The organism is Burkholderia sp. BCC1972 (assembly GCF_905339605.1).
GTDB lineage: Bacteria > Pseudomonadota > Gammaproteobacteria > Burkholderiales > Burkholderiaceae > Burkholderia.
In genome coordinates, this window is sequence record NZ_CAJPGH010000023.1 from 1 (window position 1) to 57,671 (window position 57,671).

50 protein-coding genes and 1 other RNA gene are annotated in these 57,671 nt (G+C 66.9%); 13 read left to right on the top strand and 38 right to left on the bottom strand.

Annotated elements, in window-relative coordinates; translation table 11 throughout:
- Positions 1-99 precede the first annotated feature (99 nt).
- The 3 genes from phaC to U5798_RS27190 form a co-directional block, all read right to left on the bottom strand.
- Positions 100-1,980 carry a class I poly(R)-hydroxyalkanoic acid synthase gene (gene phaC, locus U5798_RS27180; protein ID WP_124450216.1) on the bottom strand — a complete coding sequence of 627 codons (1,881 nt, stop codon included), beginning with the start codon at positions 1,978-1,980 and terminating at the stop codon, positions 100-102.
- Positions 1,981-2,340: 360 nt separating this feature from the next.
- A complete protein-coding gene (gene pgeF / locus U5798_RS27185; RefSeq protein ID WP_322083780.1) occupies positions 2,341-3,180 on the bottom strand; it encodes a peptidoglycan editing factor PgeF in 840 nt (279 codons plus the stop codon).
- Between the two features lie 6 nt (positions 3,181-3,186).
- Positions 3,187-4,398, bottom strand: coding sequence for an RluA family pseudouridine synthase (locus U5798_RS27190; protein ID WP_322083781.1), 1,212 nt, complete (start codon positions 4,396-4,398; stop codon positions 3,187-3,189).
- A 41-nt stretch (positions 4,399-4,439) separates the two neighbouring features.
- On the opposite strand from U5798_RS27190, the gene U5798_RS27195 reads away from it, so the two are divergent.
- Complete coding sequence (locus tag U5798_RS27195; RefSeq protein ID WP_124450222.1) at positions 4,440-5,264, top strand: outer membrane protein assembly factor BamD; 825 nt, start codon at positions 4,440-4,442, stop codon at positions 5,262-5,264.
- Between the two features lie 124 nt (positions 5,265-5,388).
- On the opposite strand, the gene U5798_RS27200 is transcribed toward U5798_RS27195, so the two are convergent.
- From U5798_RS27200 to U5798_RS27210, 3 genes are all read right to left on the bottom strand, one after another.
- Complete coding sequence (locus tag U5798_RS27200; RefSeq protein WP_124450224.1) at positions 5,389-7,638, bottom strand: ATP-dependent DNA helicase; 2,250 nt, start codon at positions 7,636-7,638, stop codon at positions 5,389-5,391.
- Positions 7,639-7,693: 55 nt separating this feature from the next.
- A complete protein-coding gene (locus U5798_RS27205) occupies positions 7,694-7,909 on the bottom strand; it encodes a YdcH family protein (protein WP_006478692.1) in 216 nt (71 codons plus the stop codon).
- Between the two features lie 76 nt (positions 7,910-7,985).
- Positions 7,986-8,738: a hypothetical protein gene (locus U5798_RS27210; RefSeq protein WP_124450226.1), complete on the bottom strand. Its 753-nt coding sequence runs from the start codon at positions 8,736-8,738 to the stop codon at positions 7,986-7,988.
- Between the two features lie 160 nt (positions 8,739-8,898).
- On the opposite strand from U5798_RS27210, the gene U5798_RS27215 reads away from it, so the two are divergent.
- Together U5798_RS27215 and U5798_RS27220 are read left to right on the top strand one after the other, a co-directional pair.
- A complete protein-coding gene (locus tag U5798_RS27215; RefSeq protein ID WP_322083782.1) occupies positions 8,899-11,223 on the top strand; it encodes a Tex family protein in 2,325 nt (774 codons plus the stop codon).
- Positions 11,224-11,630: 407 nt separating this feature from the next.
- Entirely contained in the window at positions 11,631-12,656 is a 1,026-nt protein-coding gene (locus U5798_RS27220) for a terpene synthase family protein (RefSeq protein WP_322083783.1), read from the top strand.
- Between the two features lie 22 nt (positions 12,657-12,678).
- On the opposite strand, the gene U5798_RS27225 is transcribed toward U5798_RS27220, so the two are convergent.
- The 17 genes from U5798_RS27225 to ndk all read right to left on the bottom strand — a co-directional run bounded on the left by U5798_RS27225 (position 12,679) and on the right by ndk (position 31,386).
- On the bottom strand, positions 12,679-14,595 hold the full coding sequence (locus U5798_RS27225; RefSeq protein WP_124450232.1) for a potassium transporter Kup: 1,917 nt from the start codon (positions 14,593-14,595) through the stop codon (positions 12,679-12,681).
- A gap of 274 nt (positions 14,596-14,869) precedes the next feature.
- Positions 14,870-15,466 (bottom strand): phosphoribosyltransferase, encoded by a 597-nt coding sequence (locus U5798_RS27230; RefSeq protein WP_006485899.1) that lies wholly within the window; start codon positions 15,464-15,466, stop codon positions 14,870-14,872.
- A gap of 6 nt (positions 15,467-15,472) precedes the next feature.
- The gene (locus U5798_RS27235) at positions 15,473-16,819 is read right to left on the bottom strand and encodes an adenylosuccinate synthase (RefSeq protein WP_059234021.1); all 1,347 of its coding nucleotides are present in this window, start codon (positions 16,817-16,819) and stop codon (positions 15,473-15,475) included.
- A gap of 113 nt (positions 16,820-16,932) precedes the next feature.
- On the bottom strand, positions 16,933-18,081 hold the full coding sequence (locus U5798_RS27240; RefSeq protein ID WP_124450236.1) for an ATP phosphoribosyltransferase regulatory subunit: 1,149 nt from the start codon (positions 18,079-18,081) through the stop codon (positions 16,933-16,935).
- A gap of 113 nt (positions 18,082-18,194) precedes the next feature.
- On the bottom strand, positions 18,195-18,386 hold the full coding sequence (locus U5798_RS27245; protein WP_006478685.1) for a DUF2065 domain-containing protein: 192 nt from the start codon (positions 18,384-18,386) through the stop codon (positions 18,195-18,197).
- Between the two features lie 36 nt (positions 18,387-18,422).
- Positions 18,423-19,322 (bottom strand): protease modulator HflC, encoded by a 900-nt coding sequence (gene hflC, locus U5798_RS27250; protein ID WP_124450238.1) that lies wholly within the window; start codon positions 19,320-19,322, stop codon positions 18,423-18,425.
- A 15-nt stretch (positions 19,323-19,337) separates the two neighbouring features.
- Positions 19,338-20,672, bottom strand: coding sequence for an FtsH protease activity modulator HflK (gene hflK, locus U5798_RS27255; protein WP_322083784.1), 1,335 nt, complete (start codon positions 20,670-20,672; stop codon positions 19,338-19,340).
- Between the two features lie 47 nt (positions 20,673-20,719).
- Positions 20,720-21,895, bottom strand: a complete 1,176-nt coding sequence (hflX, locus tag U5798_RS27260; protein ID WP_185658145.1) for a GTPase HflX — start codon at positions 21,893-21,895, stop codon at positions 20,720-20,722.
- 72 nt (positions 21,896-21,967) lie between these two features.
- Complete coding sequence (gene hfq, locus U5798_RS27265; protein WP_006399927.1) at positions 21,968-22,207, bottom strand: RNA chaperone Hfq; 240 nt, start codon at positions 22,205-22,207, stop codon at positions 21,968-21,970.
- Positions 22,208-22,349: 142 nt separating this feature from the next.
- Positions 22,350-23,687 (bottom strand): ribosome biogenesis GTPase Der, encoded by a 1,338-nt coding sequence (gene der / locus U5798_RS27270; protein WP_059234015.1) that lies wholly within the window; start codon positions 23,685-23,687, stop codon positions 22,350-22,352.
- A gap of 244 nt (positions 23,688-23,931) precedes the next feature.
- Positions 23,932-25,077: an outer membrane protein assembly factor BamB gene (gene bamB / locus U5798_RS27275; protein ID WP_124450244.1), complete on the bottom strand. Its 1,146-nt coding sequence runs from the start codon at positions 25,075-25,077 to the stop codon at positions 23,932-23,934.
- Between the two features lie 42 nt (positions 25,078-25,119).
- Complete coding sequence (locus tag U5798_RS27280; RefSeq protein WP_124450247.1) at positions 25,120-25,749, bottom strand: tetratricopeptide repeat protein; 630 nt, start codon at positions 25,747-25,749, stop codon at positions 25,120-25,122.
- Between the two features lie 55 nt (positions 25,750-25,804).
- The gene (gene hisS / locus U5798_RS27285) at positions 25,805-27,145 is read right to left on the bottom strand and encodes a histidine--tRNA ligase (protein ID WP_124450250.1); all 1,341 of its coding nucleotides are present in this window, start codon (positions 27,143-27,145) and stop codon (positions 25,805-25,807) included.
- Between the two features lie 19 nt (positions 27,146-27,164).
- On the bottom strand, positions 27,165-28,469 hold the full coding sequence (ispG, locus tag U5798_RS27290; RefSeq protein WP_322083785.1) for a flavodoxin-dependent (E)-4-hydroxy-3-methylbut-2-enyl-diphosphate synthase: 1,305 nt from the start codon (positions 28,467-28,469) through the stop codon (positions 27,165-27,167).
- Between the two features lie 112 nt (positions 28,470-28,581).
- On the bottom strand, positions 28,582-29,601 hold the full coding sequence (locus tag U5798_RS27295; RefSeq protein WP_124450252.1) for a helix-turn-helix domain-containing protein: 1,020 nt from the start codon (positions 29,599-29,601) through the stop codon (positions 28,582-28,584).
- Positions 29,602-29,765: 164 nt separating this feature from the next.
- Positions 29,766-30,905 carry a 23S rRNA (adenine(2503)-C(2))-methyltransferase RlmN gene (rlmN, locus tag U5798_RS27300; RefSeq protein ID WP_011549686.1) on the bottom strand — a complete coding sequence of 380 codons (1,140 nt, stop codon included), beginning with the start codon at positions 30,903-30,905 and terminating at the stop codon, positions 29,766-29,768.
- 55 nt (positions 30,906-30,960) lie between these two features.
- Positions 30,961-31,386 carry a nucleoside-diphosphate kinase gene (gene ndk / locus U5798_RS27305; RefSeq protein ID WP_011352265.1) on the bottom strand — a complete coding sequence of 142 codons (426 nt, stop codon included), beginning with the start codon at positions 31,384-31,386 and terminating at the stop codon, positions 30,961-30,963.
- A 249-nt stretch (positions 31,387-31,635) separates the two neighbouring features.
- Between ndk and U5798_RS27310 the strand changes: the two genes are divergently transcribed.
- Positions 31,636-32,334, top strand: coding sequence for a Bax inhibitor-1/YccA family protein (locus tag U5798_RS27310; RefSeq protein WP_006484459.1), 699 nt, complete (start codon positions 31,636-31,638; stop codon positions 32,332-32,334).
- Positions 32,335-32,397: 63 nt separating this feature from the next.
- Here the strand turns inward: U5798_RS27310 and rlmD are convergent, their stop codons facing one another.
- Positions 32,398-33,795, bottom strand: a complete 1,398-nt coding sequence (gene rlmD / locus U5798_RS27315) for a 23S rRNA (uracil(1939)-C(5))-methyltransferase RlmD (protein WP_322083786.1) — start codon at positions 33,793-33,795, stop codon at positions 32,398-32,400.
- A gap of 220 nt (positions 33,796-34,015) precedes the next feature.
- On the opposite strand from rlmD, the gene U5798_RS27320 reads away from it, so the two are divergent.
- Entirely contained in the window at positions 34,016-34,870 is an 855-nt protein-coding gene (locus U5798_RS27320; RefSeq protein ID WP_322083787.1) for an endonuclease/exonuclease/phosphatase family protein, read from the top strand.
- A 30-nt stretch (positions 34,871-34,900) separates the two neighbouring features.
- Here the strand turns inward: U5798_RS27320 and U5798_RS27325 are convergent, their stop codons facing one another.
- The 10 genes from U5798_RS27325 to ffs form a co-directional block, all read right to left on the bottom strand.
- A complete protein-coding gene (locus U5798_RS27325; RefSeq protein ID WP_322083788.1) occupies positions 34,901-35,677 on the bottom strand; it encodes a 3'-5' exonuclease in 777 nt (258 codons plus the stop codon).
- A 3-nt stretch (positions 35,678-35,680) separates the two neighbouring features.
- Positions 35,681-36,769 carry an RNA polymerase sigma factor RpoS gene (rpoS, locus tag U5798_RS27330; RefSeq protein ID WP_124450261.1) on the bottom strand — a complete coding sequence of 363 codons (1,089 nt, stop codon included), beginning with the start codon at positions 36,767-36,769 and terminating at the stop codon, positions 35,681-35,683.
- A gap of 11 nt (positions 36,770-36,780) precedes the next feature.
- Positions 36,781-37,668, bottom strand: a complete 888-nt coding sequence (locus U5798_RS27335; protein ID WP_322083789.1) for a peptidoglycan DD-metalloendopeptidase family protein — start codon at positions 37,666-37,668, stop codon at positions 36,781-36,783.
- Between the two features lie 5 nt (positions 37,669-37,673).
- Positions 37,674-38,606 (bottom strand): protein-L-isoaspartate(D-aspartate) O-methyltransferase, encoded by a 933-nt coding sequence (locus U5798_RS27340; protein WP_322083790.1) that lies wholly within the window; start codon positions 38,604-38,606, stop codon positions 37,674-37,676.
- Positions 38,603-39,364: a 5'/3'-nucleotidase SurE gene (gene surE / locus U5798_RS27345; protein ID WP_322083791.1), complete on the bottom strand. Its 762-nt coding sequence runs from the start codon at positions 39,362-39,364 to the stop codon at positions 38,603-38,605. The genes U5798_RS27340 and surE overlap by 4 nt, the downstream gene beginning before the upstream one ends.
- 226 nt (positions 39,365-39,590) lie before the next feature.
- A complete protein-coding gene (locus U5798_RS27350; RefSeq protein WP_006496407.1) occupies positions 39,591-40,796 on the bottom strand; it encodes a CaiB/BaiF CoA transferase family protein in 1,206 nt (401 codons plus the stop codon).
- A gap of 48 nt (positions 40,797-40,844) precedes the next feature.
- Positions 40,845-41,441, bottom strand: coding sequence for a recombination mediator RecR (gene recR, locus U5798_RS27355; RefSeq protein ID WP_006478665.1), 597 nt, complete (start codon positions 41,439-41,441; stop codon positions 40,845-40,847).
- Positions 41,442-41,472: 31 nt separating this feature from the next.
- Positions 41,473-41,799 (bottom strand): YbaB/EbfC family nucleoid-associated protein, encoded by a 327-nt coding sequence (locus U5798_RS27360; protein ID WP_014896896.1) that lies wholly within the window; start codon positions 41,797-41,799, stop codon positions 41,473-41,475.
- A 95-nt stretch (positions 41,800-41,894) separates the two neighbouring features.
- Positions 41,895-44,240 (bottom strand): DNA polymerase III subunit gamma/tau, encoded by a 2,346-nt coding sequence (locus tag U5798_RS27365; protein ID WP_322083792.1) that lies wholly within the window; start codon positions 44,238-44,240, stop codon positions 41,895-41,897.
- 127 nt (positions 44,241-44,367) lie between these two features.
- Positions 44,368-44,466: signal recognition particle sRNA small type (ffs, locus tag U5798_RS27370), an RNA gene on the bottom strand.
- 388 nt (positions 44,467-44,854) lie between these two features.
- Here ffs and trxA point away from each other — a divergent pair.
- The 8 genes from trxA (at position 44,855) to U5798_RS27410 (ending at position 53,455) form a co-directional block, all read left to right on the top strand.
- Complete coding sequence (gene trxA, locus U5798_RS27375; protein ID WP_006402348.1) at positions 44,855-45,181, top strand: thioredoxin TrxA; 327 nt, start codon at positions 44,855-44,857, stop codon at positions 45,179-45,181.
- A 195-nt stretch (positions 45,182-45,376) separates the two neighbouring features.
- Entirely contained in the window at positions 45,377-46,639 is a 1,263-nt protein-coding gene (rho, locus tag U5798_RS27380; protein ID WP_006478662.1) for a transcription termination factor Rho, read from the top strand.
- Positions 46,640-46,766: 127 nt separating this feature from the next.
- On the top strand, positions 46,767-47,267 hold the full coding sequence (locus U5798_RS27385; RefSeq protein WP_322083793.1) for a MerR family transcriptional regulator: 501 nt from the start codon (positions 46,767-46,769) through the stop codon (positions 47,265-47,267).
- Complete coding sequence (locus U5798_RS27390; RefSeq protein WP_124450273.1) at positions 47,264-48,820, top strand: MFS transporter; 1,557 nt, start codon at positions 47,264-47,266, stop codon at positions 48,818-48,820. Before U5798_RS27385 ends, U5798_RS27390 begins: the two co-directional genes overlap by 4 nt.
- A 38-nt stretch (positions 48,821-48,858) precedes the next feature.
- Complete coding sequence (locus tag U5798_RS27395) at positions 48,859-49,692, top strand: zinc-dependent peptidase (RefSeq protein ID WP_124450275.1); 834 nt, start codon at positions 48,859-48,861, stop codon at positions 49,690-49,692.
- A 158-nt stretch (positions 49,693-49,850) separates the two neighbouring features.
- Positions 49,851-50,111, top strand: a complete 261-nt coding sequence (locus tag U5798_RS27400; protein WP_059233999.1) for a type B 50S ribosomal protein L31 — start codon at positions 49,851-49,853, stop codon at positions 50,109-50,111.
- A gap of 144 nt (positions 50,112-50,255) precedes the next feature.
- The gene (locus U5798_RS27405; protein ID WP_124450277.1) at positions 50,256-52,088 is read left to right on the top strand and encodes an ArnT family glycosyltransferase; all 1,833 of its coding nucleotides are present in this window, start codon (positions 50,256-50,258) and stop codon (positions 52,086-52,088) included.
- Between the two features lie 2 nt (positions 52,089-52,090).
- The gene (locus U5798_RS27410) at positions 52,091-53,455 is read left to right on the top strand and encodes an MATE family efflux transporter (RefSeq protein ID WP_322083794.1); all 1,365 of its coding nucleotides are present in this window, start codon (positions 52,091-52,093) and stop codon (positions 53,453-53,455) included.
- 11 nt (positions 53,456-53,466) lie between these two features.
- Here U5798_RS27410 and lipA read toward each other — a convergent pair whose 3' ends face one another.
- From lipA to U5798_RS27430, 4 genes are read right to left on the bottom strand one after another with little or no spacing between them, the layout of a single operon-like run.
- The gene (gene lipA / locus U5798_RS27415; protein WP_322083795.1) at positions 53,467-54,432 is read right to left on the bottom strand and encodes a lipoyl synthase; all 966 of its coding nucleotides are present in this window, start codon (positions 54,430-54,432) and stop codon (positions 53,467-53,469) included.
- A gap of 2 nt (positions 54,433-54,434) precedes the next feature.
- Positions 54,435-55,550, bottom strand: coding sequence for an acetoin dehydrogenase dihydrolipoyllysine-residue acetyltransferase subunit (locus U5798_RS27420; protein ID WP_124450283.1), 1,116 nt, complete (start codon positions 55,548-55,550; stop codon positions 54,435-54,437).
- Positions 55,551-55,554: 4 nt separating this feature from the next.
- Positions 55,555-56,559 carry an alpha-ketoacid dehydrogenase subunit beta gene (locus U5798_RS27425; protein WP_124450285.1) on the bottom strand — a complete coding sequence of 335 codons (1,005 nt, stop codon included), beginning with the start codon at positions 56,557-56,559 and terminating at the stop codon, positions 55,555-55,557.
- 54 nt (positions 56,560-56,613) lie between these two features.
- Positions 56,614-57,597: a thiamine pyrophosphate-dependent dehydrogenase E1 component subunit alpha gene (locus U5798_RS27430; protein WP_124450287.1), complete on the bottom strand. Its 984-nt coding sequence runs from the start codon at positions 57,595-57,597 to the stop codon at positions 56,614-56,616.
- Positions 57,598-57,671 lie beyond the last annotated feature (74 nt).

Consider the following 57,671-nt stretch of genomic DNA (forward strand, 5'->3'; position numbering starts at 1 on the left):
TTCCCTTTCCTCCAGGCCCGCACGACACGGCGCATCGTTACCGGCCCTGTTAAAAAAACTGCGGTGCACCGGACAGCGTGCGCCGCTGTCCGGCTTTCGTCAATCGCGCTGCAACACGTAGCGTCCCGGCGCCGGCTCGATCACCGGGAACTGCGCGGAACCGGCCTCGGCGGGCGGCGCCACCTTGCGGCCACCGTACTGGTCGAGCCATTCGACCCACGTCGTCCACCAGCTGCCCGGCTGCTCGGTGGCACCGGCGAACCAGTCGTCCGCGGATTCGGGCAGGTCGTCGTTGATCCAGTAGCTGCGTTTCTTCTTCGCCGGCGGATTGATCACGCCCGCGATGTGCCCCGACGCGCCGAGCACGAATTTCAGCGGGCCCGACAGGATCGACGTCGATGCGTAGGCCGTCTGCCACGGCACGATGTGATCCTCGCGCGAACCGTAGATGAAGGTCGGTACGTCGATCAGCGACAGGTCGACGGCGTCGCCGCACACGGTCAGCGCGCCCGGTTCGCGCAGCTTGTTCTCGAGATAGGTATTGCGCAGGTACCACGCGTACATCGGGCCCGGCAGGCTCGTCGAATCGCTGTTCCAGTACAGCAGGTCGAACGGCGCGGGCGTGCGGCCCTTCAGGTAGTTGTCGACGACGTAGTTCCACACGAGGTCGTTCGGACGCAGGAACGAGAACGTGTTCGCGAACTCGACGCCGCGCATCAGCCCCGGTTGCGTGCCGTTCTTGCCGCCGATGGTCTGCTCGCGCATCTGCACGTGCGCCTCGTCGACGAACACGTCGAGGATGCCGGTATCGCTGAAGTCGAGCATCGCGGTAAGCAGCGTCATCGACGCGGCCGGATGTTCGCCGCGTGCGGCGAGCACCGCGAGCGCGGTCGCGAGCATCGTGCCGCCGACGCAGAAGCCGAGCGTATTGATCTGCTCGCGGCCGCTCACCTGCTGCACGGCATCGATCGCCGCGAGCAGCCCTTCGTTCATGTAGTCGTCCCATGTCTTGTGCGCGACCGAAGCGTCCGCATTGCGCCACGACACGAGGAACACCTGATGACCGTTCGACAGTGCATGCGCGACGAGCGAATTCTCGGGCTGCAGGTCGAGGATGTAGAACTTGTTGATGCACGGCGGGACGATCAGCAGCGGCCGCTCGAACACCTTGTCCGTCTTCGGCGCGTACTGGATCAGCTGGATCAGGTCGTTCTCGTAGACGACCGCACCTTCTGTACACCCGAGGTTCTTGCCGACCACGAACTGCGATTCGTCGGTCTGCGAAATCTTGCCGCGCTGCAGGTCGCCGAGCAGGTTCATCATCCCCTGCCGCAGGCTTTCGCCCTGCGTTTCGAGAATCGATTTCTGCGCGTCGGGATTGAGTGCGAGGAAGTTGCTCGGCGCGGCGGCCGCCGTCCATTGCTGGACCGTGAAGCGGATGCGCTCGCGCGTCTTCGGATCGGTCTGCAGCGAATCGGCCAGTTCCTGCAGATAGCGCGCGTTGAGCAGATACCACGCAGCCGCGAACGCATGCGCGGGCGACGATTTCCACGCATCGCCGCTGAAGCGGCGGTCCTTCAGTTCGGGGGATTCGAGCTTCGCGGCAGCGGCCTGCTGCATCAGCGTCATGCAATCGCGCGCGTAGTCGGCCTGCAGCGCCTGGAGCCGTTCGGGCGGAATCGCGGCAACCGGCAGCTTCAGCCCCGCGAACGGCGACGCCATGCCGCCAAGACCCGCGAGGCCACCGAGATCGGGCATCGACGGCATCTGGAATGGGAACGAAGCCGGGAACTGGAATGTCGCGAACGGATTGACGGTGGCCGACGCAGTCGCGGCGCGCGCCGGATCTGCAAAACCGCGCCACGCGTTCAGCCACGACTCGAACATCTGCTGCATCGGCTGGGCGGCCGGATCGAAACCGGTGCTGCCCGAGGAAGTGCCCGCCTGAGCGGACGTCGACGAATTTTTCGATGCTGTCATTACCTGCCTTACCGGTGATTCGTGAGCGTCAATCGTGAAATCCTGCTCGCGCGCGGCGTGCCGGCTGCGAGCCGGGCCGTCATGCTCTGGAGAGGCGTCTCCAGATTCTGCCGCAGTGCGGTATTTTTATCATTATCGTTTTCCCCATGTGAAGCGCCAAGTCAAACCACTGAACATTTCCGCACGGAGATAATCCGCGCGCAACAGGCGGGACAAGGCTTCCGACGAAACATAAAACATTTTGTTTGGCTTGACTCCGGGATTTTTCATTCAGTTGCGCATGCCGCGCCGCATTGCCGTCTAAATATCGAGATAACCCGATTTCAAGATGCAGCAAAGCCCACGGGCATGCACATGCCGTCAATCGGCCAGCCAGATCGCCGCCGCCATGCGGCCCGTCACGCGATCGCGGCGGTACGAATAGAAGCGTGCACGTTCGGTGACCGTACAGGCCGTCCCGCCGCTCACGTGCGCCACGCCCGCACGCGCGAGACGCAGGCGCGCGAGCGCGTAGAGATCGGCGAGAAACTTGCCGGGCGCGCCGTCGATCGCGACGAACGCGAGCCGGGTTTCATCATGCTCCGACTGCGGAGCCGTGTCGAGAAACGCGTCGCGCACGTCCGCGCCGACCTCGAACGCCTGCGGGCCGATCGCCGGCCCGAGGTACGCACGCAGCGTGTCCGTCGCGCCGCCGGCCAGCGCCGCGACGCGTGCCGCGGTCCGTTCGACGATACCGGCCGCGAGCCCGCGCCAGCCCGCATGCGCGGCGCCGACCGCACGGCCCTGCGCATCGCACAGCAGCACAGGCAGGCAATCCGCGACCATCACGACGCACACTGCACCGGCCCGGTCGGTGACGCTCGCGTCGGCCTGCACCGGCGCCGCGGCCGCGGGTGCCGCCGCGATCACCTCGTCCGCGCGGACGATTTCCGCGCCGTGAACCTGCTCGAGCCAGGCGGCGCTCGACTGGCCGGCGAGGGCGAGCAAACGCGTGCGATTCGCGGCGACATGGGCCGGCTCGTCACCGGTATGCAGGCCGAGATTCATCCCGCCCGGCAACGCATCCCCATCCTGCCAGCGCCCGTACGGGCCTTCGCTCACGCCGCCGTCGCGCGTCGTGATCAGCGCACGCACGCGCGGCGACACCTGCCAGTCGGGCTGCACGCAGTCCTGCCACGTCAACGGCGCCAGGTTCGTCATCGGCACTCACTCCTCCTCATCGTCGTCCAGGTACGGCTCGTCATCGTGATACTCGCCGCCGAAATCGTCATCGTCGTAGACACCGTCGTCATCGTCGAATTCCTCGTCGCCCTGCCCGAAGCCGAGCGCCGCGACGAGCGCGTTCATGTCGTCCGGCAGCGGGCAGCGCCATTGCATCGCCTTGCCCGTGACCGGATGCACGAGGCCGAGCCGCCATGCATGCAGCGCCTGTCGTGCGAACCCGTCCGGCAGCGGCGTGACCGAGCGCTTGCCGCGCGCCCGCCCGTAGACGGGATCGCCGAGCAGCGGGTGCCCGGCGTGCGCGCAGTGCACGCGGATCTGGTGCGTGCGGCCGGTTTCGAGATCGCACTGGATTGCCGAAACCGGCTGACGTTGCCACAGACATGTGTCAACCGTGCGGAAATGCGTGCGCGCGGGCTTGCCCGACGCGCCCGTGACGACGGCCATGCGCGTGCGCTCGCGCGGATCGCGGCCGATCGGCGCGTCGATCGTGCCTTCCTCGGGCATCGTGCCCCACACGAGCGCGAAGTAGCGGCGCTTCACCGTGCGGGCCTGCAGCTGGCGCACGAGGTCCGTCTGCGCGGCCAGCGTGCGGGCCACCACCATCAGGCCGGACGTTTCCTTGTCGAGCCGGTGGACGATGCCCGCGCGCGGCAGGCCGGCCGCCGCGTCGCCGTAGCGATGCAGCAGCCCGTTGAGGATCGTGCCGCTCCAGTTGCCGGCGGCCGGATGCACGACGAGGCCGGCCGGCTTGTTGATCACGACGAGCGCGTCGTCCTCGTAGATCACGTCGAGCGGCACGGGCTCCGGCGTGAACGCGAGCTGCTCGGGCAGCAGGTCGGGCACGAGCTCGATCCTCGCGCCGAGCGGCACCGGCTGGCGGATCTTCGCCGGCGCGCCGTCGACCAGCACGCGCTGCGCCTCGATCCAGCTCTGCAGGCGGCTGCGGGAGAATTCGGGGAACAGCTGGGCAAGCGCCTTGTCGAGGCGTTCCCCCGCGAGCGACAGCGGCACTTCGACGACGCGCGGCGCCTCGTCGAGCGCCGCGGACGGCAGGACGGGCGGCTGCATGGCGTCGCCGGTCAGATCGTCATCGAGGGAATCCCCCGACGCAGCGTCGGCGGGCCGATCGCTTGGGCTATAATCTTCGCGATTTGGTGTGCCCGGCTGGGCATTCTGCGAACTTGAACGGGTCATTTAGACTGGGTCACCGAGACTTGAAGCTAGGACATGCGAGCATGATGAATTCGACCAAACGCACGGCCAGAACCGTCGCCGCCCGAGCTGCGGCGGTAGCGGCCGCGGCCCTCATCGCCGGCTGCCACGGCTTGCCGCAGAAGCAGGACGAGACGGCTACCTGGTCGAATAACAAATTATACTCAGAGGCCCAGGACGCACTGTCCGGCGGCGACTGGGGCAAGTGCGCGAAATATTTCGAATCGCTGCAAGGCCGCGATCCGTTCGGTCATTTCGCGCAGCAGGCACAGATCAACGTTGCATACTGCAACTGGAAGGACAACGAAGCGGCCGCCGCCGACCAGGCCGTCGATCGCTTCATCCAGCTCCACCCCGATCATCCGGATATCCCGTACGCGTACTACCTGAAGGGGATGATCCACTTCAACGACGATCTCGGCCTGTTCGGGCGCTTCTCCGGCCAGGACATGAGCGAACGCGATCCGCAGGCGCTGCGCGAGTCGTACGATGCGTTCAAGGTCGTCGTCGACCGCTTCCCGAAGAGCAAGTACGCGCCCGACGCGGCAGCGCGGATGCGCTACATCGTCAACGCGCTGGCATCGCACGAAGTGCACGCGGCCGACTACTACTACCGTCGCGGCGCCTACGTGGCGGCGATCAACCGCGCGCAGCTCGCGATCAAGGATTACAAGGGTGCGCCGGCGATCGAAGACGCGCTGCACATCATGATCCTGTCGTACAACAAGCTGAACCAGCCGGAACTCGCCGAAGACACGAAGCGCGTGCTCGCGGGCACGTTCCCCGACAGCCCGTACGTCACGGGCCATTCGCGCCCCGGCGCGAAGAAGTCGTGGTGGCAGTTCTGACCTGACGAGCACGCGACGCAACGCCCGTTGCGCACACAAAAAAACCCGGCCATCGAGCCGGGTTTTTCATTGGCGCCGCAATCAGGCGCCGCCGGTACTCGCGCGGCTGAGGCCGCGCGTATCGTCACACGCGCTTTTCCGAGCGATGTTCGTCGAAGAAGTCCTGCACGACCGCGATCTCGCGCGTGCGCTTGAACGGCGGCAGGCTCTGCCAGATCCGGCGCCCGTAGGGCTTGTCGACGAGCCGCGTGTCGCAGATCATCAGCACGCCGCGATCCGTTTCCGCGCGAATCAGCCGGCCCGCGCCCTGCTTCAGCGTGATCACGGCCTGCGGCAGCTGGTGGACGGCGAACGGGCTCAGGCCCTTCTTCGTCAACGCGTCGAGACGCGCGGCCAGCACCGGATCGTCCGGCGGGGCGAACGGCAGCTTGTCGATCACGACGAGCGACAGCGCGTCGCCGCGTACGTCGACGCCTTCCCAGAAACTCTGGCTGCCGACCAGGATCGCATTGCCGTACGCGCGGAAACGGTCGAGCAGCTCGGTGCGGCTCGCATCGCCCTGCACGAGCAGCGGCGTGTTCCAGCCGCGCGATTCGATGACATCGCGCAACTTCGACGCGATCCGGTCGACCGCGCGCAGCGTCGTGCACAGCATGAACACGCCGCCGCCGGACGCCTCGATCGCCGGCAGCGCGGCATCGAAGACGGCATCGGTAAACGCCGGCGACGACGGTTGCGGCAGGTTGCGCGGTACGTACAGCAGCCCTTGCGACTGGTAGTCGAACGGGCTCGCGAGCGTCATCGAGCGACGCGAGCTGAGGCCCATCTGCGCCGCGTAGTGCGTGAAATCGCCGCGCACCGACAGCGTGGCCGACGTGAACACCCAGGCACGCGGGACGCCCGCGCGCTGCTTCGCAAAGATCGGCGCGACCGACAGCGGCGTTTCATGCAGCTGCACGGTATGCGCGAACACCTCGACCCAGCGCACCTTCTCGTTCGGATCGCCGTCGGCAGTCGCCTTGTCGCCGGCCGCTGCCGCGTCGGCCTTCGCGGCCGCCTCCGCCGCGCCGGGTGCGACCCAGCCGGCCAGCAGGTCCTGCAGCTCGCGGGCGCGCCGCAGGCACGCACCGAGCGATTCCGCGCGTTCCGCCTGGCTCGCGAGCGCCGACGCGAGCGCGTCGAGCGCCACGTCGAGCGCGTCGAGCGCGCCGAACATCGGGTGATCGTCGCCGAGCTGCGCGAGCGACATGCGGACGATCTGGTCGTTCGCGAACGCGAGGCGCAAGTCGCGCGCCGCCCGTTCGAGATCGCCGCCGAGCTTCACCCACTCGACCGCATCGCGCGCATGGCCCAGGCCTTCGGCGACCGTGTCGCGTGCGAGTTCGAGGATCTGCGTGGTCGACAGCGTCTCGCCGAAGAACAGCGTCGCCGTCTCCGGCAGCTGGTGCGCTTCGTCGAAGATGACCGTGTTCGCGTTCGGCAGCAGTTCGGCCATCCCGGTGTCGCGCAGCATGATGTCCGCGAAGAACAGGTGATGGTTGACGACGACGACGTCGGCCTGCTGCGCCTCGCGCCGCGCCTGCATCACGAAGCATTCCTTGTAATGCGGGCATTCCTGGCCGAGGCAGTTGTCGCGCGTCGACGTGACCATCGACCACACGGGCGCCGTTTCCGGCACGCTCGCGAGCTCGGCCTTGTCGCCGCTCTTCGTGATCTTCGCGAAGCGGACGATCTCCTGCAGATACGCGGTGTCCTGCCGCGACGGCAGGCGGCCGTTGTCGGCCGTGCGTTGCAGGTAGTAATGGCACAGGTAGTTGGCGCGCCCCTTGAGCATCGCCACCGACACCGGCACCGCGAGCGCGTTGCGCACGGTCGGGATGTCGCGCTGGAACAGCTGGTCCTGCAGGTGTTTCGTGCCGGTCGACACGATCACCTTGCCGCCCCACAGCATCGCGGGCACCAGATACGCATAGGTCTTGCCGGTACCCGTGCCTGCTTCGACGATCAGCGTGTTGTCGGCCGCGTCGTTGTCGGATTCGGCTGGCGTGGCGCCGTCGGCACCCGGCTCGGCCGCCTTGTCGGCGTCGCCGAGGCGGCGCGCCGGCCGCTTGCGGGTTTCGAAGATCTCGGGTTCGGGCATCCGGCGCGCGGACGCTTCCATCGCGGACGCGACCGCGCGCGCCATCTCGATCTGCGAGGTACGCGGCCGGTAGCCGTCGAGCGCGCGCGCCAGCAACCCGCCTTCACCGAAGATCGTGTCGAGTTCGTCGACGCGCTTGCGGCTCAGCTCGAAGGTGCCTTCGGGCGCACGAGCGCGCCCGGCGGACGTCGCGTCACGCCGGGCATCGGGGGTGGCTTCAAGCGGTGAATTCAAGGCAAGCGTTCCTGTGTCCAGCGCCCGGGCGGCGCCGGCGCTTGCCAGGCCGCGCTCAGGCGCGCTTATCCGGTTCGAGCTGCGATTGCAGCAGAATGATTTTGTCCTTGGCTGCCAGCTTTTCCTTCTTCAGCCGGTGCAGCGTGATGTCGTCGATGTCGGAGTGTCCTTCCTTCAGCTCGATCTCCCGAGCGAGCTGCTGGTGCTGCTCCTGCAATGCAGCCAAACGGTTGTGCAATTCCTGCTGCTGTTCCGTGTGACGGTTTTGCATAGTTGCCTCCTCATCGAAGCAGCGCGGCGGCTGGCGTGCCGACGCGCCCGAGACTGATCCCGATCAATCCAACACGTTACTGCCCCTGCTGTTGCTGTTGCTGCCTGGCCTTCTCGGCCGCTTCCTGCTGACGCCGCTCGACATCGGCCTTGTGCTGCGCGGCTTCCTTCTGCTTCTGCTCGTAGCGCGTGGCGTTGTCCGCCCGCTCTTGCGCCTTCTGCGCCGCCTGCTGGTGCGCCTGGTCGAGCTTGTGCTGGAAGTCGGCCTGCTTCTGGTCGTATGCCTGCTTGCTCGCCGCGCGTTGCGGCCCTTCCGCGCCGCGCTGCGCCTGCTTCAGTGCATTCTGCTCCTGCTTGTCGCGGAACGCAGCGGCGTTCGCCGCGTCGTTCGCCGCGCGCTGCGGCGCCTCCGCCGCGTTCTGCGCCTGCTTCAGCGCCTGCTGCTGGTCGCGCTGCTGCGCGCGCACCGCACGCTGCTCGTCGTTGAGCGCGAGTTGCTCCTGACGGATGCTCGCGCGCTCGTCGCGCATCAGGTCGCGCGCCTTGCCGAGACAGTGATTGACGAAGAATTTGCTGTAGCAATCGTGCTCGGCCACCGCATAACGATAATCGTTTTCCGCGGTGCGTTGATTGAGCACTTTTTGACGGGCGTCGAAATCCGGTGCGGCAGAGGCTGCGACGGGCGCGGCCGCGACGGCGTCCGGCGCGGTGGCCGGGGCCTGCGCGAACGCGCCGGAAGGCCCGGCAGACAAAGCCGCGGCGAGCGCTGCGCCGAGCGCGACGAGAGAAATTCGGGAAGTTGGCAACGTCGTAGGAAAGCTGCGGGACATGTGTCAAATTCTATCACCCCCGGCTGGACGCTCCGCCATTTATGGCAAAATGCCCCGCTTCACTCACCCGCGGCATCTGGCCCGTCGGGCCCGCCATGCAGCCCGCCGCTTCGGGCCTGCCGGCCCGCGCCGCGATTTCAGCAGGCAGATCATCCACGACATGACGGAAACCGTAGCACTCAAGATCGTACAGCGCATCGCCACCGAACTGTCCGTCCAGCCGCGCCAGGTCGCGGCGGCCGTGCAACTCCTCGACGAAGGCTCGACCGTTCCGTTCATTGCCCGGTACCGCAAGGAAGTGACCGGCAACCTGGACGACACGCAGCTGCGCAACCTCGAGGAACGCCTCCTGTATCTGCGCGAGCTCGAGGATCGCCGCGCGGCAATCCTGTCGAGCATCGACGAACAAGGCAAGCTGACGGACGAGCTGCGTGCCGCGATCGATGCGGCCGACAGCAAGCAGGTGCTCGAAGACCTTTATCTGCCTTACAAGCCGAAGCGCCGCACGCGCGCGCAGATCGCCCGCGAGGCCGGCCTCGAGCCGCTCGCGCAGGCGCTGCTTGCGAACCCGCTGCTCGATCCGCAGGCCGAGGCGGCCGCGTACGTCGACGCCGACAAGGGCGTCGCCGACGTGAAGGCCGCGCTCGACGGCGCGCGCGACATCCTGTCCGAACAGTTCGGCGAGACGGCCGAGCTGCTCGGCAAGCTGCGCGACTACCTGCACAATCAGGGCGTCGTGTCGTCGGCCGTCGTCGAGGGCAAGGAAAGCGAGGAAGGCGAGAAATTCCGCGACTATTACGACTACGCGGAAACGATCAAGACCGTGCCGTCGCACCGCGCGCTCGCGCTGTTCCGCGGCCGTAACGCCGGCGTGCTGACGGTCAAGCTCGGCCTCGGCGAAGAGCTCGACGCGCAGGTGCCGCACCCCGGCGAGGCGATGATCGCGCGCCATTTCGGCATTGCGAACCAGAACCGCCCGGCCGACAAATGGCTGTCCGACGTCTGCCGCTGGTGCTGGCGCGTGAAGGTGCAGCCGCATATCGAGAACGAACTGCTCACGCAGCTGCGCGAAACGGCCGAAACCGAAGCGATCCGCGTGTTCGCGCGCAACCTGAACGACCTGCTGCTGGCTGCGCCGGCCGGCCCGAAGGCCGTGATCGGTCTCGACCCCGGCCTGCGCACGGGCGTGAAGGTCGCGGTCGTCGACCGCACCGGCAAGGTGCTCGCCACCGACACGATCTACCCGCACGAGCCGCGCCGCGACTGGGACGGCTCGATCGCGAAGCTCGCACGCATCGCCGCGCAGACGCAGGCCGAACTCATCAGCATCGGCAACGGCACCGCGTCGCGCGAAACCGACAAGCTCGCGAGCGAACTGATCGCGAAGCACCCGGAACTGCGCCTGCAGAAGATCGTCGTGTCGGAAGCCGGCGCGTCGGTCTACTCGGCATCCGAGCTCGCGGCGAAGGAATTCCCCGAGCTCGACGTATCGCTGCGCGGCGCCGTGTCGATCGCACGCCGCCTGCAGGACCCGCTCGCCGAGCTCGTGAAGATCGAGCCGAAGGCGATCGGCGTCGGCCAGTACCAGCACGACGTGAACCAGCGCGAACTCGCGCGCTCGCTCGACGCGGTCGTCGAGGATTGCGTGAACGCGGTCGGTGTCGACGCGAACACGGCATCGGCCCCGCTGCTGGCGCGCGTGTCGGGCTTGAACGCGACGCTCGCGCGCAATATCGTCGACTACCGCGACGCGAACGGCCCGTTCCCGTCGCGCGAGCATCTGCGCAAGGTGCCGCGCCTCGGCGACAAGACCTTCGAACAGGCCGCCGGCTTCCTGCGCATCAACGGCGGCGAGAACCCGCTCGACCGCTCGTCGGTGCACCCGGAAGCCTATCCGGTCGTCGAACGGATGCTCGCGAAGATCAACAAGCGCATCGACGACGTGCTCGGCAACCGCGAAGCGCTGGCGGGCCTTTCCCCGACGGAATTTGTTGACGAACGTTTCGGCCTGCCGACCGTGCGCGACATCCTGTCCGAACTGGAGAAACCGGGCCGCGATCCGCGTCCGGAATTCAAGACCGCGACGTTCCGCGAAGGCGTCGAGAAGGTGTCGGATCTCGTGCCGGGCATGACGCTCGAAGGCGTCGTGACGAACGTCGCCGCGTTCGGTGCGTTCGTGGATATCGGCGTTCACCAGGACGGCCTCGTCCACGTGTCCGCGATGTCGACGAAGTTCATCAAGGACCCGCACGAAGTCGTGAAGGCCGGCCAGGTCGTCAAGGTGAAGGTGCTCGACGTCGACGTGAAGCGCCAGCGCATTGCGCTGACGATGCGCCTCGACGACGACGCGGCAGCGCCCGGCATGTCGTCGCGCGGCAGCCAGGATCGCGGCAATGCAGGACGCGGCGCGGCCCGCCCGCAGCGCTCGCGCGAGCCGGAACCGGCCGGCGCCATGGCCGCGGCGTTCGCGAAGCTGAAGCGCTGAGCACGCGACAACCGTCGACAGAGAGAAAAGCCCGCTGAAAGGCGGGTTTTTTTATTGCATCGCCGCGCGGTTCCGAAAATCGCGATGCAACCCGGATAGGTGCGTTTCCGTCACCATTACCCTGCTTCCAGTCGGCGAATTAAACAATTTGCACTGCAGCATGCATTTTCTTGACGCCTTGAATCCCGCACATAAAATAAATTCGAGTACGGTATTGCAACGTCTTCGATAACCGAAGCGAATTTTCCGCCCGACAACAGGATTCCCCGCGACGATCACACGCGTCGCGCGTTTCAAGCCTCCCGTCTTTGATTGCCACGCTCTGAAGTCGATTTGCGACACATGACATCCGGAATATGCGCCGGCCGGTAAGCCCGCGCATATTCGCCAAAATGGATCGGGGAATCATGAAAGCAGATGATCTGGAAATCGAACTGGCCGCATTGCGCATTCCCGTTTTCGAGGTGCCGTGGGCCGGCGCCTGTTCGCCACACGTCGAGCGAATCGAATCGCGCATGCTCGAATGGGCCGACGCATACGGCCTGCTCGTGTCCGACGCCCATCGGGAGCGCGTCGTACGCACCCGTTACGGCTGGCTCGCCTCACGCTGTTACCCGAACGCCGATCCGCCTCTGCTGCAGGCGCTTGCCGATTATTTCGTGTGGTTCTTTCTCGCCGACGACCTGTTCGTCGATCGCGTGGAGCTGGTCGGCGCCGATACGCTGCGCAACCTGACCGCGATGATCGACGTCCTCGACTACGGATGTACGGGCCCCGAACCGGTGTACGGCGAACGCGCGTGGCTCGATGTATGCCAACGGCTGCGCGCGCGCCTGTCGGCCGAGCATTTCGCACGCTTCGCGCAAGGCATGCGCCTGTGGGCCACCACGGCCGGATTGCAGATCATCGGCCACCAGAAGGCCGAACCGGCCGCCGTGCCGCAGTACGAAACGATCCGGCGCCACACGAGCGGCATGAATCCGTGCCTGGCACTGGCGGACGTGGCCAATTCCGGCGCAGTCCCGCCCGATACGTTTCACCGGCCGGAGATCCAGGCGCTGGGCCGCCACGCAAACCATATCGTGTCCTGGAGCAACGACATCCAGAGTATCGGGATCGAAGCACGCCAGCCTGGCCAGTTCCGGAACATGGTGATGGTTCACGCGTCGCGCGGTCATTCGCTGCAGGCCGGCATCGACTATACGGCCGCCCGCGTGCGCGCCGAGATCGGCGAGTTCGTCCAGTGCGCCGATGCGCTCGTGCAGCATGCCGACACGCGCGTGCGCGGACTCGTCGACGGCTACCGGTACTGGATACGCGGCTATCTGGATTGGGTGGCGCGGGATACGCAGCGCTATGCGGCTGCGTTCGCGGCAGGCGATGCGGACGATCGCAGCCTGATCGCGCTGTCGGAGAACGCGGCGCGCGGCTGAACAGCCTGCGCGCCGCGCCCGGTCAGATCTCGATCTTCGTGCCGAGCTCGACGACGCGGTTCGCCGGAATCGAGAAGAAGTCGGTCGGCTTCGCGGCGTTCTGGTGCATCCACGCGAACACGCGCTCGCGCCAGATCGACATCCCGGGCAGATGCGTCGGTACGACGGTTTCGCGCGCGAGGAAGAACGACGTGTCCATCAGCTCGAACGTCATGTCGTGCGTCCGGCCGAATTCCTCGAGCACGGCCTTCACGTCCGGCGTCTCGTTGAAGCCGTACTCGGCCTTGACGATGTACAACCCGCCGCCCGCATCGCGCGCGGTCTGGCGCCGGTCGTCGCGCACGTAGGGAATGTCGCGCGTGACGAACGTCAGGAAAATGGTCCGCTCGTGCAGCACCTTGTTGTGCTTCAGGTTGTGCAGCAGGCTGACGGGCACGAGCCTGTCGTTGCCGGTCAGGTAGATCGCGGTGCCCGACACGCGATGCGGCGGATGCGCCAGCAGCCCCTGCAGGAACGGCTCGAGCGGAATACCGTCGGCCGCCGTGCGCTCCTTGACGATGTGGCGCCCCTTGTACCAGGTCATCAGCAGGAAGAACAGCAGCGCGCCGATGCCGAGCGGCAGCCAGCCGCCCTGCGCGACCTTCAGCAGGTTCGCGCCGAAGAAGCCGAGGTCGACCGCGAGGAACACCGCGATGATCGCGCCGACCAGCAGCCGGTTCCAGTTCCACACCTTTACCATCACGACGCACGCGAGCACGGTCGTGATCACCATCGTCGCCGTCACCGCGATGCCGTACGCGGCCGCGAGGTTGTCGGAGCTCTTGAAGCCGATCACGATGCAGAGGATCACGGCCAGCAGCAGCCAGTTCACGACCGGCACGTAGATCTGGCCGATCGCGAGTTCGGACGTGTGCAGCACCTTCATGCGCGGCACGTAGCCGAGCTGGATCGCCTGCGACGTCAGCGAATAGGCGCCCGAGATCACGGCCTGCGACGCGATCACGGTCGCGACCGTCGACAGCACGACGAGCGGCAGCAGCCCCCATTCGGGCGCCAGCAGGAAGAACGGGTTTTCGATCGCTTTCGGGTTCTGGATCAGCAGCGCGCCCTGGCCGAAGTAGTTCAGCACGAGCGACGGCATCACGAGCCCGTACGCGGCGATCCGGATCGGCTTCGCACCAAAGTGGCCCATGTCCGCGTAAAGCGCTTCCGCACCGGTCAGCACCAGCACGACCGAGCCGAGCACGACGTAGGCCTGCAGCAGGTGATCGGCCATGAACGACGCCGCGTAATACGGATTGATGGCCGCGATGATGCCCGGCACGCGAACGATGTGGTACACGCCGAGCGCCGCGATCACGACGAACCACAGCACCATGATCGGGCCGAACAGCTTGCCGACCAGTGCGGTGCCGTGGCGCTGGATCCAGAACAGCGCGATCAGGATCACGATCGTGATCGGCAGCACGAGATGGGACAGGTGCGGCGTCGCGATTTCGAGACCTTCGACCGCCGACATCACCGAGATCGCCGGCGTGATCACCGCATCGCCGTAGAACATGCACGCGCCGAAGATCCCGAGCGCCATCAGCGCACCCGCGACGCGGGTCTTCGAGTCGAGCGGCCGCAGCGACAGCGCCATCAGCGCGAGCACGCCGCCTTCGCCGTTGTTGTCGGCCCGCATCACGAACAGCAGGTACTTGATGCCGACCACCAGGATGATTGCCCAGAACAGCAGCGAGATCACGCCGAGAATCGACCCTTCGGTGAGTGGAATGCCGTGTGCGGGGCTGAACGCCTCCTTCAGCGAATACAGCGGGCTGGTGCCGATGTCGCCGAACACGACGCCGATGGCTGCTATCGCTAGCGCCCGCATCGAGTGTTGTTGCGTCGAATGCGGCGCGTGTGCGGCGTCGGTCGCGTGGATCGTGTCGTTCATATGAAGCGTAATAATCGGGTCCGGGTCGGACAAAACGAGCGCTATTCTACTCGCGCCCCCGTGAAACGCCGCCCTGCTCTGTTGCCGTGGAACCACGTGATCCACGCTGCGCATGCAATCCTGCGCGAGCTGTGGCAGGGCTGCCATCATAGCCGGGGCCGCGCCGTCTGCCTACCCGATCCGCCAAATGCATCGCCCCGCGCACCCGGCGCGACAATGAAAAACGGCGCCGCAAGCGGCGCCGTACAAGGCTTTCCTTCGATCGGCCAGGCGCTTACGCACCCGAACCGTCGCGCTGCGCGCGACCGCGCTTGATCCATGCCTCGAGGTTGTGCGGACGCACCGTGTCCCATTCCTCGAACGGCTGATGAATCCACGGATTCGTCGGCAGGAACTGCGTGTGATAGTCGGGCTTGACCTTCGAGCAACCCTTGTACCAGAGCACGGCCGAGCGCACGGCCGTCACGGACGGGTAACGCTCCTTCAGGTGCTCCTGAACGCGCGCGAGCGTGACGCCCGAATCGACGAGATCGTCGACCAGCAGCACGTTGCCCGCGAGGTTGCCGCGCGTCATCGTGATGTACTGTGCGATGTCGAGCTCACCCTGCTCGGTGCCGGCCGCTTCGCGGTACGAACTCGTCGCGAGGATCGCGAGCGGCACGTCGTAGATGCGCGACAGCTGGTCGCCGACGCGCAGGCCGCCGCGCGCGAGGCACAGGATCTGGTCGAACTTCCAGCCCGACGCGTGCACCTGGAGCGCGAGCAGCTCGATCAGACGGTGATACTCGTCCCAGCCTACCCACAGGTTCTTGTCGTCGTTGCGCGGATCGGTCATCAAGTCTGCCGCCGTCATCGTGATTTGCTGCGTCATCTGGAATTACACCTTGAACGGATGGCGGAGCAGGATCGTTTCGTCGCGGTCCGGACCCGTCGACACCATGTCGACCGGCACGCCAGCCACTTCCTGGACGCGGGACAGGTATGCCTGCGCGTTCGCCGGCAGCGCATCCCACGTCTTGATGCCGACCGTGCTTTCCTTCCAGCCGGGGAACGTTTCGTACACGGGCTCGCAACGGGCTACGTCGGCCGCGCCGCGCGGCAGGATGTCCACATCCTTGCCGTCGATCTTGTAGCCGACGCACAGCTTGACTTCGTCGAGACCGTCGAGCACGTCGAGCTTCGTCATGCACAGGCCCGACACGCCGTTGATCTGGATCGAGCGGCGCAGCGCGGCTGCGTCGAGCCAGCCCGTGCGGCGCGGACGGCCGGTGACCGAACCGAATTCCTTGCCGACGTTCGCCAGCGTGACGCCGACCTGGTCCTGACGCTGCGGATTGTCCGCATCGTACAGCTCGCTCGGGAACGGACCCGAACCGACGCGCGTGCAATACGCCTTCGTGATGCCGAGGATGTAGTTGAGCTTCTGCGGACCGACGCCCGCGCCGGCCGACGCAGCACCCGCGACGCAGTTGCTCGACGTGACGAACGGATAGGTGCCGTGATCGATGTCGAGCAGCGTGCCTTGCGCGCCTTCGAACAACAGGTTCTGGCCCGCGTTGTTCGCGTCGTACAGACGGCGCGACACGTCGGCCACCATCGGCTTCAGGCGGTCGGCATAGCCGAGCATCGTGTCGAGCGTGGCCTGGAAATCGACGGCTGCGCCGCCCAGGTACTGGGTCAGCACGAAATTGTGGAAATCGAGGTTTTCGCGCAGGCGGTCGGCGAAGGTCTTCGCGTCGAACAGGTCCTGCACGCGCAGCGCGCGGCGGCCGACCTTGTCTTCGTACGCAGGGCCGATGCCGCGGCCCGTCGTGCCGATCTTGCCCGCGCCCTTGCGCGCTTCGCGCGCCTGGTCGATCGCGATGTGGTACGGCAGGATCAGCGTCGTGGCTTCGGAGATGAACAGACGGTCGCGCACGTTCACGCCGGCTTCTTCGAGCTCGCCGATTTCCTTGAACAGTGCTTCGGGGGACAGGACGACGCCGTTGCCGATGTAGCAGGCGACGCCTTCACGCATGATGCCCGACGGAATGAGGCGCAAGATCGTTTTCTTGCCGCCGATGATGAGGGTGTGGCCGGCGTTGTGACCGCCCTGGAAACGCACGACGCCCTGAGCGTGGTCCGTCAGCCAGTCGACGATCTTGCCCTTGCCTTCATCACCCCATTGCGTTCCCACGACGACGACATTGCGCCCGGGAGTCACGTTCACTGCGCTGGCAGACATGTTGATTCGTTAGCTGGTTAAAAACGTATTCTACCTATGTTCGCGGGCGATTCCGAATTTTTCCGTTTCGCTTCAACGATATGCACGCCGAAGCACGGCCCGCGAACGCCTCTTTATCGGGGTTCGACCACCCATGCGCCGTTGCGCTCGACGAGCGAACGATCGCATGCGAACTCGTCGAGCACGTGATCGTGACCCGGCAGCGCCTGGATCACGACTTCGCCCGCATCGCGCAGCGCGGCGACGGCCGCGCCCAGCGCGTCGTCCTGCGCCCACGGCGCGAGAATCGCGGTGCCGCGCGCCTCGACCGGCGAGATCCGCGCGAGTTCGCGCAGGTCGAGCGAGAAGCCCGTGGCCGGCCGCGCACGGCCGTACGCCTGCCCGACGTGGTCGTAACGGCCGCCGCGCGCGATCGCGTTCGGCACGCCGTCGATGTACGCGCTGAACATCGCGCCGCTGTGGTACGCATAACCGCGCAGGTCGGCGAGGTCGATCGCCACTTCCGCGCCCTTCGCCTGCGCCGCGAGCTGCGCCAGATCGTCGAGCGCCTGCGTGATTTCGGGCAGCACCGGCAGGCGCGCACGCGCCTCGGCGAGCACGCTCGCATCGCCGTAAAGGCTCGGCAGCGCGCGCAGCGCGGCGCGCGTATCGGCGCCGAGATCGTCGGTGAGTTCGTTCAGCAGCGGCACGTCCTTGCCCGACAGCGCGTCGTACAGCGACTCGCCGCGCTCGGCGGCCTGCGCGTCGCGCGCCAGCAGCGCCGCGAGCACGCCCGCGTGGCCGAGGTCGAGACGGATGCGCGACAGGCCCGCGAGGTGCAGCGCGTCGAGCATCAGCTGCTGGATCTCGAGATCGGCTTCCAGCCCGGCATGACCGTAAATTTCGGCGCCGATCTGAATCTGCTCGCGCGTCGCGTGCAGCCCGCGCGGACGCGTATGCATCACGTGGCCCGCGTAGCAGAGGCGCGTCACGCCCTGACGGTTCAACAGGTGCGCGTCGATCCGTGCCACCTGCGGCGTGATGTCGGCACGCAGGCCGAGCGTACGGCCCGACAGCTGGTCGACCAGCTTGAAGGTGCGCAGGCGCAGGTCGGTGCCGCCGCTCGTCAGCAGCGACTCGAGATACTCGAGCAGCGGCGGCATCACCATTTCATAGCCGTACGAACGGAAGCGGTCGAGCAGCCTGCGGCGCAGCTCCTCGATCTTGCGCGCTTCCGACGGCAGCACGTCGGCGATATTCTCGGGAAGTAACCAGGTCGACATCGGTACGGTCCTACGACGGGAAACGGCGCGCGCCACGCGCGCCGCGAGTTGAATCGGAACTTCGGAATCGGGCGGGACGAACGGCGGATGCGCCGTCCGGATCAGGTCCCCGGTCAGGTCGCGAGCAGCAGCAGCACGAGCCCGAGCACCATCACGATCAGCCCGCCGATCCGGATATGATGCGGCGGCCGCTCGGCTATTCTACGAAACGTGTCGCGCCAGGCGACGGGAAACACGAAGGGGAACGCCCCCTCGATGATCAACATCAGCGCTACTGCGAGCAACAACGAGCCAGCCAGGTCCATGCGAGCGACGGCGCCGCTCGACGCGGCGCCCCAAGGTCAATGTTTGCGGGGAGCAGGTGCCGCCGGTGCGGCACCGCCCGTCGGGCTGCGCATGAAGCGGAAGAACTCGCTGTCGGGGTCGACGACGATGATGTCGTTGCGCTTGAACGTATTCCGGTAGGCCTGCAGGCTCGCGTAGAACTGATAGAACTGCGGATCGCGGCCGAACGCATCGGCGGCGATCGTCGCGGCCTTGGCGTCGCCTTCGCCCTTGATCGTCTGCGCGGACTTGTAGGCATTCGCGAGCACGGCCTGCTGTTCGCGTTCGGCGTCGGCCTTGATCTGCTCGACGTCCGCCGCACCTTGCGCACGCACCTGCGCTGCCTGATCGCGCAGCGCGCCGATCATCCGTTGATAGACGGCGTCCGTCTGGGCGGCCGGCAGGTCGACACGCGTCAGCTGGACGTCGACCACGTCGACGCCGAAGCCGGACGCCTTTGCCCTGGCCGCATCGCGTGCCGCATCGGCGATCGCGCGCTGGCCGCCCAGGGCGTCGTCAAGCGCGCGCTGGCCGAACGCATCGCCGAGCGCGCTCTTCAGCACGCCGCCCAGGCGTTCGGCGGCCGCCGCCGGGTCGCCGCCCGTTGCCGTGAAATACTGCATCGGATCGCTGATCCGGTACTTCACCGCATACGCGACGAGCAGGTCGTGCTTGTCCTGGGTTGCCAGCTGCAGCGGATCGGACGATTCGAGCGATTGCAGGCGCGTGTCGATCAGCGTCGCCGTCTGCAGCGGCGGCGGCAGCTTGAAGTGGATGCCGGGGCCCGCGAGTTCGGGCTGTGCGCCGTCGCGGCCCGACAGCACGGCCGCGTGGCGCGGATCGACGGTCAGGACCGTCGAGGATGCCGCGAAGGCAACGATCACGATTGCGACGACGAGCGCAATGATTCGGTTCATGTTCTGCGCTCCCCGTTACTTCGTATCGTCTTCGCGCGACCGGCTGCGAAACGCTTCGCGCGATCGCAGCACGTCGACACCCGACGCCGCGGCGGCAGGCGCCGCGCTTGCGGGCACGGCTGCAGCGGCGGCCGGTGCGACGGCGGCTGGCGCCGACGCCGCATCGGCCGCGGACGCCGCGGCGTTTTGCCGCCCCTGTTCGACGAGCTTGTCGAGCGGCAGATACACGACGCTGTTGCCGCCCTTGTTGCCGACGAATACCTTCGTCGCGTTCGAATAGATTTCCTGCATCGTCTCGAGGTACATCCGCTCGCGGATCACCGCGGGCGCCTTCGAGTACTGCGCGTAGACCTGCTTGAAGCGGTCGGCATCGCCCTCGGCTTGCGTGACCACGCGATCGGCATACGCCTTCGCTTCGTCGACGAGCTTCGCGGCATCGCCCTGCGCCTTCGGCAGCAGGTCGCTTGCATAGGCCTGCGCGGCGCGCTTCGCGGCCTCGCGCTCGTCGCGTGCCTTCGCGACTTCCGCGTAGGCGGCTTGCGTCTGCTCGGGCGCCGCGACGTTCTGCATCGTGACGGCCGTCACTTCGAGCCCCGACTGGTAACGGTCGAGATCGCGCTGGATCGCGCTGGACAGCTGCTCGCGCAGCGCATCACGGTCCTGGTTCAGCATGTCGGCCGCGCTGCGCGTGCCGACGATCGCACGCACCGCCGCCTGCGCGGCCTGCGAGACGCTGCGCTCGGGATCGACGCTGCGGAACAGGTAATCGGTGGCGGAACGGATCCGGTACTGGACGATGAAACGCACGTCGACGATGTCGGCATCGCGCGTCAGCATCGCGGCTTCCTTCACGTTCGCGAGACGCACGACGTTGTTGCGGCCGATCTCGATCGAGCGGACCTGCGACGTATCGACGATCTCGTGCGACGCGAACGGATACGGCGCGCGCCAGTGCACGCCCTGGCCGACCGTGCCCGACAGCTTGCCGAGCTGCAGCACGACGCCCGTCTGGCCGTCCTGCACGACGAACAGCCCGCTGCCCGCGTAGACCGCGACCAGCACGCCGATCACGATGCCGACACCGACCCGTGCGGCCCGGCCGTTGTCAGGCCGGAAGCCGTTGCCGCCCTTGCCGCCGAACAGGCCGCTCAGGCGCCGGTTGAAGTTGCGCCACATCTCGTCGAGATCGGGCGGACCATCGCCGTCGCCGCCTTGCGGACGCTTCGATTCGTTCGCTCGCGGACGGGATCCGTCTTTGCCATTGCCCTCGCCGCGTCCCCAGCGGGGATCGTTGATCGACAGCAAGGCGCGCATCCGCCGCCAGGTACTCCGCTCGTTGTATTCGTTCACCAGAGTTTGTTCACCAGATAAGACGCCGGCGAACCGGCCGGGACCGGTTAGCGCCCGTGTTCGGAAATCGTGTGGTCTTCGTGTGGTTCAGCGGGTGCGCCGTCGAGCGCGTCGCTGGGTAACGTCGCGCTGGAGAGGTGTTCCGCGGAGGCGATTTCGGCGATGGCGGCACGCAACGTATCAAGACCCTGACCAGTGCGCGCGCTCAAAAAGACGCGCGAAATATTACCATATTCGTCCCGCTCGACCGCGTCGCCGCGGGCCGCCAGCTCGGGCACGGCGTCGATCTTGTTGAACACCAGCACCTGCCGGATCGTGTCCGCGCCAATCTCGTGCAGCACGCCGTTGACCTGCTCGATCTGTTCGAGCCTGACCGCGCTCGACGCATCGACCACGTGCAGCAGCAGATCCGCGTGGATCGTTTCCTCGAGCGTCGCGCGAAATGCCGCGACGAGCTGGTGAGGCAGCTCGCGGATGAACCCGACCGTATCCGACACGACGATCTGGCCGACCTCGTCGCCGAGGTACACACGGCGCGACGTCGTATCGAGCGTGGCGAACAGCTGGTCGGCCGCGTAGGCCTGCGCTTTCGTCAGCGCATTGAACAGCGTCGACTTGCCCGCGTTCGTATAGCCGACGAGCGACACCGACATCGTGCCGCTGCGCGCGCGCTGCCGGCGCTGCGTGCTGTGCTGCCGGCGCAACCGGTCGAGCCGCGACTTCAGCATCTTGATGCGCTCGCCGATCAGCCGGCGGTCGGTTTCGAGCTGCGTTTCGCCGGGGCCGCGCAGGCCGATACCGCCCTTCTGCCGTTCAAGGTGGGTCCACGCACGAATGAGCCGCGTCGACAGGTATTGCAGCTGCGCGAGTTCGACCTGCAGCTTGCCTTCGTGGCTGCGGGCGCGCTGCGCGAAGATGTCGAGGATGAGGCTCGTGCGGTCGACCACACGCCTGTTAAGTGCCTGCTCCAGATTGCGTTGTTGGGCCGGCGCGAGCGCGTGGTTGAAGATGACGATTTCGACGTTGTGCGCGTCGCACGCAAGCCGCAGTTCTTCGGCTTTGCCGCTGCCGATGAACATCTTGGCATCGGGACTGGAGCGACGACCTGTGAGGGTGACGGCGGGACGGGCCCCCGCACTGGAGGCGAGAAGACTGAGTTCTTCGAGGCTGGCTTCGAAATCGGTCTTGCCGAAATCGATGCCGACGAGCGCTGCGTTGATCAAATTATCGGGTGTCAAGATAAGGCGGCTGGCATCGGTCGCTCGCGGCGACCGGATGCCGGCCGCTGCGATAGGTTAGGACGAGGCTTCCGCGTCCGGGTGGAAATTCACCGGGCGCGCCGGCACGACCGTCGAGATGGCGTGCTTGTAGACCATCTGGGTCACCGTATTACGGAGCAACACGACGTACTGGTCGAACGATTCAATGTTCCCTTGGAGCTTGATGCCGTTGACGAGGTAGATCGAAACGGGAACGTGCTCTTTGCGCAGTGCGTTCAAAAACGGGTCTTGTAACAATTGCCCTTTGTTGCTCATGGCGTACTCCATCTTTTTTTGCAGGTTGATCTGGATTGGCGAGGAAGAAAAAGAGATCCGGCGCCAATCGCTACACTATAGCTGATTTTGCCTGCCCCGCCCGGGGCATAGGCCTTGCGGCCTATCCCTTGCGGGGCGTGCTTCAGCCCTTGTCCGCGTACGGATTGTTCGACGAACGGAACTCTATGCGCAATGGAGTCCCGGTCAGCGAGAAAGTTTCGCGGAACCGGTTTTCGAGGTAGCGCTTGTAGGTTTCCGTGACCGCGTCGAGCGCGTTGCCGTGGATGACGATCAGCGGCGGATTCTGGCCGCCCTGGTGCGCGTAGCGCAGCTTCGGGCGCACCGGGCCGCGACGGCGCGGCTGCTGGAATTCGACGGCCTCGATCAGCGCGCGCGTGAGCTTCGGCGTCGGCAGCTTCGCCATCGCCGCCGCGTACGCGTCGTCGACCGAGCGCATCAGCGCGCCGATGCCCGTCTTCTTCGCGGCCGAAATGAAGTGCGACTTCGCGAAATCGAGGAACTTCAGCTTGCGGGTCAAATCCGCTTTCGCGCGGTCGCGCGCGTGTTCGTCAAGGCCATCCCACTTGTTGACGCCGATCACGAGCGCACGGCCCTGCTCGACGACGAAGCCGGCGATGTGCGCGTCCTGGTCGGAAATGTCCTGCTGCGCATCCAGCAGAAGAATGACGACGTTCGCATCGGAGATCGACTGCAGCGTCTTCACGACCGAGAACTTCTCGATCGCCTCGAACACCTTGCCGCGGCGGCGCAGGCCGGCCGTGTCGATCAGCGTGTATTTCTTGCCGTTACGCTCGAAGTCGACGTAGATCGAATCGCGCGTCGTGCCCGGCATATCGAACGCGATCACGCGATCTTCGCCGATCAGCGCGTTCACGAGCGTCGACTTGCCGACGTTCGGACGGCCGACGATCGCGATCTTGATGCCGCGCGACGGATCGTTCTCGTCCTCTTCCTCCGGACGGTCGGCGTACGCAACCTCGAGCGCCTCGTTGATCATGTCGGTCACGCCGTCGCCGTGCGCGGCCGAGATCGCGCGCGGGTCGCCGAGCCCGAGTTCGTAGAAGTCGGCCGCGACCGACGTGTACTTCATCCCCTCGGCCTTGTTGACGACGAGGAAGATCGGCCGGCCGGTCTTGCGCAGGTAGTCGGCGATCGACTTGTCCTGCGGCGCGAGCCCGTTGCGGCCGTCGACGATGAACACGACGATGTCGGCTTCCTCGACGGCCTGCCGCGTCTGGCGTGCCATCTCGTGCAGGATGCCGTCCTTCGCGACGGGTTCGAAGCCGCCCGTATCGACGACCAGGTACGGCCGTTCGCCGACGCGCCCTTCGCCGTAATGGCGATCGCGCGTCAGGCCCGGCAGGTCGGCGACCAGCGCATCGCGCGAGCGCGTGAGCCGGTTGAACAGCGTGGATTTCCCCACATTGGGGCGCCCAACGAGGGCAATGACCGGTTTCATCTGTGTTTTCTACGGTGAAGCGCAGCAGCGGGAGGCCCGCTGCTGCGGGCGGCTGCGCTGAATGAAAATATCACGAATTCGCGCCGCGCCGGATGCGCGCGCCCGGCGCGCGTTGCGCGCCGTCGTCTTTCGTCTCGAACTGCCTTTCAAATACCGAGCGGCCGGGAGCACCGGCCGCCTTCTTGCTGCGCGGCCAGGGCGCGGGACAAGCCCGCCGCACCGCAGCCGCACGTATTTCTGCGTGTCAGCGCGGACGGAACCCGTACAGGCCACCGTCCTTCGTCTGCACGACGAGCGTATTGCCCGCGAGGACCGGCGCCGCCGTAATCGCGCTGCCGTCGGTCTTCATCCGTGCGATGAAGCTGCCGTCTTCGCGCGACAGGAAGTGCACGAAGCCCTTGTAATCGCCCATCACGACCGCATGCCCGAGCAGGTACGGCACGCCGACGTCACGGCTCTTCAGCTTGTCGTTGCGCCACAGCTGGTTGCCCGATGCCGCGTCGTACGCCGTCACGACCGACCAGTCGTCGCCGCCGGCGACCACCGAATCGTCCTGCGCAAGACCGCTGCGGCTCGAGAACGCCTTTTCCCACAGCGGGCGGCCCGAGTTCGCATCGAAACAGCCGAGCTGACCCTGGAACGTCACCGCGCACGCTTCCGCGCCCACGAGCGTCGGCGGACCGCTGACGTCGTTGATGCGCTCGACCTCGGTCACGCCCTTCGGGAACGACACCGGAGTCTGCCAGAACGGCTCGCCCGTCTGCAGGTTGATCGCGACGAGACCGCCGCCGGGGAAGCCCGCCAGCACCGCCGCGTCACCCGCGAACGTCATGCCGGCCGACACGCGCAGGTTCAGCGGCACGGCGCGGTTGCGGTAGTTCCACTTCTGCTCGCCCGTCTGTGCGTTGAACGCGATCACCTGGCCGTCGATCGTGCGGACGATCACGAGGCCGTTGCCGACGAGCGGCGGCGAGAAGATCTCGCCCTGCACGCTGGTCTTCCACAGCTGCTTGCCGTCCGGGCCCAGCACGAACACGCCGCCCTTCAGCGCACCGACCGCAGTCAGGTTGCCGTCGCTGCCGACACCGGCCGACAGGTCCGAACCGACCTTCGAACGCCAAAGCGTCTGGCCCGTCTTCGCGTCGATCTTCTCGACCGAACCGTTTTCGCCCGCCGCATAGACGGCGTCGCCCACGGCCACCGGCGAGAACAGGTAGCGTCCGCCCTTGCCGACGCTCGCCTTCCAGACCTGTTGCACGTCCATGACGGGCTTGAACTCGGTCAGCGGCGTCGGCACGCGACGCGCGTCCTTCGACGACGAGCAAGCCGCCAATGCGAGGACAGCCGCCGCGCAGGCAACGGGCACAGCGTAACGTTTCAGCAAATTCATCGGTTAGCGAAGCAGAAGTTAAGAGGTTGAGGGGACCGCGGTTCAGCCGCCGAGCGCGTCCAGCTTGAACTGCACGAGCTGGCGCGCAGACTGGTCGTCCTTCGACAGGCCGTCGAGCGCGAGCTTGTATGCGGCGCGCGCATCGTCGGTCTTGCCTTGCGCGGCCAGCAGATCGCCGCGGCGATCGGCCACGAGGCCCTTGAATGCATCGACCGGCGTACCCGACAGCAGCGTGAGGCCCGCGTCGTACGCCTTTTCGTCGAGCAGCAGCGACGCGAGACGCAGCTTCGCGATCTGCTTGTACTCGTCGTCCTTGGCGTGATCGACGGCCCATTGCAGCTGCGCCTTCGCGCCTGCCGCATCGCCGGCCGCGTACAGCGTCTTCGCGGCCGCGAGCGCCGTCATCTGCGCATACGGCGTGCTGCCGAACTTGTCTTCCATGTCGGCGGCCGCACGGGCCATCGTCGCCTTGTCGTTCGCGGCGGCGGCCTTCTGGACCTGCTCGTACAGCCCGGACGCCTCGGCCGCCTGACGGCGCTGCCAGTAGTTCCAGCCGTTGAAACCGGCCGCGACGACGAGCGCCGCGAGCACGATCCACGTGGTGAGGTTGCCCCAGCGGGCCCACCACGCCTTGAGACTTTCAATCGATTCTTGTTCGTCGTGATAACTCATCGGCGAGCGATTCCTTCCTGTTCAAGCCTTTCTTGTCGAGCGAATGCCAGCGCGATCAGTCGTCGCCGTCTTCGGCGGATGCAACCATCGCATTGATTAGGAATTCGGTCAAGCTTTCGACCGGTACGGTCTGCTGAACGTTCTTTTCCCCGTCCGCGCCCGCACCGCGCAGCGCTTTCACGCCCACCGTGCCGTTCGCGACCTCTTCTTCGCCGAAGATCACCGCAAACGCGGCGCCGCTCGCGTCGGCCCGCTTCATCTGCGACTTGAAGCTTGCCGTCGCGCCGTCGGCGCTGCAGTGGAAGATCACGTCGAGGCCCGTATCGCGCAGGCGCTCGGCCGCGATGAACGCCTGTTCGCGCGCGGTCTCGCCCTGGTGCACGACGTACACGTCGACGCCTTCCTGCTCGGGCGCGAGATCCTCCTCCTTCAGCAGCTCGAGGATGCGCTCGATGCCCATCGCCCAGCCGCACGCGGCGGTCGGCTTGCCGCCGAGCTGCTCGATCAGCGGATCGTAGCGGCCGCCGGCTGCAACCGTGCCCTGCGCGCCGAGCTTGTCGGTCACCCACTCGAACACGGTCAGGTTGTAGTAATCGAGGCCGCGCACGAGACGCGGGTTGATCTTGAACGGGATGTTGTTCGCGAGCAGCAGGCGCTGCAGCCCTTCGAAGTGCGCGCGCGACTCGTCGCCGAGGAAGTCGATCAGCTTCGGCGCGTTCTGCGCGATCTCCTGCAGCGCCGGATTCTTCGTGTCGAGCACGCGCAGCGGGTTCGTATACAGGCGGCGCTTGGCGTCCTCGTCGAGCACGTCGGCGAACTGTTCGAGATACTTGATCAGCTCGACGCGGTGCGCGGCGCGTTCTTCAGCGAGACCGAGCGAGTTGATCTCGAGCTTGATGCCGGTCAGGCCGAGGTCGTCCCACAGGCGCTGGCACATCATGATGATCTCGGCATCCGCATCGGGGCCCGCAAAGCCGAGCGCCTCGACGCCGACCTGGTGGAACTGGCGATAGCGGCCGCGCTGCGGACGCTCGTGACGGAACATCGGGCCGATGTACCACAGGCGCTTCGGGCCGTCGTACAGCATGTTGTGCTCGATCGACGCGCGCACGACGGCCGCGGTGTTTTCCGGGCGCATCGTCAGGTTTTCGCCGTTCAGCGCGTCGGTGAAGCTGTACATCTCCTTCTCGACGATGTCGGTGACTTCACCGATGCCGCGCGTGAAAAGCTGCGTGTGTTCGACGATCGGCGTGCGGATGTTCTGGTAGCCGTACGCGCGCAGCAGCGATTTCACGGTAGCTTCGAAGAATTCCCACAGGCCGGCATCCTGCGGAAGGATGTCGTTCATGCCTTTGACGCCGGTGAGCTTCTCGATCTTGCGTTTCTGTTCAGTCATCGTTCTGTGTATGGACGAATTAGTTCAGGGCCTCGGTGCGGCCGTAATTGCGTGCGACGTAGTCGCTGACGATCTGCTGGAATTCCTCGGCGATCCGCTCGCCGCGCAGTGTCTTGACCTTCTCGCCGTCGATGAAGACGGGCGCGGCCGGGTTCTCGCCCGAACCCGGCAGGCTGATGCCGATGTTCGCGTGCTTCGATTCGCCCGGGCCGTTGACGATGCAGCCCATTACCGCGACGTTCATCTTCTCGACGCCCGGATATTCCTTGCGCCAGACCGGCATCTGCTCGCGCAGGTAGGTCTGGATCTGCATCGCGAGTTCCTGGAACAGCGTGCTCGTCGTGCGGCCGCAGCCCGGGCACGCGATCACCATCGGCGCGAACGAGCGCAGGCCCATCGTCTGCAGGATTTCCTGGCCGACGATCACTTCGCCGGTGCGCGGCGCGCCCGGTTCCGGCGTCAGCGAGATGCGGATCGTGTCGCCGATCCCTTCCTGCAGCAGCACGCCGAGCGCGGCCGTCGACGCGACGATGCCCTTCGAGCCCATGCCGGCCTCGGTCAGCCCGAGGTGCAGCGCGAAGCCGCAGCGGCGGCCGAGCTCGCGGTACACGGCGATCAGGTCCTGCACGCCGCTGACCTTGCACGACAGCACGATGCGGTCGCGGCCGAGACCGAGTTCGACCGCACGTTCGGCCGAGCTGATCGCCGACTGGATCAGTGCCTCGTACATCACGCTTTGCGCGCCCCACGGCTGCGAACGCGCACCGTTCTCGTCCATCATGCGCGCGAGCAGGTCCTGGTCGAGACTGCCCCAGTTCACGCCGATTCGCACGGCCTTGTCGTACTTGGCCGCGGCCTCGATCATCAGTGCGAACTGCGTGTCGCGCTTCGCGCCCTGGCCGACGTTGCCGGGGTTGATCCGGTATTTCGACAGCGCCTCCGCGCAGCCCGGGTAATCGCGCAGCAGCAGGTGGCCGTTGTAATGGAAATCGCCGACGAGCGGCACGGTCACGCCCATCCGGTCGAGCTGCTCGCGGATCGCCGGCACGGCGGCCGCGGCCTCGGGCGTGTTGACCGTGATGCGCACCAGTTCGGAGCCCGCGTTCGCGAGTTCCTTGATCTGGATCGCCGTGCCGATCGCGTCGGCCGTGTCGGTATTCGTCATCGACTGCACGCGCACCGGCGCGTCGCCGCCGATCGTCACGAGTTGCCCGCCCCAGCGGACATCCACCGCATGCGATACGCGGCGCGGCTGATGCCCGCCGAACACCGGCTCGGTTGAACAAATCTGACTGCTGCGTGGGGATTGAGCTTCGGATTGCATCGATAGATCCATTTACGCGGAATGCGCCGCGGCGCGGCGCACGAATTGAAAAAGCGCCGTGCCCTCACGGCCTGCCGATAGCGACGACAGGCCTTCGTCACGGCGCTTGACGTCAGGGCAACGTGAACCGTGCCACATTACCCCGCGCTGCCGAATATTTTGCCGGATCGACAGGTTTTCCGTCGAACGCGACTGCGTCGAGGCCTGCCTTGTTGCCGATCGTGACCTTGAACGGCCCGTCGCCGGCGACCTGCTTCGTCTCGCCGGCCCGCACCAGCGCCGAGAACAGCTCCTTGCCATTCTTGTCGCGCACGCTGAACCAGCAATCCTGCTTGACCTTCAGTTCGACCATCGACTGGCCTGCCGCCACCACGACGCTCGCCGGCTGGGCCGGCGCGGCGGCGCTTGCTGCCGTCGTGGCCGCGACCGGCTGCGATGCAGCGGCCGTCGCGACCGGCGCCACGGGCGCCGGGACAGCGGATGCAATCGCCTGCGGCGGGGCCGCCGATGCCGCCGCGGGGGCCGGAACCTCATTGGCGGTGACGGTCGACGCGCCGCTCGCGGCGGCTTCCTCGACAGACGCCGCCGACGCAGCCGGCGCGCTCGCCGCCGACGCGTGCTCCGCGTCGTTGCCCTTGAAGCGCGCGAGCAGGCTCGACGAATCGCCGCCAGTGTGCCACATCAGTACGGCGACCACCGCGACGACGACGATTGCCGTTCCCCACAGCCAAGGATGATGGCGCGACGAGCCGCCCAGCGGAATCGACACGCGGCCGCGCGGCAGATCCGTGCCCGACGACGCGGGCATCGACAGGTCGACTTCCGGCACCCCGCGCTCACGGCGCAATGCCTGCGCGAACGGTTCCGGATCGACGCCGAGCATCTTCGCGTAGCTGCGCACGACACCGAGCGCGAACGTCACGCCGGGCAAATGGCTGATGTCGCCGGCCTCGAGCGCCCGCAGCTTCTGCGGTGCGACCTTGAGTCGCGCCGACACGTCGTCGACCGACCAGCCTTTCGTCTCCCGAAGCTGCGCCAGCCGGCTGCCGACCGCAGCCAGCGATTCCAGTCCCGCCGGTGCCGGTTTCGCGGCATTCGTCTCTGCGCCGTTTGTCGGCTGCGGCTCACTCATCCTTGTCCTCGCGTCGATTCTTCTTCACTGGCGAGCGCCTCCGGCTCCCGCCGGCCGGCACCCGCAACTGTCCATACCATGCGCGGCGCCGAGGCGCCGCGACCGATCGCTATTCGCGTGCTGCACCGCCAAAGGGTTCGGGCGTCCCCGGCCAGGTGCCCCCGTCAAACTGCCCGAACTTCGATGATTTTTCCTGCTGCGCCCGTTCGTTCCGCCAGGCGCGTGCGGTCCTTCACCGCGCCGGCCAGCTGGCCGCACGCGGCATCGATGTCGTCGCCGCGCGTCTTGCGCACGGTCGTGACGACACCCGCGTCGATGAGGACCTGGGCGAAGCGCTTGATCTGCTCGGGCTTCGAGCGGATGAGGCCCGATTCCGGAAACGGATTGAACGGGATCAGATTGAACTTGCACGGCACGTCGCGCGTGACGGCCAGCAGTTCGCGTGCATGTGCTTCGGTGTCGTTGACGCCGTCCAGCATGCAGTATTCGAAAGTGATGAAATCGCGCGGCGCGACTTTCAGATAGCGCTGACACGCAGCCATCAACTCGCGAAGCGGATACTTCTTGTTGAGCGGCACCAGCTCGTCGCGCAGCGCGTCGTTCGGCGCGTGCAGCGAAACGGCCAGCGCGACCGGCAACTCGGCACCGAGGCGGTCCATCATCGGCACCACGCCGGACGTGGACAGCGTGACGCGACGGCGCGACAGGCCGTACGCGTTGTCGTCGAGCATCAGCCGCATCGCGGGTACGACCGCACTGTAATTCAGGAGCGGCTCGCCCATGCCCATCATCACCACGTTGGTGACGACCCGTTCGGCCTTGCCGTTCGGGCCGGGCGCGCGGCCCAGCGACGCTCGCAACGCAAATTCGGCCATGCGGAGCTGGCCGATGATTTCGGCTGTCGACAGGTTGCGGGAAAAACCCTGCTTGCCCGTCGAGCAGAAGCGGCAGTTGACCGCACATCCGGCCTGCGACGACACGCACAGCGTGCCGCGCGTCTCTTCCGGGATGAACACGGTTTCGACCGCATTGCCGTTTCCGACGTCGATCAGCCACTTGCGCGTGCCGTCGGTGGAAACGTGATCGCTGGCGATATCGGGCATCACGATCGACGCACGGCCCTTGAGCTTTTCTCTCAGGGACTTCGCGAGATCGGTCATGCCGTCGAAATCGCCGGCGTTGTACTGGTGGATCCAGCGCTGCAACTGCTTGGCGCGGAACGGCTTCTCGCCGAGGCTGCCGCAGTACGCGACAAGACCCTCGGCATCGAAGTCGAGAAGATTGACGGAAGTTTCGCTCGTCATGATGTGCTGCCTTGCCGCGTGCGCTGAATCCTGCCTACTTGCTGTCAGCCAGGGCTTAACGCGAGTAAACGTTCATTTCCGGGAAGAAGAACGCGACTTCGACCGCTGCCGTTTCTGCAGCGTCCGAGCCGTGCACCGCGTTCGCGTCGATGCTGTCGGCGAAATCGGCGCGGATCGTGCCCTTTTCTGCCTTCTTCGGATCCGTTGCGCCCATCAGGTCGCGGTTCTTCAGGATCGCGCCTTCACCTTCCAGAACCTGGATCATCACCGGGCCCGAGATCATGAAATCGACGAGGTCCTTGAAGAACGGACGTGCTGCGTGAACCGCGTAGAACTTCTCTGCGTCGGCACGCGACAGGTGCGCCATGCGCGATGCGACGATCTTCAGGCCGGCGCCTTCGAAACGGCTGTAGATCTGGCCGATCACGTTCTTTGCCACCGCATCCGGCTTGATGATCGACAGGGTGCGCTCGATTGCCATAAAAACTCCAAAAAATTAAGAAGTTACAGGTTCAAATGAATCCGCTATTGTAGCACGATCCCGTGTATCATTGCGATTGAACCCTTACACACGTGAAAGGTTCAGAATCCCTATGTTTTGTGCCGCCCGGCCATTGAAACCTCCGGGCACGGAACGTATCTTAGCCATAGCTGCTCCGGTTTGCTGCGCCGCACACCGCGCGCGCCGAACCGGCCCCGGACGCTCACGCGTTCAATGTTAGGAGAAACCATGAACGACTATCCGTACAATTTCGGCCGCGGCGGCTCCGTCAGCACCGCCGAGGTTCGCAACCGCGTGCTGCGGAACACGTACTGGCTGCTCGCGCTGTCGATGGTGCCGACCGTGCTGGGTGCCTGGGTCGGTGTCGCGACGGGCTTCTCGCTGTTCGCGGCCACGAGCCCGATGATGAGCCTGCTCGCGTTCTTCGCGATCGCGTTCGGCTTCATGTTCGCGATCGAGCGGACGAAAAACAGCGCGGCCGGCGTGTTCGTGCTGCTCGGCTTCACGTTCTTCATGGGCCTGATGCTGTCGCGGCTGCTGAGCTTCATCCTCGGCTTCTCCAACGGCCCGTCGCTGATCATGCTCGCGTTCGGCGGCACCGGCATCATCTTCGCCACGATGGCGACGATCGCCACCGTCAGCAAGCGCGATTTCTCGGGTCTCGGCAAGTGGCTGTTCATGGGCGTGATCGTGATCCTGCTCGCGTCGGTCGCGAACATCTTCCTGCAGCTGCCGGCGCTGATGCTCACCGTGTCGGTACTCGCGATCGCGATCTTCTCGGCCTACATGCTGTTCGACGTCCAGCGCGTCGTGAACGGCGGCGAGACGAACTACATCTCGGCCACGCTCGCGATCTACCTCGACCTGTACAACGTGTTCACGAACCTGCTTGCCCTGCTCGGCATCTTCGGCGGCAACCGCAACTGACGTTCACGGCGCATCATGAAAAAACCGGCCCGCGGGCCGGTTTTTTTACGCCCGCGGCCCGGCTCAGTCGCGCTCGAACAGCGCGATCGATTCGACGTGCGACGTATTCGGGAACATGTTGACGACACCGGCGCCCTTCAGCCGGTAGCCGGCCTCGTGCACGAGCAGGCCCGCGTCGCGTGCGAGCGTCGACGGGTTGCACGACACGTAGACGATCCGCTTCGGCAGCGGGCCTTCGCCGCTCTGCGCGATCTCCGCCAGCGCCTTCGACACCGCGAGCGCGCCTTCGCGCGGCGGGTCGATCAGGAACTTGTCGAAGGCGCCAAGCGCGCGGAGGTCGTCGCCCGTCACCTCGAACAGGTTCCGGCACGCGAACGTCGTGTGGCCGTCGACACCGTTTTCGCGCGCATTCGCCAGCGCGCGCGTCGTCAGCGTGTCGCTGCCCTCGATGCCCATCACTTCGCGCGACAGCCGCGCGAGCGGCAGCGTGAAGTTGCCGATCCCGCAGAACAGGTCGAGCACGCGGTCGTCGCGCGACGGCGCGAGCAGGCGCAGCGCGCGCCCCACCAGCACGCGGTTGATCTGGTGGTTGACCTGCGTGAAGTCGGTCGGCTTGAACGGCATGCGGATGCCGAATTCCGGCAGCGTGTAGTCGAGCGACACGTCGAGCGGATAGAACGGCGTCACCGTGTCCGGGCCCTTCGGCTGCAGCCAGAACTGCACCTTGTGCTCGTCGGCGAACGCGCGCAGCAGCGCTTCGTCGTCCGCGTTGATCGGCTCCAGCACGCGCAGCACGAGCGCGGTGACTTCCGAGCCGACCGCCAGCTCGATCTGCGGCATCCGGTTACGGATCGACAGCCCTTCAACGAGCCGGCGCAGCGGCACGAGCATCGCCGACACGTGCGGCGGCAGCACTTCGCAGCTCGTCATGTCGGCAACATAGCTGCTCTTCTTCTCGTGGAAGCCGACCAGAACGCCGCCCTTTTTCGCCACGTTGCGCACGGTCAGGCGCGCACGATAGCGATAGCCCCACGACGGGCCGTGGATCGGCGCGAACATCGTTTCCGCGCGCAGCTTCGCCAGGTGCCACAGGTTGTCCTCGAGCACGCGCTGCTTGACGGCCACCTGCGCGCGCATGTCGAGGTGCTGCATCGAGCAGCCGCCGCAGGTCCCGAAGAACTTGCATTTCGGCTCCGTGCGCATCACGCTCGGGCGCAGGATGTCGACAACCGTCGCCTGCTCGTAGCTCGGCTTGCGGCGGTAGCTCGAATAGGTCACGCGTTCGCCCGGCAGCGCGCCTTCGACGAAGATGACCTTGCCCGGCTCGCCGTCCTCGGTGATCGTGCGGCCGACACCGCGCGCTTCCATGTCGAGCGATTCGATCTCGAGAACCGGGGCGGGCCCGGGCGCGACGGGCGCATTTTTCGATTTGCGCGCAGAAGTGGGGACGGCTTCGGACACCAGCTTTTCCTGACAAACGTTGAAGAAGGCGAGATTGTAGACGACGCAGGCCCGTATCGCCTGCTTTGGATGGCGCAACCGCCGATACTTGATGATGGACGGCCCCGCGTGGAGTCGAAACGGCTGCGCAGCCCGCTCACGGGGCCGACTGCCTCGCCAGGCCGCGGAACGCGTCGGCGCCAGCCTGAAGCCCGACATCCATCCGTCAGGAGATTCAACCATGCGACTGATCGACTGGAATATTCAATGGGGTCGGGACGCGGACGGCATCGTCGACCTGTCCCGTACCGTCTCGACGATCCAGCGGCTCGGCGAATTCGACGTGCTGTGCCTGCAGGAGGTCACGCGCGGCTTCGGCGCGCTGCCCGGCCGCCCCGGCCCCGACCAGTTCGCCGAACTCGCGGCGCTGCTGCCCGGCTACACGATCGTCGAAGCGATCGGCGCCGACCTGCCGGCGATCGAACGGGGCGCACCGCGCCGCCAGTTCGGCAATGCGATCGCGACGCGGCTGCCGGTCGGACGCGTACTGCGCCAGCTGCTGCCGTGGCCGGCCGACGCCGGTGCGCCGTCGATGCCGCGCGTCGCGCTCGACGTCGAACTGCTGGCACCCTTCGGCCCGCTGCGCGTCGCGACCACCCATCTGGAATATTATTCGGCGCGCCAGCGGCTCGCGCAGGTCGATGCACTGCGCGACCGCCATCGCGAGGCCTGCGCGCACGCGGAACGCCCGGCGCCCGCCGAGACGACCGAGGGACCGTTCAGCGCGACCGGCCAGCCGCGCGATGCGATCGTCTGCGGCGACTTCAACAGTGCGTTCGACAGCGACGCATACCGGCGCTTCCTGGCCCCGATCGCGGACGCGCCGCGCTTCGCCGACGCGTGGGTCGCACAACACCCGGGCCGCATGCCACCACCGACAGCCGGCGTCTACGATACGGCGCAATGGTCGGAAGGGCCGCTCGCGTGCGACTTCGTGTTCGTGACCGAGACGCTGCTGCCGCGCGTCATGCATTGCGAGATCGACAGCGACGTGCGCGCATCCGATCACCAGCCGGTGCTGCTCGAACTGGCATGATCGCGCCGGTTGCGGCGCGGGCCGCCCGTGTTACACGTCGAAGCCGGCCAGGTATTCGGCCCAGTGCGGCGCCGGCTCCAGCGCGAGCGCGTTCTTCACGATCAGGATCTCGTCCGCGTACTCGCTCGGCGTCAGACCGCCGCGCATCAACTGGAACCGGCAGTACAGCAGGTAGGTGTTGACGACGTCGGTTTCGCAATAGTTGCGGATTTCGTCGATCCGGCCATCCCGGAACGCCGGCCACACCTGGCTGCCGTCCATCCCGAGCTTGCCCGGGAAGCCGCACAGCTTCGCCAGCGCGTCGAGCGGCGCGTTCGCACGCGCCTGGTACATCGCGAGCACGTCCATCAGGTCGGTATGCCGCGAGTGATAGCGCGAGATGTAGTTGTTCCACTTGAATTCGCGGTCGTCCTCGCCGAGATCCCAGTAACGGGTCGCGGGGATGCCGTGCACGAGCGCGCGGTAGTGCAGCACCGGCAGATCGAAGCCGCCGCCGTTCCACGACACGAGCTGCGGCGTGTATTTCTCGATCACGCGATAGAACGACTGGATCAGCGTCGCTTCGTTGTCCTGCGGCGTGCCGAGCGAACGCACGCGAAAACCGGTGTTGTCGCGGAACACGCACGAGATCGCCGCGATCCGCTGCAGGTGATGCGGCAGGAAATCGCTGCCGGTCTTCTCGCGGCGCGCGGCGAACGCATGTTCGGCCACCGCGGCATCGTCGAGCGTCGCGGGCAGGTCTTCCAGACGGCGAATGCCGTCGACATCGGGAATCGTCTCGATGTCAAAAACGAGAATCGGTGTCATCAGTTACAGAACGGCGTCCTTGCGCACGCCGTTGGAGGCAAAGAACCGCTTGAGGCGCACCAGCGCTTCCTGCTGGATCTGCCGCACGCGCTCGCGCGTGAGCCCCATCTCGTCGGCGAGCTCCTCGAGCGTCGCCGGTTCGATGTGATTCAGGCCGAAGCGGCGCTCGATCACGTGCCGATGCTTGTCGGACAGCCGCGACAGCCACGCGCGCGTCAGCGTTTCGAGCTCGCGGTGCTGCACCTCGGCGTCGGGCGACTGGCTCTGGTCGTCGGGCAGCAGGTCGAGCAGGCTGCTCGCGGGATCGAGGTCGAGCGGCGCGTCGAGCGACGCCGTGTGCTCGTTGAGCGCGAGGATGTCGGTGACTTCCTCGGCGGTCTTGCCGGTGAGATAGGCGATGTCGTCGATGCTGGCTTCGCGGCGCTCGGCCGCCTCGCCCGTCGACATCGAATTCTTTTCGAGGTGGCGCTTCGCGCGCAACACCTGGTTCAGTTCGCGGATCACGTGCACGGGCAAGCGCACCGTGCGGGCCTGGTTCATGATCGCCCGCTCGATGCTCTGCCGGATCCACCATGTCGCATAGGTCGAGAAACGGAACCCGCGCGTCGGGTCGAACTTCTCGATCGCGTGCATCAGGCCGAGGTTGCCTTCCTCGATCAGGTCGAGCAGCGGCACGCCGCGGTTCAGATACCCCTTCGCGATACTGACGACGAGACGCAGGTTGCGCTCGATCATCACCTGCCGCGCCTCGAATTCGCCAGCCTTCGCCAGGCGGGAATAGCGCTGCTCCTCCTCGACGGTCAGCAACGGCTTCACGCTGATTCGGTTCAGGTAATGCTGGATCGTGTCGGCCGTGAGCTCGGCCTGCAGTATCGTGCGGAAATCGTCGACGTCGGGCACCGCTTCCGAGCGGCCTTCGCGCTCGTCGTCGCCGCCGTCGGCCTCCGAGTCGCGTGCCTCGATATCGCGTTCGTTGTCCGCGATATCGTCCTCGTCGTCCGTCGAAGCACCCGTTCGCCCCACCGATGCTTGCGTGGCACGACTGATCTTCTCAGATTCGGCTTGCGGCTCGTGGCGCTTCGATTTCGGCATGGTCGTCTCGGTTATTGAGGCGGCAAATACTTCAGCGGATCGACAGGCTTACCCTGCCGGCGAACCTCGAAATGCAGCATCACGCGGTCGGCATCGCTGTTACCCATCTCGGCGATCTTCTGCCCCTTCGTTACCGCGTCCCCCTCTTTTACCATCAAAGCGCGATTGTGTGCATACGCCGTGAGGTAAGTTGCATCGTGTTTGATGATAATGAGGTTGCCGTAGCCGCGCAGGCCGTTACCGGAGTAGACGACGCGACCGTCGGCCGCCGCCTTCACGGTTTCGCCGGCCGTGCCGCCGATGTTGACACCCTTGTTCTTCGCGTCGTCGAACCCGTTCAGCACAGGGCCGCGCGCAGGCCAGGCGAACGTCACGGGGCCGCTCGGCGCGGCAGCCGTATCGCTCGATGCGGCTGCCGCGGCAGGCGGCGTCGCGCTCGACGACGACGTACCGGCAGCCGGCGTTGCAGGGCCGCTGCTCAGCGGCGCGGTCGCTACGGCGGCGCCCGCGATCGGCGCGGCGGCCTGCGTACCCGCGACGGCGGCACCGGCCTGCGGCGAAACGCGCAGCAGCTGGTCGACTTCGATTTGATTCGGGTTCGCCAGATTGTTCCACGCCGCGATGTCGCGATAGTTCTGCCCGTTCTCGAGTGCGATCCGGTACAGCGTGTCGCCCGGCTTCACCCGGTAGTAACCCGGCGGCGCCGGCGGCAACGGCGCCGCGGGCTGCGCGGTACCGGTCGTGCCGAGCGAGCCGGAGCGATCGACGACAGGCGCGTTGTCGAGCCGCGTCGCACAGGCGGCCAGTAGCGTGGAGAACGCAGCCACACAGATCGCGCGCTGGGCGAGCGTGAGCGGTTCCCTGGATCGGTTGTTTTGCATCGCGCGCAACATACTCATCGGTTTCAAATCACTCCGGATTTTAAAGGGACAAAGAAAACGCGATCAAGCCGTGACTCTCGCCATTGCGTGTGCGCGACGCGCTCGACGAGCGTGAGCACCTGGTGCTGCCCGCTCTGCGCGCCGACCGGCGCGACGAGCCGCCCGCCGATCGCGAGCTGCTCGAGCAGCGCCTGCGGCACGTCGAGCCCCGCCGCCGCGATCACGATCGCGTCGAACGGGGCCGCGGACGGCAGGCCGATACGCCCGTCGCCGTAGTGCAGACGGATGTTCGGCACGCGTAGCGGCCGCAGGTTCAGCTTCGCGCGCTCATAGAGCGGCTTGATGCGTTCAATCGAATACACGTCGCGTGCCACGTGGCTCAGCACGGCGGCCTGATAGCCGCAACCCGTGCCGATCTCGAGGACGCGCTCGAGTGTGCGGCCGGCCATCGCGAGCTCGATCATGCGCGCGACAACCGACGGCTTGGAAATGGTTTGCTGGTGGCCGATCGGCAGCGCCGAATCCTCGTAGGCCTGCGTCGCGAGCCCCGGATCCACGAACAGGTGGCGCGGCACCGCGGCCATTGCGTCCAGCACGCGCGCGTCGGTCACGCCGTTCGCGCGCAGTCGTTCGACCATCCGCTCGCGCACGCGTTCCGACGTGAGCGCGAACGCGCCGGCCGGCGCGACGCTCGGCGCAGCCGGTTTCGGCATCGCGGGCTTAAGCGCCGTCGGCTTCGGCGCAGTTGCAGGCTTCGCGGCGACGCTGCCGGGTAGCGGCGCACGCACGACGGCCGGCTTCACCGCAACCGGTTTCAGCACGGCAGCGGGCTTGTCGGCAGCCTTCGACACCGCGACCGCCGCATGGCGTTCACCGGCCCGACCTTCCGATTTGCGTGGCGCTCGCTTGAGATCTTCGAGCGCGAGCGGGAACCGCTTCGCGCGCTCGCCGCTCATGAAGCCCGCCCTCCGGCGCGCGCCCATTCGCGCGTCGCGGGCAGCATCTGCGTATGCGTGAGATCGAGCTGCAGCGGCGTGATCGACACGAAACCGTTTGCGACGGCGTGGAAATCGGTGCCGTCGCTCGCATCGAGCGCCGCGCCCGTCGCGCCGATCCAGTAGATCGGCTCGCCGCGCGGGTCGGTCTGGCGAATCACCGGCTGCGACGGATGACGCTTGCCGAGCCGCGTGACCTTCCAGCCCTTCAGCTCGTCGTACGGCAGGTTCGGAATATTGACGTTCAGCAGCGGGTTGCCCGGCAGCGGATGCGCGAGGTAGTGCTCGACGATCTCCGCGGCGACGCGCGCGGCGTCCGCCAGATGGGCCCAGCCCTTGTCGGCCAGCGAGAATGCGATGGCCGGCACGCCGAACATGATGCCTTCGGTGGCGGCCGCAACTGTCCCTGAATAGAGCGTGTCTTCGCCCATGTTCTGGCCGTTGTTGATCCCGGAAACGACGAGATCCGGCTTCGCATCAGCCATCCCCGTCAACGCGACGTGCACCGAATCGGTCGGCGTGCCGTTCACGTAGAAGAAACCCGTACCCGCCGCACGCTGCACCGACAGCGGCCGCGACAGCGTGAGGGAATTCGACGCGCCGCTGCAGTTCTGCTCGGGCGCGATCACCGTGAGCTCGCCCAACGGCTGCAGCGCTTCGCTGAGCGCGGCGAGACCGGGGGCGAGGTAGCCGTCGTCGTTGCTGAGTAGGATTCGCATCCGGCGATTGTAACCGAGGAAAGATGGCGCGAGAGCGACAGTCCGGCGGGCGCGGACGCACGCGTGCGCGCAGGTGCGCACGGTGCGCCGCCGCATGGCGCGGCGGCCTTCTGCACACTCGGGAAAACGCCATGCCGCGCCGGGTTTCCCGCGTCGAAAGCGGCCCCGTCGGCGGATGCCTGCGTCGCGGACCTGGCGCGAAGCGACGGGTCCGCGAGCGCTGCCCTCAGATGGCGCCCGCTTCGCGCAGCGCGGCAATCGCCTGCGCGTCGTAGCCGAGGCCGCGCAGCACCTCGTCCGTATGCTCGCCGAGTTCGGGCCCGAGCCAGCGCGTTTCGCCCGGCGTGTCCGACAGCTTCGGCGTGATGTTCGGCAGCGGAATGTCGGTACCGTCGGCCAGCTTGAAACGCTGGATCATCTGCCGGGCGACAAACTGCGGATCGGTGAACATGTCGGCGGCGCTGTAGATGCGCCCGGCCGGCACGTCGGCCGCATTGAGCACGACCAGCGCCTCGTCGATCGTGCGCGGCGCGAGCCATGCGGCGATCGCGTCGTCGATCTCCTGCGTGCGCGGCACGCGCCCGTCGTTTTGTGCGAGCGCGGGATCGTCGGCGAGGTCGTCGCGCTCGATCGCCTTCATCAGCCGCTTGAAGATCGGGTCGCTGTTGCCGCCGATCACGATGCTGCCGTCGCGGCACGCATAGGTATTCGACGGCACGATACCCGGCAGCGACGCGCCGGTGCGCTCGCGCACCATCCCGTACACGCCATATTCGGGCACCACGCTTTCCATCATGTTGAAGACGGCTTCATACAGTGCAACGTCGACCACCTGCCCCGCGCCGCCGTTGACCTTGCGGTGATGCAGCGCCATCAGCGCGCCGATCACGCCGTGCAGCGCGGCGATCGAGTCGCCGATCGAGATGCCGATGCGCGGCGGCGGCAGATCGGGATAGCCGGTGATGTGGCGCAGCCCGCCCATCGATTCGGCGATCGCGCCGAAGCCGGGCCGGTCGCGATACGGGCCCGTCTGACCGTAGCCGGACAGGCGCACCATCACGAGACCCGGGTTGTCGGCCGACAGCACGTCGTAGCCGAGCCCGAGCTTCTCGAGCAGGCCGGGACGGAAGTTCTCGATCACGATGTCGGCCTCGCTCGCGAGCTGCCGCGCGATCGCCTTGCCGGCGTCGGCTTTCAGGTTCAGCGTGACCGATTTCTTGTTGCGCGCCTGGACGGACCACCACAGCGACGTGCCGCCCTGCTCCGGGTGGAGCTTGCGCCACTTGCGCAGCGGGTCGCCGCCGTTCGGATCCTCGATCTTGATCACTTCCGCGCCGAATTCGGCGAACAGCCGCGACGCGAACGGCCCCGCGATCAGCGTTCCGAATTCGAGCACTTTGACGCCCGCGAGCGGGCCCTGGCTGGTGCTCATGTGTCTCCCTTGCATGAGGAACGGCGCCGCCGAGCGGCGGCGCCCGGCTTACATCGTGCGGCGGTCGAGCATCGCGCGGGCGATGGTGCCCGCGTCGACGTATTCGAGTTCGCCGCCCACCGGCACGCCGCGCGCAAGGCGCGTGACCGCCAGGCCGCGCGCCTTCAGCGTCTGGCCGAGGTAATGCGCGGTGGCTTCGCCCTCGTTCGTGAAGTTGGTCGCGAGCACGACCTCCTTGACGACACCGTCGGACGCGCGCCGCACGAGCCGGTCGAAATGGATTTCCTTCGGGCCGATCCCGTCGAGCGGGCTCAATCGCCCCATCAACACGAAATACAGCCCGCGGTACGTCATCGTCTGTTCGAGCATGATCTGGTCGGCAGGCGTCTCGACGACGCACAGCAGCGTCGGATCACGCTCCTCGTCGCTGCAGACCTCGCAGATCTGCGCTTCGGTGAACGTGTTGCACTTTTCGCAATGCTGCAGGTGCTCGGTCGCGAACAGCAGCGACCGGCCAAGCCGCTCCGCGCCCTCGCGGTCGTGCTGCATCAGGTGGACCGCCATGCGCTGCGCGGATTTCGGCCCGACGCCGGGCAGCACGCGCAACGCTTCGACGAGAGCGGACAGGGCGGACGGCTGTTTCATACGGCGGCAAACAGTGGCAAGGACGCTGCGCTCAGAACGGCAGCTTGAAGCCCGGGGGCAGCGGCAGGCCCGAGGTCATGCCGCTCATCTTTTCCTGCGACGTCGCCTCGGCCTTGCGCACGGCGTCGTTGAACGCTGCGGCGACGAGATCCTCGAGCATGTCCTTGTCGTCCGCGAGCAGGCTCGGGTCGATCGCGACGCGGCGCACTTCGTTGCGGCACGTCATCGTCACCTTGACGAGGCCGGCGCCCGACTGCCCTTCGACTTCGATCAGCGCAAGCTGCTCCTGCATCTTCTTCATGTTTTCCTGCATTTGCTGCGCTTGCTTCATCAGTCCGGCGAGGTTGCCTTTCAACATGGGAATACTCCTTCTTGATCGTGTGAAAACCGGCACGCGGCGCGTGCCGGCCAAAGTGTGCGGGGCGTGATTGTGCCTGTCGCGGGGCGGTCAGTTCAATGCAGCGTCGGCGGCACGCCGTCCGGCGCCGAATCGGCGAGCGGACGGACCGAACCCTCGACGATGCGCGCACCGAAGTCGCGCACGAGCTGCTGGACGAACGGATCGCCGTGAATCTCCTGCTCGGCCTCGCGCTGGCGCGCCGCGCGCGCGGCCGCATCGAGCGCCGCCGCGGTGCGCCGTGCAGGCCCGACCTCGACGGCCACCTCGACCGGCTTGCCGAGTGCGTCGGCCAGCGCCGCCTTCAGCTTCGCCACCTGGGCGGCGTCCGCGTACTGCGGCACCGGCACCGACAGCTTCAGGGTGGTCGCATCGACGGCCGTCAGTTCGCTGTTGAATGCGAGCTGGTACGCGACGCCCTTCAGCGGCAACCGCGCGGCCAGCGCCGGCCATTCGCCGTCGAAACCGACCGGATCCAGCGCGATCGCGGGCGGCAACGGGCGCGAGTCGACCGGTGCGGACGGACGCGCTTCCACCGGCTTCGGCGTCACGCGCACATCGTCGGGACCGCTGTCGAACACCGGCACGAAGCCGTCGTCGGGGCCGCCGAACATTTCGTCGGCGCTGAGCGGCACGTAGTCGTCGGGCGAAATGTCTTCCCACGGCGGCGACGCCTGGCGCGAATCGGCAGCCTGCGGCGCACGGGCCGCAGCCCGCGGCGCCGGCACCTGCACGGCGGGACGCGGTGCGGCCGGCTTCTCGGCGACCGGCTGGGCCGCCGGCTTCGGCGCCGCGCCTGCGCGCCCGCGATCGGACGACACGCGCATCCCGGCATTGCGCAGCACGTCGAGCGCGGCAGCGGCGCCGCCGGCGCGCGCGGCCGGACGTGCAGCCGGCTCCGGCGGCGCAGCGCGCGGCACCGGTGCGGCCGGTGCCGCAGGTTCTTCGATCCGCGGCGCAACCGCAGCAGCCGCCGCGGGCGGCTCGGGTTCGTTGCGGGCAGGCCGCGGCAGGTCGCCTGCCGGCGCTGCCTGCTGCGCGGCATCCGCTGCCGGCTGCGGCGTGTCGACGACGGGTGCGTCAGCCGGCACCGGCTCAGGCGCCTGAATGGCAGCCGGGTTCGCGGCCGGCGGGCTGGCTTCGTCGTCGGATCGGGCAGGCGCCGAACGCACGGCAGGTGCGGTCGCCTGCGGACGCGCCGCCTCGACGGGCGCAGCCGCTACCGGCTTCGCCGCGGCGGCCGATGCCGCGGCAGCGCGCGGAGCCGGCACGGCACGCGGCACGGACGGCTGACCGCCCGGCGCACTGCCGGCGGCAACGGCCGGCTCGAACGCGAGCATCCGCAGCAGCGTCATCGTGAAACCGGCGTACTCGTCCGGCGCGAGACCGAGTTCCGCGCGGCCGACCGTCGCGATCTGATAGAACAGCTGCACCTGTTCGGGGCTCAGCGTCTCCGCGAAGCGGCGCAGGTCGGCTGCTTCCGGCCACTCGTCGAGTACCGATCCCGGGGCGAACTGCGCCCATGCGATCCGGTGCAGCAGGCTCGCGAGATCCTGCAGCGCGGTCGAGAACGACAGGCTGCGCAGCGACATTTCGTCGGCGATCGCGAGGATTTCGGGGCCGCTGCCGGCCGCGAGCGCGTCGAGCAGGCGCACCATGTAAGTCTGGTCGAGCGCGCCGAGCATGCCCGACACGGCCGATTCGGTCACTTCGTTCGCCGAATAGGCGATCGCCTGGTCGGTGAGCGACAGCGCATCGCGCATGCTGCCCTGCGCCGCGCGCGCGAGCAGGCGCAGCGCCTGCGGCTCGAACGTGATCCGCTCTTCGCCGAGGATCCGCTCGAGATGCGACACGATGTGCCCGGCCGGCATCTGCTTCAGGTTGAACTGCAGGCAGCGCGACAGCACGGTGACGGGAATCTTCTGCGGATCGGTCGTCGCGAGGATGAACTTGACGTGCGGCGGCGGCTCTTCGAGCGTCTTCAGCATCGCGTTGAACGCGTGGTTCGTCAGCATGTGCACTTCGTCGATCATGTAGACCTTGAAGCGCGCATCGACGGGCGCGTACACCGCGCGCTCGAGCAGCGCGGCCATCTCGTCGACGCCGCGGTTGCTCGCGGCATCCATCTCGACGTAATCGACGAAACGGCCCTCGTCGATCTCGCGACAGGCGCGACACACGCCGCACGGCTGCGACGTGACGCCGGTTTCACAGTTGAGTGCCTTGGCGAAGATCCGCGACAGCGTCGTCTTGCCGACACCGCGGGTTCCGGTAAACAGATAGGCGTGATGGAGACGCCCGCCGTCGAGCGCGTGCGTGAGCGCCCTGACGACGTGCTCCTGGCCGACGAGCGAAGCGAAATCCTTCGGACGCCACTTGCGTGCGAGAACTTGATAGGTCATCGGGAAATTGTATCAGTAACGCTGCGTCGCGCCGACACGCGAAACGGTGCGGAGAACGGGCAAGGTGCGGGTCGAGCGGAGTGTGATGCAGAAATAAAAAACGCCCTACGAACGGGGCGAGAAGGAAGGTGACGAGCCCAACCCTCGGCACTGGCGGAAAACGATTGTGGCTGCTTCGTTCCCGACCTGACCAGGTTCACCGCCCCACCATGCGAGGAGGCCCGTCACGGCATATTCTATCACCGCTTCCGGATGAATGCGACCGTTTGTTCGCATCAATGCGCATATCGACGGACAAACCGGCGCGCCGCCCGTTCGCGCGACGCGCATGCGTGCCCGCCCCTTGTAATTTGCAGGCCGGCCTCCACCTGCATGGCACAACGGTCGAACGTCGCGTCGTACCCCTACTCGCGTAGCGGCTACTATCGCCGCCCGCAGCAGATAGCAATTTAGGCTAATATGACGCCCGAACGACCCGCGAGCCGCGGCACGCAGCGCTTACGCCCCTCCTTTCCGGAGCGGAGTGACCTGCCGCAGCGGCCGGCAGCCTACGGCGGCCGGTACGCTGCAACGCGCAAGCAGGCAGTCCCCGAACCGTAAGAGGTATTGACCCAATGAGCGAACAGATCAAACACATCAGCGACGCATCGTTCGAACAGGACGTCGTCAAATCCGACAAGCCCGTGCTCGTCGATTTCTGGGCCGAATGGTGCGGCCCGTGCAAGATGATCGCCCCGATCCTCGACGAAGTCGCGAAGGATTACGGCGACAAGCTGCAGATCGCGAAAATCAACGTCGACGACAACCAGGCCACCCCCGCGAAGTTCGGCGTGCGCGGCATCCCGACGCTGATCCTGTTCAAGAACGGCGCGGCCGCCGCGCAAAAGGTCGGCGCGCTGTCGAAGTCGCAGCTCACCGCATTCCTGGACAGCCACCTGTAATACCGGCAGTTCCACGGGCGTGTTGTCAGCCGGCAACACGTCCGTCGTCGAGCCACCGATCGCTCGCTCAAGCGCGAATCGGCCTATGCTAGAATTAAAAAACGTCGACAAGACGCATTTAAGTCTCTGAGCGCTTCCGCTCGCCCTCCTCCCTTATTTTCTTTCGTCGCTTCTCCTCCCTGGCGGGTTCTCCGTATGCATTTATCCGAGCTCAAGTCTCTGCACGTCTCCGAACTGATCGAAATGGCCAATGGCCTGGAGATCGAAAACGCGAACCGCCTGCGCAAGCAGGAGTTGATGTTTGCCATCCTCAAAAAGCGCGCCAAGACGGGAGAGACGATCTTCGGCGACGGCACGCTCGAAGTGCTGCCGGACGGCTTCGGTTTCCTGCGCTCGCCGGAAATGTCGTACCTCGCGAGCACCGACGACATCTACATCAGCCCGTCGCAGATCCGCCGCTTCAACCTGCACACCGGCGACACCATCGAAGGTGAAGTCCGCACGCCGAAGGACGGCGAGCGCTACTTCGCGCTGGTGAAGGTCGACAAAGTCAACGGGCAGCCGCCCGAGGCCTCGAAACACAAGATCATGTTCGAGAACCTCACGCCGCTGCACCCGAACAAGCCGCTGTCGCTCGAACGCGAAATGCGCGGCGAAGAGAACGTCACGGGCCGCATCATCGACATGATCGCGCCGATCGGCAAAGGCCAGCGCGGCCTGCTCGTCGCGTCGCCGAAGTCGGGCAAGACCGTGATGCTCCAGCACATCGCCCACGCGATCAAGCAGAACCACCCGGATGTCATCCTGTTCGTGCTGCTGATCGACGAACGCCCTGAAGAAGTGACCGAAATGCAGCGCTCGGTCGCCGGCGAAGTGATCGCCTCGACGTTCGACGAACCGGCCACGCGCCACGTCCAGGTCGCCGAAATGGTGATCGAAAAGGCCAAGCGCCTCGTCGAAATGAAGCACGACGTCGTGATCCTGCTCGACTCGATCACGCGTCTCGCGCGTGCGTACAACACCGTGATCCCCGCATCGGGCAAGGTGCTGACGGGCGGTGTCGACGCGAACGCACTGCAGCGTCCGAAGCGCTTCTTCGGCGCGGCGCGCAACATCGAGGAAGGCGGTTCGCTGACGATCATCGGCACCGCGCTGATCGAGACCGGCAGCCGCATGGACGACGTGATCTACGAAGAGTTCAAGGGCACCGGCAACATGGAAGTGCACCTGGAGCGACGTCTCGCGGAAAAGCGCGTCTACCCGTCGATCAACCTGAACAAGTCGGGCACGCGTCGCGAAGAAATGCTGATCAAGCCCGAGATCCTTCAGAAGATCTGGGTGCTGCGCAAGTTCATCCACGACATGGACGAAGTCGAGGCCATGGAATTCCTGCTCGACAAGATCCGCCAGACGAAGAGCAATTCCGAGTTCTTCGACCTGATGCGCCGCGGCGGCTGATCGCCTCCGCCCCGCAAGACGGCCGCCCGCGCAGCTTGCCCGGCGGCCGTTTTTCGGCCCCAACCTGAACGTGAACGTACAGGTTGATCTATAATCGCGCCATCGCCCCGACCGAGCCATCCTCCCGATGCCGAACGACGCCTCCACCGCCCTGCTGACCGTGAGCGACGCCGCGTCGCGGCTCGGCGTCACGCCGCGCACGCTGAAGTATTACGAAGAGCGCGGGCTCGTCACGCCGTCGCGCAGCGAGGGCCGCTACCGCCTCTACGACGAAGCCGACCTCGAGCGCTTCGCGCGCATCCTGCGGCTACGCGCGCTCGGCTTCTCGCTGCACGGCATCACCGAAATGCTGAAGCGCCCGCTGGAAGAAACGGGCGACGGCCGGCGCCGCTATTCGGACGCGTCGCTGCGCGACATCCGCACCGGGCTCGCCGAACAGATCGACACGCTCGACCGGCGGATCGCGGCCGTCCAGCGCGAACTGAAGGAAGCCGTCGCGCTGCGCAAGGAGCTGCAGCACGACATCGACTACGTCGAACGGCGGCTTGCCGGCGAAAACGCCGATACGCTCATCGCGCAGCGACAGGCCGAAGCCGGCGCGCGACGCGCGCGCAAGGATCGCGAATGAACGCGGTGCCCGGTCGCCCGCCGCTGTGGAGCCGTGCGAACCTGCGCACCGACCTGTTCCCGTGGGCACTCGCACTCGTCACCGGCGTCGACTACTTCGACAACGCGGTCTTCTCGTTCTTCGCCAGCTATATCGCGGGCGGCATCAACGCGTCGCCCGACGAGCTCGTCTGGTCGTCGAGCGCATATGCGATCACGGCCGTGCTCGGCATCCTGCAGCAGCAATGGTGGGTCGACCGGCTCGGCCATCGCCGCTACGTCGCCAGCTGCATGCTGATGTTCTCATTCGGCGCGATCGCGGCCGCGCTCGCCGATACGTCGCTGCAACTCGCGTTCGCGCGCGGCTTCCAGGGGTACTTCATCGGGCCGATGATGGGTGCGTGCCGGATCCTGATCCAGATCAGCTTCAAGCCGCAGGAACGACCGCCCGCGACGCGCGCATTCCTGGTCATGATCCTGCTCGGCAGCGCGCTCGCGCCGATCGTCGGCGGGCTGCTCGTCGCGCATTCGACATGGCGCGCACTGTTTGCGTGCACGGCGCCGGCCGGCATCGCATTCGCGATCCTCGCGCTGCTCACGCTGCCCGACTCGGGCCGCACGCCCGACGATGCTCGCGGCTCCGGGCACTTCTGGCCGTATGTCGTGTTCGCGCTCGCGCAAGGCGCGCTGCAGATCGTGCTGCAACAGGTGCATTACCAGCTCTACAGCGGCTCGCCGATGCTGATCCTGCTGACGATCGCGGGGATCGGCGCGCTCGCAGGGTTCGCCTATCACCAGTGGCACCACCCGACGCCGCTCGTGCGGCTGCATGCGTTTCGCGAGCGGACCTTCCAGGTCGGGCTGCTGCTCTACATGTTCTATTACTACGAGTCGACGGGTTTCAGCTACCTGACGTCGCGGTTTCTCGAAAGCGGGCTCGGCTACCCGGTCGAGAACGCCGGGCGCCTGGTAGGCACGATGTCGCTGATTTCGGCCACCGCGCTGTTCGCATACCTGCGTTATGCGAAGTTCGTCACGCACAAGAAGTGGTTCGTCGCGCCGGGCTTCGCGATTGCCGTCACGGCGGCGCTGTGGATGACGCGCATGACGCCGCAGGTCGGCGAAGCCGCGCTGATCGTCCCGCTGCTGCTGCGCGGGCTGCTGCTACTCTTCATCGTGCTGCCGGTCGCCAACCTGACGTTCCGGATCTTCGCGATCGACGAATACACGCACGGCTACCGGCTGAAGAACATCGTGCGGCAACTGACGATCTCGTTCGCCACGTCGTCGGTGATCATCGTCGAGCAGCATCGCGTGGCCGTGCACCAGACGCGGCTCGTCGAGCGCGCGAACGCGTTCGACCCGCTGTTCCAGCAGACCGTCGACCTGCTGACGCGCAGCTACGCCGCGGCCGGTCACGCGCTGAACGACGCGCACGCCCTGGCGATCGCGTCGATCGCGCGGATGGTCGCACAACAGGCGTCGTTCCTCGCGTCGCTCGACGGCTTTTACTTCCTGGCGGGCGTCGCGCTCGTCGGCGGCGTCTTCGCAGCATGGCAAAAAGAGATCGATTGAGTTAAAAGACAGGCTTTGGATCATCGTCCGCCGTCTCCATGCTCTCGAAACTCACCCGCTGGCTCGACGACCGTCGCCGCGACCGCGCGCTGCGCAGCCACCCGATCTCCGACGCGCTGTGGCAGGACACCGTCGAGCGCCTGCCGTTCCTCGCGGCGCTCGCGCCCGACGCGCTCGGCCGGCTGCGCAACCTGACGAGCCTGTTCGTCGCGAAGAAGTCGTTCTCGACCGCGCACGGGCTCGAACTGACCGACGAGATGATCGTCGCGATCGCCGCGCAGGCCTGCCTCCCCGTGCTGAATCTCGACCTGTCGCTGTACGACGGCTGGGTCGGCGTCGTCGTGTATCCGGGCGAATTCGTGATCCGCAAGACCGTGCAGGACGAGGACGGCGTCGTCCACGAGGTCGAGCAGGACGCGAGCGGCGAGGCCTGGGAAGGCGGCCCGGTGATCCTGTCGTGGGAAGACGCGCAGATGACGGACGGCCGGGACGCGTACAACGTCGTGATCCACGAATTCGCGCACAAGATCGACATGGTCAACGGCGCCGCCGACGGCTATCCGCCCCTGTTTCGCCGCTGGCACGCGCCGCACCTCGACGCGCAGGCGTGGGCCGACGTGTTCGAACATGCGTACGACCAGTTCTGCGCACGCGTCGACGCGGTGCCGGACCGTGCGTGGGCGCGCTTCGAGCGGGATTCGCTGATCGATCCGTATGCGGCCGACCACCCGTCGGAATTCTTCGCAGTATGCAGCGAGGCGCTGTTCGTCCGGCCGAAAGCGTTCGAGTCCGAATTTCCGGAGCTGTACCGGCTGCTCGCGCGCTATTACCGGCAGGATCCGGCCGGTACCGGCGCGCTCGACGCACCATGAAAATTATTCGTCAACCATCTGATTTTCTGGCATAATCGCCGTTTTTCGACCTTAGGCAAGTGGCTCGCGCCGGGCTTGGCGTCCTCCGGTATTGCGCAATGTGCGCCAACCGGTACGGCAAGCGGCGGGTTGGCTACCGCTCTCACCAAGGAAAGACCATGAAAGAAGGCATCCACCCGAACTACCGCGAAGTCGTCTTCCAAGACATGTCGAACGGCTTCAAGTTCATCACGCGCTCGACGATCCAGACGCGCGAAAACATCGAACTCGACGGCAAGACCTACCCGCTCGCCAAGATCGAAGTGTCGTCGGAATCGCACTCGTTCTACACGGGTCAGCAAAAGATCATGGACACGGCCGGCCGTGTCGAGAAGTTCAAGAACAAGTTCGGCGTCCGCGCCAACGGCAAGGCGAAGTAAGCTTCGCACCGCATCCGGTGGCTGCAACGCACCGGTATCGCACAAAAGGGCAGCCCAGGCTGCCCTTTTTTGTCTCTGCTCGCCCGGAAACGGCCGGCCGGCGTCCGGGCAGCGACCTGACGCGCCAGCGCCGGCGCGTCTACAATGCCGGATGCTCGAAACCGGCTCGTCCGCGCGCGACCGCGCCGGACGCCCGCCCATAACAAAACGCTCATCTGCATGAAGCCTGTCGTCCGTCTCACCGCCTCCGCCACGCGTGCGCTACCGCGCTGGCTGCTGCTCACGCTCTGCCTCGTCTACGCGGCGTTCGGCCTGTTCGGCCGCGACCCGTGGAAGAACGAGGACGCGGCGGGCTTCGGCGTGATGTGGACGATGGCCAAGGGCGGCTGGCACGACTGGCTGCTGCCGAACCTGGTCGGCAAGTTCATCACGACCGACGGGCCGCTCGGCTACTGGCTCGGCGCACTGTCGATCCGCGGCCTCGGCCCGTGGGTCGATGCCAGCAACGCGTCGCGTGTCGATACGGGCGTGCTGTTCTGCGTCGCGTGCGCATTCGTCTGGTACGCGGCCTACCTGCTCGGCCGGCGCGCCGAGGTCCAGCCGTTCAAATACGCATTCGGCGGCGAACCGGAGCCGCGCGACTACGGCCGCACGCTCGCCGACGGCGCGCTGCTGGTGCTGGTCGCGTGCTTCGGCCTCGCGGAACGCGGCCATGAAACGACGCCGCAGCTCGCGCAGTTCGCGTGGATCGCGATGCTCGTATACGGGATCGTGCGCGGCATCGACAAGCCGCTGCAGGGCGCGCTGTGGTGGGGCCTCGCGATCGGCCTCGTCGGGCTGTCCGGCAATCCCGTGCTGGTCGTCGCGCTGCTCGCCGGCACGGCCGCGCTGTGGCTCGTCACACCCGAGATGCGCAACCTGCGCCTGCCGCTGATCGGCGTGCCGCTCGCGGCCGCGATCTTCGCACTGTGGCCGATCGCCGCCTTCGTCGCGGCACCCGACGACGCCGCCTGGTTCTTCAACCAGTGGATCCACGGCAGCCTGATGCGCTTTTCGGGCCCGCCGACGGCCGTGCTCGGCTATGCAGCGAAGAACCTGCCGCTGTTCACGTGGCCCGCGTGGCCGCTCGCGATCTGGGCCTGGTGGAGCTGGGCCGGCATGCGCCGCCGCGCGCACATCGCGATTCCGCTGTCGGTTGCGGTGCCGCTCGTCGCACTCGTGATCCTGCAGAGCCAGCAGTCGAACCGCATGTACATGCTGCTGATGCCGCCGCTCGCGGTGCTCGCGACGTTCGCGCTGCCGACCCTCAAGCGCGGCGCGATCAACGCGATCGACTGGTTCGCGGTGCTGAGTTTCACGATCCTCGGCACCTTCGTGTGGCTCGTCTGGCTCGCGTCGCTCACCGGCTTCCCGCATCCGCTCGCACGCAACCTCGCGCGCCTCGTGCCCGGCTACGAGCCGCATTTCAAGATCCTGTCGTTCATCTGCGCGGTGATCGTCACGGTGTGCTGGTGCTTTCTCGTGCGCTGGCGCATCTCGCGACAGCCGAAGGTGTTGTGGCGCAGCGTCGTGCTGTCCGGCGCCGGCACCACGCTGATGTGGGTGCTGCTGATGACGCTGTGGCTGCCGATCGTCAACTACGGCCGGACCTATCGCGATGTCGCGCAACAGATCGCCGTACACCTGCCGTCCGACTACGAATGCATCTCGCCCGTGCGGCTCGGCGATGCGCAGATCGCGACCTTCGCGTACTTCGGCAACATGCATTTCGATTTCTCCGGCGACTGCGACGTGATCCTGCGCCAGGACCGCGCCGACTTCGGCGAGCCGAGCGCGATGTCGCAATACGTGTGGCGTCTCGTGTGGGAAGGCCGCCGCGTCGCCGACCGTGACGAACGCTTCCGCCTGTACGAGCGCATCGAACGGCCGAAGACGCCCGTCAAGAAGCGCCCGCCGCGCCGCCAGGCGGCCGATTGACGATGTTCGGCGACATCCGCCGGATCGTCGGTCTCGCGTGGCCGGTGCTCGTCGGCCAGCTCGCGATCATCGCATTCGGCGTGATCGACACCGCGATGGTCGGCCGCTACTCGGCCGTCGATCTCGCCGCGCTCGGGCTCGGCTCGTCGATCTACGTGTCGATCTATATCGGCCTGACGGGCATCCTGTCCGCGCTGCAGCCGATCACCGGGCAGCTGTACGGCGCGCGGCGCTATGCCGAAATCGGCGAGGAAGTCCGCCAGGCGCTGTGGCTCGCGCTGCTGCTCGCGATTCCCGGCTTCCTGCTGCTGCACTTTCCCGAGCCGCTGCTGCGCGTCGCGCACGCGCCCGCCGCGCTGCACGACCGCACCGTCGACTACCTGCGCATCCTGTCGTACGGGCTGCCCGCGAGCCTCGTCTTCCGCATCTACAACGCACTGACCAACGCAGCCGGCAAGCCGCGGCTCGCGATGATCCTGCAGATCGGCGCGCTGCTGCTCAAGTTTCCGCTCAACGTGTGGTTCATCTTCGGCGGGTTCGGCGTACCGGCCCTCGGCGGCCCGGGCTGCGGGCTCGCCAGCACGCTGATCAACTGGGCGCTCGCGCTGATCGGCTACACGCTGCTCGCGAAGCTCGACGTGTTCGCGCCGCTCGCGATCTTCTCGCGCTTCTGCTGGCCCGTCTGGGAACGCCAGAAGGCGATCCTGAAACTCGGCGTGCCGATGGGCCTGTCGTACCTGATCGAGGTGACGTCGTACACGTGCATGGCGCTGTTCATCGCGCAGTTCGGCACGACGTCGCTCGCCGGTCACCAGATCGCCGGCAACATCGGCGCAGTGCTGTACATGACGCCGCTGTCGATCGGCGTGGCGGCATCGACGCTGGTCGCGCGCGCGCTCGGCGCCGGACGTCCGGAAGAAGCGCGGCTGCTCGGCCGGCACAGCGTGATGTTCGCGTGCGGCGTGGCCGCCGCCTACGGCGTGCTCGTGTTCGCGCTGCGCCCGCTGATCATCGGCGGCTATACGCCGAACCCGGACGTCGCCGCGGCCGCGATGCCGCTCGTCGCGATCGTCGCGTGCTACCACTGCTTCGATGCGCTGCAGGTCACGTCGGCGTTCGTGCTGCGCGCGTACAAGGTGGCCGTCGTGCCGACCGTGATCTATGCCGTCGCGCTGTGGGGTGTCGGCCTCAGCGGCGGCTACGTGCTCGGCTTCGACGTCGGCGGCATCGCCCCCGCGTGGCTGACGGGCGCGCGCGGCTTCTGGTTCGCGAACACGGTCAGCCTGATGCTCGCGGGCGCAGGGCTCGTGCTGTACCTGCGTCGCGTGAGCCGCGCGCACGCCTCCGCCGCCTCCGCCACCGCCTGACGCACGGCCCGCTACGCGTCCTCCAGCACGTCGGCCGCGTGATACGACGACCGCACGAGCGGGCCGGCGACGACTTCCTTGAAGCCGAGTTCGAGTGCCTCGTCGCGCCACGCGGCGAACGCCTCCGGGCTCACGTAGCGTCGCACCGGCAAATGGTGCGCCGACGGCGCGAGGTACTGGCCGAGCGTCAGCACGTCGACGTCGTGCGCGCGCAGGTCGCGCAGCGTGTCGCGCAGTTCGTCGTCGCGCTCGCCGAGCCCGAGCATCAACCCCGATTTCGTCACCAGCCCCGGCCGTGCCTGCTTCGCCTGCGCGAGCAATTCAAGCGAACCGCGATAGTCGGCGCCCGGCCGCGCCGCGCGATACAGCGACGGCACCGTCTCGATGTTGTGGTTGAACACGTCCGGCCAGGCCGCAGACAGCGCATCGAGCGCACGCGGCACGCGGCCGCGAAAGTCCGGCGTCAGGACTTCGACGCCGATGCCGGGCACGCTCGCGCGCACCGCCGCGATGCACGCGGCGAAATGCGCGGCGCCGCCGTCGCGCAGGTCGTCGCGGTCGACCGACGTGATCACGACGTAGCGCAGCCCGAGCGCCGCGGCCGCGCCGGCCAGCCGCGCGGGCTCGTCGGGATCGAGCGGATCGGGACGGCCGTGCGCGACGTCGCAGAACGGGCAACGCCGCGTGCATAGCCCGCCCATGATCATGAAGGTCGCGGTGCGCTGCGCGAAGCATTCGCCGATGTTCGGACACATCGCCTCCTCGCAGACGGAATGCAGCCGATGCTCGCGCAGCACGGCGGCCATGTCGGCCACCGCCGCGCTCATCATCGGCCGCGCGCGCAGCCACGGCGGCTTCGGCAGCGCCGCGCCGGCCGCGGGCTCGACGCGCACCGGAATGCGCGCGAGCTTGTCGCGGCTGCGCGCGCCCGGCTGGCCGAGCGCCGTGAGGCTGGGTCGTTCGAGCGCGGCGGCCATCGTCAGTCTCCGAGAAACGCGACGATCAGGCGGTTCACGTCGGCGGCCGCTTCCATCTGCACCATGTGCCCGCTGCCGGCGATCACCTCGGCCCGCACGCCGTCGGGCAAGCCCTGCGCATGTTGCGCGGGGATCACCTGGTCGTGCTCGCCCCAGATCACGAGCGTGCGCGGCGCGAGCGTCGCGAGCCGGTCGCGGAACACGCGCCGCTGTGCCGCCCCGTCGAACGCGGCGTTCGCGATCTTCTCCAGTGCGGCCTGCACGCCCTCAAGCCGCTTGTACTTGACGAGATCCTCGACGAGCTGCCGCGTCACCAGCGCGTTGTCCGCGAACAGCGCGCCGAGGTGCGGCTTCAGCGTGTTGCGGCTGTTGCCGGCGACGAAACCGTCGATGTACGCACGGTTGATGTCGGTGCCGAGCCCCGCGCTCGCGATCAGCGTCAGCGACGCGACACGTTGCGGTGCGCGCTCGGCCGCGGCCATCGCAACCGCGCCGCCCATCGAATGGCCGATCAGGTGCGCGCGCTCGATGTGCTGCGCGTCGAGCAACGCGAGCACCGCATCGGCGAGTTCGTCGAGGCTGCCCGTATCGACCGCCTTGCCCGATTCGCCGTGCCCAGGCAGGTCGAGCGCCCATACCGGCCGGTGCGCGGCGAGGTCCGCGTGATTGAACAGCCAGTTGTTCAGGTCGCCGCCGAAGCCGTGGATCAGCACGGCCGGTGTGCCCGTGCCGTCGCCGAGCTTCAGGAAGCGCATCGTGCGGCCGCCGATCTGCGCCTTCTCGGGCTGCGGGCCCGCCGCTTCTTCGGACGCCGCGGCAGGTACGAAATCGCGCTGGAAATCGGCGATTGCCGCATCGATGTCGGCCTCGCTCGCCTCGGCTGCCGCGACGACGCCGAGCAGCGCGCCGACCGGCAGCGTCTCGCCCTCCTGCGCGACCTGTCGGCGCAGCGTGCCGTCGAACGCGCATTCGACGCCCGACGAAATCTTGTCGGTCTCGACGTCGAGCACTTCGTCACCCTTCGTCACGCGTTCGCCGATCGCCTTCAGCCAGCCGTTGACCTGCCCCTGCTCCATCGACAGCCCCCACTTGGGCATCGTGATCATGTGAATCGACATCGTGTCAGCTCCTTGTCTTCAGGGCCGCCTGCGCAATCGCATCGGCGGTCGGGATGTACAGGTCTTCCAGCACGCTCGCGAACGGCGTGGGCGTATGCGGCGCGGTGACGAGCTCGATCGGCGCCTTGAGCGACCGGAACGCGCGCTGCGCGACGAGCGCGGCGATGTCGGTCGCGATCGAGCAGCGCGGGTTCGCTTCGTCGACGACCACCACGCGCCCGGTGCGCTCCGCGCTTTCGAGAATCGTTTCCTCGTCGAGCGGCGACGTCGTGCGCAGGTCGATCACGTCGCACTGGATGCCGTCCTTGGCGAGCTTCGCGGCCGCGTCCGTCGCGAGATGCACCATCCGGCCGTACGTGACGATCGTCACGTCGTCACCGTCGCGCACGACGTTCGCCTCGCCGAACGGAATGGCATAGGATTCCTCCGGCACGTCGCCTTCACGCGTATAGAGCAGCTTGTGCTCGAGGAAGATCACGGGATCGTTGTCGCGGATCGCCTGGATCAGCAGCCCCTTCGCGTCGTACGGCGTCGCCGGGCACACGACCTTCAGCCCCGGAATGTGCGTGAACAGCGACGTGAGCATCTGCGAGTGCTGTGCGGCCGCGCGCAAGCCAGCGCCGTACATCGCGCGGATCACGACCGGCGTCACGGCCTTGCCGCCGAACATGTAGCGGAATTTCGCGGCCTGGTTGAAGATCTGGTCGAAGCACACGCCCATGAAATCGATGAACATCAGTTCCGCGACGGGCCGCATCCCGCATGCGGCAGCTCCTACCGCCGCGCCGATGTAGCCGCCCTCGGACAGCGGCGTATCGAGCACGCGGCCCGGAAACTTGTGGAACAGCCCTTTCGTCACGCCGAGCACGCCGCCCCATGCGTCGTCCTCGCCCGGCGCACCCGCGCCGCCCGCGTTGTCCTCGCCCATCACGATCACGCTGTCGTCGCGCGCCATTTCCTGCGCGAGCGCTTCGTTGATCGCCTGCGAATAAGTGATCTTCCTTGCCATGTCTGTCTCCTGGAATGTTCGGTTCGCCGTGCCGGTTGCGGTGTCAGGCCGCGCTCACGGATACGACACGTAGACGTCGGTCAGCAGGTCGGCGGCATCCGGCACCGGCGCGGCCTTCGCCTGCGCGACCGCGTCGTCGATCAGCGCCTTCACCTGCGCGTCGACCGCGCGCAGGTCGGCCGTCGTCAGCGCCTCGGCGCGCACGACGCGCGTTTCGAAATGCTTCAGGCAGTCCTTCTCGTCGCGCAGCTTCTGCACCTCGCCCGGCGCGCGGTAGGTTTGCGCATCGCCTTCGAAGTGACCGAAATAGCGCGTGAACTTCACCTCGACGAGCGTCGGGCCGCCGCCGTTGCGCGCGCGCTCCACGGCTTCGCCGAGCGCTTCGTGCACCGCGAAGAAGTCGAAGCCGTCGACGATCACGCCCGGCATCCCGAAGCCGTTCGCGCGATCCGCGATGTTGTCGGTCGCGACCGACCAGCTCGACGACGTCGCTTCCGCATAGCCGTTGTTTTCGGCGACGAAGATCGCGGGCAGCCGCCACACCGACGCAAGGTTCATCGATTCGAAGATCACGCCCTGGTTCGACGCGCCGTCGCCGAAGAAGCACACGCCGACGCCGCCCGTCTTCCGGTGCTTCGCCGCGAGCGCCGCGCCGCATACGAGCGGGCCGCCCGCGCCGACGATCCCGTTCGCGCCGAGCATCCCCATCGACAGGTCGGCGATGTGCATCGAGCCGCCCTTGCCGTGGCAGACGCCCGTCTTCTTGCCGTAGATCTCGGCCATCATCCCGTGCACGTCGACGCCCTTCGCGATGCAATGGCCGTGGCCGCGGTGCGTGGTCGCGACGTAATCGGCGAGACCGAGGTGCAGCATCGTGCCGACCGCGGACGCCTCCTCGCCCGCGTACAGGTGAACGAAGCCGGGGATCTCGCCGGTCGCGAATTCGACGTGCAGGCGCTCCTCGAATTCGCGGATCGTGCGCATCAGCCGGTAGGCGTCCAGCAGCGTGTCCCTGCTGAGCTGTGTCGAAGCGGTCATGTGTGTCTCCTGGGTAGGTCTGGTCTGACTGCGAATGCCGCCGCGGCGCTGCCGTGGCGACGGATTGCACGGCC

Bases quoted from the DNA above. Each gene is read 5' to 3' on its own strand.
- U5798_RS27410 (WP_322083794.1), top strand. From the start codon at position 52,091: ATGTTCGGCGACATCCGCCGGATCGTCGGTCTCGCGTGGCCGGTGCTC.
- U5798_RS27310 (WP_006484459.1), top strand. From the start codon at position 31,636: ATGAACGACTATCCGTACAATTTCGGCCGCGGCGGCTCCGTCAGCACC.
- U5798_RS27385 (WP_322083793.1), top strand. From the start codon at position 46,767: ATGCCGAACGACGCCTCCACCGCCCTGCTGACCGTGAGCGACGCCGCG.
- U5798_RS27365 (WP_322083792.1), bottom strand. From the start codon at position 44,240: ATGACCTATCAAGTTCTCGCACGCAAGTGGCGTCCGAAGGATTTCGCT.
- U5798_RS27280 (WP_124450247.1), bottom strand. From the start codon at position 25,749: ATGAGTTATCACGACGAACAAGAATCGATTGAAAGTCTCAAGGCGTGG.
- rpoS (WP_124450261.1), bottom strand. From the start codon at position 36,769: ATGCCGAAATCGAAGCGCCACGAGCCGCAAGCCGAATCTGAGAAGATC.
- U5798_RS27195 (WP_124450222.1), top strand. From the start codon at position 4,440: ATGATGAATTCGACCAAACGCACGGCCAGAACCGTCGCCGCCCGAGCT.
- lipA (WP_322083795.1), bottom strand. From the start codon at position 54,432: ATGGCCGCCGCGCTCGAACGACCCAGCCTCACGGCGCTCGGCCAGCCG.
- U5798_RS27405 (WP_124450277.1), top strand. From the start codon at position 50,256: ATGCCGGATGCTCGAAACCGGCTCGTCCGCGCGCGACCGCGCCGGACG.
- U5798_RS27225 (WP_124450232.1), bottom strand. From the start codon at position 14,595: ATGAACGACACGATCCACGCGACCGACGCCGCACACGCGCCGCATTCG.
- hisS (WP_124450250.1), bottom strand. From the start codon at position 27,145: ATGACTGAACAGAAACGCAAGATCGAGAAGCTCACCGGCGTCAAAGGC.
- pgeF (WP_322083780.1), bottom strand. From the start codon at position 3,180: ATGACGAACCTGGCGCCGTTGACGTGGCAGGACTGCGTGCAGCCCGAC.
- U5798_RS27210 (WP_124450226.1), bottom strand. From the start codon at position 8,738: ATGTCCCGCAGCTTTCCTACGACGTTGCCAACTTCCCGAATTTCTCTC.
- U5798_RS27205 (WP_006478692.1), bottom strand. From the start codon at position 7,909: ATGCAAAACCGTCACACGGAACAGCAGCAGGAATTGCACAACCGTTTG.
- rlmN (WP_011549686.1), bottom strand. From the start codon at position 30,905: ATGACGAGCGAAACTTCCGTCAATCTTCTCGACTTCGATGCCGAGGGT.
- surE (WP_322083791.1), bottom strand. From the start codon at position 39,364: ATGCGAATCCTACTCAGCAACGACGACGGCTACCTCGCCCCCGGTCTC.
- U5798_RS27325 (WP_322083788.1), bottom strand. From the start codon at position 35,677: ATGACACCGATTCTCGTTTTTGACATCGAGACGATTCCCGATGTCGAC.
- U5798_RS27390 (WP_124450273.1), top strand. From the start codon at position 47,264: ATGAACGCGGTGCCCGGTCGCCCGCCGCTGTGGAGCCGTGCGAACCTG.
- U5798_RS27320 (WP_322083787.1), top strand. From the start codon at position 34,016: ATGCGACTGATCGACTGGAATATTCAATGGGGTCGGGACGCGGACGGC.
- rho (WP_006478662.1), top strand. From the start codon at position 45,377: ATGCATTTATCCGAGCTCAAGTCTCTGCACGTCTCCGAACTGATCGAA.
- U5798_RS27295 (WP_124450252.1), bottom strand. From the start codon at position 29,601: ATGAGTGAGCCGCAGCCGACAAACGGCGCAGAGACGAATGCCGCGAAA.
- U5798_RS27360 (WP_014896896.1), bottom strand. From the start codon at position 41,799: ATGTTGAAAGGCAACCTCGCCGGACTGATGAAGCAAGCGCAGCAAATG.
- U5798_RS27220 (WP_322083783.1), top strand. From the start codon at position 11,631: ATGAAAGCAGATGATCTGGAAATCGAACTGGCCGCATTGCGCATTCCC.
- U5798_RS27420 (WP_124450283.1), bottom strand. From the start codon at position 55,550: ATGTCGATTCACATGATCACGATGCCCAAGTGGGGGCTGTCGATGGAG.
- trxA (WP_006402348.1), top strand. From the start codon at position 44,855: ATGAGCGAACAGATCAAACACATCAGCGACGCATCGTTCGAACAGGAC.
- U5798_RS27240 (WP_124450236.1), bottom strand. From the start codon at position 18,081: ATGTCGACCTGGTTACTTCCCGAGAATATCGCCGACGTGCTGCCGTCG.
- recR (WP_006478665.1), bottom strand. From the start codon at position 41,441: ATGAAACAGCCGTCCGCCCTGTCCGCTCTCGTCGAAGCGTTGCGCGTG.
- U5798_RS27430 (WP_124450287.1), bottom strand. From the start codon at position 57,597: ATGACCGCTTCGACACAGCTCAGCAGGGACACGCTGCTGGACGCCTAC.
- U5798_RS27190 (WP_322083781.1), bottom strand. From the start codon at position 4,398: ATGACCCGTTCAAGTTCGCAGAATGCCCAGCCGGGCACACCAAATCGC.
- U5798_RS27335 (WP_322083789.1), bottom strand. From the start codon at position 37,668: ATGAGTATGTTGCGCGCGATGCAAAACAACCGATCCAGGGAACCGCTC.
- ndk (WP_011352265.1), bottom strand. From the start codon at position 31,386: ATGGCAATCGAGCGCACCCTGTCGATCATCAAGCCGGATGCGGTGGCA.
- U5798_RS27350 (WP_006496407.1), bottom strand. From the start codon at position 40,796: ATGAGCACCAGCCAGGGCCCGCTCGCGGGCGTCAAAGTGCTCGAATTC.
- U5798_RS27245 (WP_006478685.1), bottom strand. From the start codon at position 18,386: ATGGACCTGGCTGGCTCGTTGTTGCTCGCAGTAGCGCTGATGTTGATC.
- ispG (WP_322083785.1), bottom strand. From the start codon at position 28,469: ATGCAATCCGAAGCTCAATCCCCACGCAGCAGTCAGATTTGTTCAACC.
- U5798_RS27400 (WP_059233999.1), top strand. From the start codon at position 49,851: ATGAAAGAAGGCATCCACCCGAACTACCGCGAAGTCGTCTTCCAAGAC.
- bamB (WP_124450244.1), bottom strand. From the start codon at position 25,077: ATGAATTTGCTGAAACGTTACGCTGTGCCCGTTGCCTGCGCGGCGGCT.
- U5798_RS27395 (WP_124450275.1), top strand. From the start codon at position 48,859: ATGCTCTCGAAACTCACCCGCTGGCTCGACGACCGTCGCCGCGACCGC.
- U5798_RS27215 (WP_322083782.1), top strand. From the start codon at position 8,899: ATGACGGAAACCGTAGCACTCAAGATCGTACAGCGCATCGCCACCGAA.
- U5798_RS27425 (WP_124450285.1), bottom strand. From the start codon at position 56,559: ATGGCAAGGAAGATCACTTATTCGCAGGCGATCAACGAAGCGCTCGCG.
- U5798_RS27340 (WP_322083790.1), bottom strand. From the start codon at position 38,606: ATGAGCGGCGAGCGCGCGAAGCGGTTCCCGCTCGCGCTCGAAGATCTC.
- hflC (WP_124450238.1), bottom strand. From the start codon at position 19,322: ATGAACCGAATCATTGCGCTCGTCGTCGCAATCGTGATCGTTGCCTTC.
- U5798_RS27235 (WP_059234021.1), bottom strand. From the start codon at position 16,819: ATGTCTGCCAGCGCAGTGAACGTGACTCCCGGGCGCAATGTCGTCGTC.
- der (WP_059234015.1), bottom strand. From the start codon at position 23,687: ATGAAACCGGTCATTGCCCTCGTTGGGCGCCCCAATGTGGGGAAATCC.
- phaC (WP_124450216.1), bottom strand. From the start codon at position 1,980: ATGACAGCATCGAAAAATTCGTCGACGTCCGCTCAGGCGGGCACTTCC.
- U5798_RS27230 (WP_006485899.1), bottom strand. From the start codon at position 15,466: ATGACGCAGCAAATCACGATGACGGCGGCAGACTTGATGACCGATCCG.
- hfq (WP_006399927.1), bottom strand. From the start codon at position 22,207: ATGAGCAACAAAGGGCAATTGTTACAAGACCCGTTTTTGAACGCACTG.